This is a genomic window from Streptococcus sp. Marseille-Q4154 (assembly GCF_916700545.1).
GTDB classification, from domain to species: Bacteria; Bacillota; Bacilli; order Lactobacillales; family Streptococcaceae; genus Streptococcus; species Streptococcus infantis_I.
Map to the genome: position 1 here is coordinate 57672 of NZ_CAKAKN010000002.1, position 57671 is coordinate 115342.

Genomic DNA, 57671 nt, shown 5'->3' on the forward strand with positions numbered 1-57671 from the left:
CCTCCCCCAGAGGTTTTTACTTCCAAAACGTATCAAACACTGTGATTGGTAGGTGGCGTTTGTGTTGGCCTTTGTGCCACCATTTTTCAATGGTTGCTTGGGCTTCTTGGCTGATTTGTTTACCTTCCAGGTAGTCATCAATCTCTGCGTAAGTTACACCGAGTGCAACTTCATCTGCCAATCCTGGTTTCTCTTCTTCTAGATCAGCAATCGGTACTTTTTCATAGAGAGCAGGATCAGCTCCCAGCTCCTTCAATAGTTGTTTTCCTTGACGTTTATTGAGGCGATAGAGAGGAAGAATATCTGCACCGCCGTCACCAAACTTGGTAAAGAAACCTGTGACATTTTCTGCAGCATGGTCAGTACCAATAACTGCTCCACTATGAGCTCCTGCGAGTGCATATTGGGCAATCATCCGGCTTCTAGCCTTGATATTCCCTTTATTAAAGTCTGACATTGGACTACCAGTAGCCTCTACTGCCGCTGCCATAGCATCTACAGAATCCTTGATATTGACCACCAAACTCACATCTGGCTGGATAAAGGCTAGGGCTTTTTGGGCATCATCCTCATCTGCTTGAATTCCATAAGGCAGGCGAACTGCTATAAATCTATACGAATCATCACCGGTTTCAGCTCGCATTTCTTCCATGGCTAGTTGGGCAAGGCGACCAGCTAAAGTCGAGTCTTGACCACCAGAAATTCCTAATACAAAACTTTTAAGGAAAGGATGTTTTTTAAGGTATTTTTTCAAAAAGTCAATGGAACGACGGATTTCTTCTCGGGCATCAATGACAGGTTTAACCCCTAATTGTTGGATAATGGTCTCTTGCAAACTCATTCTTCTTCTCCTTCGCCCAGAGCTTCCTTACGCATCTTATCAATCAAGTCCATCTTATCTTGCCAAATATCATGCGCTAAGTCTACTGGATAATGTTGTGGGTTAAGAACACGTTTGTATTCATCCCAAAGCTTATCAAATTCCTTGCGAGCATAGGCCTGAATTTCAGGAAGACTTGGTAAATCATAGACTAGCTTACCTTCCTTAAAAATGTCTACCAAAAGAGGAACGGCATCAAAATTGCGGACAGTTTTCTTGATGTAAGTATAGGTTGGGTGGAACATCTTGAGTTCAGTCATACTTGACACATCAACGCCGTCATAGGTAATATAATCACCTTCAGATTTTCCTTTTTCACGACTGGTAATGCGCCAAACTTGTTTCTTACCTGGAGTTGAAACTTTTTCAGCATTGCTAGAGAGTTTGATAGTATTGCGCATCTGACCATTTTCATCTTCAATGGCAACAACCTTATAAACTGCTCCTAGAGCTGGTTGGTCATAGGCTGTAATGAGCTTAGTCCCGACACCCCAAACATCAATCTTAGCTTTTTGCATTTTGAGGTTAAGGATGGTATTTTCATCAAGGTCATTGGATGCATAAATCTTAGCATCAGTAAATCCTGCCTCGTCCAGTTGTTGACGAACCTTTTTAGAAATATAGGCGATATCACCAGAGTCAATACGAACACCAAGGAAATTAATCTTGTCACCGAGTTCACGCGCAACCTGAATGGCTGCTGGAACACCGATGCGAAGGGTGTCATAGGTATCCACTAGGAAGACACAGTTTTTGTGAGTTGAGGCATAAGCCTTGAAAGCCTGATAGTCATTCCCATAGACTTGAACCAAGGCATGGGCGTGAGTCCCTAAAACCGGAATTCCAAAGAGCTTACCTGCACGTACATTACTAGTTCCATTGGCACCACCAATGACAGCGGCACGAGTTCCCCAGATAGCTGCATCCATCTCTTGCGCACGACGTGTACCGAACTCCATCAAAGGCTCATCTTCAATGACCGAGCGAATACGAGCAGCCTTGGTCGCAATCAAGGTTTGAAAATTAACAATATTCAAAAGAGCTGTTTCAACCAATTGACACTGCGCTAAAGGTCCTTCCACTTGAACAATCGGTTCATTAGCAAATACTAAGTCCCCTTCTTGAGCAGAACGCACCGTCAACTCTAACTTGAGATTACGGAGATATTCCAGGAAGGCACCATGATAACCAAGTGACTCCAAATAAGCTATATCGCTATCAGAAAAGCGCAGGTTTTCTAGGTAGTTCACAATGCGTTCCAAACCTGCAAAAACAGCATAACCATTTTTAAACGGTTGTTGGCGGAAATAAACTTCAAAAACTGCTTTCTTGTTATGAATTCCTTGGTCGAAGTAAACCTGCATCATGTTAATCTGATACAAATCTGTGTGCAATGTTAAACTGTCATCTGGGTACATATACTGTCCTTCTTCCTTATTTGTAAAAAGAAGAAAATATTTCTTCTTTTCTCATAAATTAGTACTATTATAACACATTTTACCAAGATGGAGAAAAAGCTAACAAGCTATTCCATGCTCTCGAGCTCATCCATATCTTTTTCATACTTCTTCTGAGCCCATTCACCATAACTTTTCAAACCTAAGTTACCAATAAAGACCCAAGGAAGATAAAAGATATAGGTAAATACCCAAGCAAAAATGTATTTAAGATGTAGAGGGTTATGCTGATATATTTCGATATTGAACTGGTAGTTCTGTAGCATCAAGGTAGCTGTAATCACTAGAGTTAATAACAGACATCCTAAAATTGTAAAATGAAAACGACTATAGTAAGTCACACCTAGACTTCTAGCACGATTGATAAAGTAAAAAGTCCCTATGATAATAATAACGAGAAGCATACTTGGATTAAAAAGGCTTGGTGCTAACACTGCTATGAAATAAGTTAGAAACAATAATCCGATAGAAATATAAAAACTCTCTGCACTAGCTTTATTCATCAGTTGTTCTTCTCTTTCGTCTAGTAATTGATAATAAAAAAATCTATTTTTCATCTTCTTCCTCCCAAAATAATTGATCCAACGTTTTCCCTAAGCATCTACAAATGGATTGGCAAAGTGAAAGCGAAGGATTGTACTTTCCAGCTTCTATCAAACCGATAGTCTGCCTAGTGACACCCACAGCTTCTGCCAAATCACCTTGTGTCATATCAAGCTCCACTCGAGCTAACTTTAATTTTAAATTCTTAGCCACTTGTTACCTCCTCCTTAATTTTAAAAGTCGCGCTTCTTTTTTCAACTTTATTATATCATATATTTTACATTGTGCAATATATATCTGTCATTTTGTGAGATTTTTTTTTCAAAAAACTCTCTACCACTTACATGATAGAGAGTTCTCTGTTTACAAATCTTTTTGATAATAGTGCCTTTGTCCAGTGTAGGGATAGTCTTTTAAGGTAAAGACTTCCTTGTAGCCCTGCTTTTGATAAAAGGCTGGCGCTTGAAACTGATAGGTATTCACAAAAGCAAAGCGACAGTTTCTCTTTTTAGCTTCACTTTCTGCTTGGTGCAATAGTTGGGATCCGATTCCTTGTCCTCGCAAGTCCTCCTTCACAAACAAATACTCAATTTCTAACCAATTCCCGAAAGTCTCTGCTACTAAGCCAGCCATGATTTCACCATATTCATCTTCGACATAAAGGTTTAGTGGCTCACTTTCAGCAACTTCTCTTTTGGAACGATTATAGGAGCGAATCAAGTCTCCTATAATTTGCGATTTCTGAGACTCTGTATTTTCCAATCTTACCTGCATCCAAACCTCCTCGAAGATACTTATAGCTTGATTATAGTCTTATTACCAAGAGCTGTCAAACTAGAAAGCTCATCAACCAGAGTTGATGAGCTTATAACTTATTTTCTAAATTTCCATTGGCTATAAATACCAAAAGCAACAATCCAGATAGCTGAACCTCTGGCTCCCATTACAGTTGATTCTTGTAAAAAGAGAGTTCCGAATACAAAGATGAAGAAGAGCATAGTCAGAGGATTTAGCAAGCGATATTGGGGCATGAGATAGCCATCTGCCATAAAGTCCTTTGACTTGCGATACTTAAGATGGGCCACCATGATCAAGATGTAGATGGCGATATAAACACCTGATGAAGAAGCTGTAATCAAAGCAAAGGCATCTGATACGCCAGGAAGTACATTGATAAAGGCTGCAAAACCAATCAATACCGCAGAAGCAATGATAGCATTCTGAGGAACATTGTGGCGTGAAAGTGTATCTGCCTTAATAGCTTTCAAGAAACGATTTGGTGAATCATGGGCAATTTGGTACAAGTGACGACCTGTTGAGTAAAGGGTTGAATTCAAGGCTGACGCAGCAGAAGTCAAGACAACAAAGTTAATCAAGGCCGCCGCCCACTTAAGACCAACAAGTTCAAATACCGTTACAAATGGTGAATCCGTCGCAGAAAGCTCACGCCAAGGAATAATAGACATGATTGCAAGCAAAGCCCCACCATAGAAGAAGATAATTCGCAATGGAATTTCCTTAACCGCCTTAGGCAAGACTTTCCGAGGATCCTTAGTTTCAGATGTGGTTACACCGATAAATTCAATCATCAAGTAAGCAAAGAAAACCATTTGAAAGGCCATGACAAAGTTCATTCCTCCATTTGGGAAAAGGGAGAATTGCTCACTGATATTGACAAGGCTTGCTGATCCATAAGGAGTTTCAAAGCCGGTCAAGACCATAAAAATACCCGTCGCAATCATGGCAAGAATAGCTATAATTTTAATCATAGCAAACCAAAATTCCACTTCACCAAATATTTTAACTGCAATCAGATTGACCAATCCTAAAATTGTTAAAAAGACAACCTGAATCAACCAAGATGGCCAAGACGGAAACCAAAACTGAACATAGTGAGCGATTGCTGTAATCTCAGCCATACCAATAAAGACTACCGATAACCAATAAGACCAAACCGAGAAATATCCCCAGCCCTTTCCAAGATAGCGTGTAATAAAATTGATAAAGGTGTGTTGCTCTGGGTCCTGGTACAACATTTCTCCAATAGCACGCATCATGAGATACATAAAGCCACCCGTAATCATATATACCAAGACAATCGAAGGTCCAGTTAAACTGATAGACCGACCAGCTCCCAAAAATAGTCCAGTCCCGATTGTTCCCGCAATGGCCATAACCTGAACGTGGCGGTTTGTTAATCCACGCTCCATCTTAGTTTTCTTTTTATGTTTATTTTCTGAATTCATCTAGTCTCCTCAAGTTTTTAAAATGAAGAAAAGGAGTGATGGAAGCATTTTCCCTATATCTACTCCTTCTTCTCTATCCTATTAAACTGTTTTTTCAACTTTTAAAATCTTAACATCATAGCTTCCAGCAGGTGTTTCGATTGTAGCAATATCACCTGTTTTCTTACCAATCAAGGCTTGACCAATTGGGCTTTCATTTGATACTTTACCTGCAAAAGCGTCTGCACCAGCTGAACCAACGATAATGTATACTTCCTCTTCGTCTTCTCCAACTTCTTGGATGGTTACAGTTTTTCCAATGGCAACTTCATCTTGAGCGACTGCATCGCTATTAACGATTTCTGCATAACGGATTTTTGTTTCCAAGCTTGATATTTGTCCTTCAACAAAGGCTTGTTCATCCTTAGCTGCTTCATACTCACTATTTTCTGACAAATCACCGTATGAACGAGCAATCTTGATACGTTCTACGACTTCTGGACGACGTACTAATTTTAATTCTTCTAATTCTTTTTCGAGTTTTTCCTTTTCTTCCAATGTCATTGGATAAGTTTTTTCTACCATTTTTCTCAACTTTCTTTTGATTGTTTCAATATAATTTACTTTCTTAAAGCAAAATTATGTGGAAAACCACATAATTTTAGTTTGTGCTATTTGATTGGTTTAGTTTACTATTAATATGTTCTTGAACATTTCGATCATGTTCTTCCAGTGTTGTTGAATAGTAAACCTTACCATCTTGAACATTGGCCACAAAGTAGAGATAGTCACTCTTTGTTTGATTGATACTTGATTCGATAGCATCCAAGCTAGGGCTGTCAACTGGTCCAGGCATTAAGCCAAGGTTTGTATAAACATTATATGGGGAATTGATTGTTGTATCAATACCTGCATCATCAGCAAGACTGATATTTTGACCAAGTTTACCTTCTGCGTAAAGGATGGCAATATTACTTTGAAGTGGCATACCCTGGTTCAAACGATTATAGAATACACCAGCAATCAACTTACGGTCCTCTGTTTTTGCTCCTTCTTTCTCAACAAGAGAGGCAATTGTTAAGAGTTCATTCACTGTTAAGTTCTTTTCTTTGATTGTAGCATAGTGACTAGATAGGTTTTTATCCATTGCAGCTAGCATTTCATCAATTAAACTTTCAACAGTTGTACTTTCTTTGATTGTAAAAGTCGCAGGGAAAAGATAACCTTCTAAACGGTAACGAACACCACTATCTTTGGCTGGCAAGCTTGCAAGCAGGTTTGGATATTTGGAAACCTCTTGAGCAATAAAGGTCTCATCTTGAACTTTAGCCAAGAATGCTTCCGCTGTCAAAGGTTCCTTAAAGTTACCTTGAAGTTGCCCAATAGTTTGAGCAATTTGCTCTAAAGTATATCCCTCTGGAATAGTCAAGCTTGCAAGTGTAACCTCTTGAGGTTCAGGTGTACCGCCTTTTTGCAACTCTTTAATGATATCTTCAACGCTCATACTCTTTTGAAGATTATAATAACCAGATTTTAATTCATTATAGTTTTTATACTTGACATAAAGTGTAAAGATCAAACCGTTTTTAATGACACCAGATTTTTCCAACGTTGAACCAATTTCTTGAGCATTAGATCCATCTGGAATCTGAACAGTCATATATTGTTTAGAACTTGGATCCACTGGTTGCAAGGCTGATTCAGCATAGCGAAGTCCAAAGAAACCACCAGCACCAAGTAGGATCAGCAATACCAATACTGTGACTAAAAATCCTTTCAAGTGGGATTTTTTCTTTTTCTTAGCTGGTTTCGCAGACTCTCTCCGACTTCTTCTAGGAAGGTCTGCTTCTTCAGTAGCTTCTTGACTTGTCAATTCTTCCTTGTGTGACGCAAGGTTTACTGTTTCTTTTTCTGGAACAGTATCGAATGCACGATAAGAAACTGAAACTCTAGTTGGAATTGAATTATTTTCTTCTTTTTCCGGAATTGATTGAGATGACTCAACTACTTCCTCTTGTACTGCTTCTGGAATTTCTTCTTGTACTTCCTCTGCAGCTTCTTCTGGAACTTCTTCTACAAGAACAGGACGCTCAGGAACAGTTGGGGCATTATCAATCAATTGATCAACAGCTGCAACTGATTTTGCAATCAACTCCTCTTCCGAAATACTTGGTTCCTTTTTTTCTGAAGTTGCTTCAGAAGATTTTGCTAAAGTTGAAAAAAAATCATCCGTTTGTTCAACTTCATTTGCCTCTTTTTTTAGTCGTTCTAAATCTCGCAAAATTTGCTCTTTAAAACTCAACTTTTCTTCATTTGAATTTTCGCTCAAAGGTATTTACCTCCTTGTTGATAATCCTTAATATTATATCTTAAAAACTAAAGAAAAGCAACCTTAGAAGCCTTTCTACTCACTAATTCTTGTTTTCCCAGACCATATCATACCATTCTTCTCCTGCAAATTGGGACTTAGACTTTCCTTCATTGACAAAACCATGCTTCTCATAGTATTCAATAAGGTAGTCATGACAGGTCAGATTGATCCCCTCTCGTTCGTGCTTAAGAGCCACTTCTTTCAATGCGGTCAGGAGTTTTTTCCCTAGTCCTAGAGATTGAGCTTTTTTTGCTATCGAAAGACAAGTCACAGATATATAACCACCTTCCTTATGACTGTGGTCTTTTATTTCTTCAGTGAAAGACTGATCTTGTAAATAACGATGAGGGATTACCGGACCTTCGATATAACCAAGTATCTCCCCCTCTTTTTCAGCCACTAGAAAGCTCGTTTTTATTTCCTTTAAATGTGCTTCAAAGACAGATCGAGGTATGGCTTCTTCAATAGAAAAATTCTCTAATTCAATCTCTAAAATACGGTCTAAATCACTCAGTCTAGCTTGTCGAATAATCATAGTTCCTCCTGATAAAAGGGATTCTTCCAGCACATGAGAAAATTAACTTCATTTCCGACTCCCAGATCTACTATTCCTTGCTCTATATATTCATTCATCTCAAAATAAGACAGCAATTCATCTTTACAGACCAGATAAATAGCTGGACTATTTTTCTGAAGAGCAACTTGTTTCATGGCTGCGAGCAACAAGGTTCCAAATCCTTGCCCTTGATAATTCGGATGAACAGATAAAGCATCAATAACAAGATTTCCATTACTAATAGCTTCTCCATCTGCCATCTCTGCTATCCATCTACTTACTGAGGACGTAGCAAAATCTGTCGCTAAAATATAAGCAATCACCTGATCATCTAAACTAGCTAAGAGAAACGTATCCGCAAAATTACGGATACGTTCTTCTATTATTTCTCTATTAAATGTTTCTTGGAAGTTTTGAGTACTCTCCTGTATCAAGCAAATCTGCTCGATATCAGATTGCTGAACTTCCCTTATTTTTATTGGAAATTCCATGGTGTTCCTTACTGAACATTACTTGTCAAATTAGACAAGAGACGTTCGAATGAGTATTCATATGATTGAATGTCACCTGCTCCCATAAAGACGTATACAGCATTGTCATGGTCTAAGAGTGGAGACACATTTTCAACAGTGATAACTTGATGTTTTTTATCAATCTTAGCTGCTAAATCCTCAACCTTAACATCACCATGGTCAACTTCGCGAGCAGATCCATAGATTTGTGCTAAGTAAACTGCATCAGCCTGGTTCAAAGCTTGTGCAAAATCATCCAACAAAGCAATTGTACGAGTAAAAGTATGCGGTTGGAAAATAGCAACGATTTCCTTGCTTGGGTATTTTTGACGTGCAGCATCTAGAGTTGCAATGATTTCAGTTGGGTGATGCGCAAAATCATCGATAATGACTGTATCGTTAACAATCTTTTCGGTAAAGCGACGTTTAACACCTCCAAAAGTATTCAAGTGTTCACGTACCAAATCCAAGTCAAAGCCAGCAGTATAAAGCAAACCAATTACTGCTGTTGCATTCATGATGTTGTGGCGACCAAAAGTTGGAATGTGGAATTGACCCAATTCTTGACCACGGAAGTGAACTGTGAAAGTTGAACCTGTAGTAGAACGAAGCAAATCACTGGCTACAAAGTCATTGTTGTCCGCTTCAAAACCGTAATAATAGATTGGGGCATTTGCCGTAATCTTACGCAACTCAGCATCTTCACCGTAGACAAACAAACCTTTGGTGATTTGTTTAGCATAATCATTGAAGGCGTTGAAGACATCCTCTAAGCTTGTGAAATAATCTGGATGGTCAAAGTCAATATTGGTGATGATAGAGTATTCTGGATGGTATGGCATGAAATGACGCTCGTACTCGTCTGATTCGAAGACAAAATACTTGGCATTTTCAGAACCACGACCTGTACCATCTCCAATTAGATAGCTAGTATCAGTGATGTGGGACAAAACGTGAGAAAGCATACCTGTTGTTGAAGTCTTACCGTGTGCTCCGGCAACACCCATGCTGATAAAGTCACGCATAAAGCTACCAAGAAATTCATGATAACGTTTATAGCTTAGTCCATTCTTGTCTGCATAAGCAATTTCAACATTGTTGTCTGGACGAAAGGCATTACCAGCGATGATTTCTAAATCCCCTTGAAGATTCTTCTCATCAAAAGGCAAAATTTTGATACCTGCTTGCTCTAAGCCTCTTTGTGTAAAGTAGTATTTCTCTACATCAGATCCTTGGACCTTATGCCCCATTTGGTGCAACATCAAGGCCAAGGCACTCATTCCTGATCCTTTAATTCCGATAAAATGATAGGTTTTTGCCATCTTTTTCCCCTTTACTCTGTCATATTTGTCAAGTTCAACTCTTGAGCAATTTTACGTTCTTTTTCTGATTGATTTTCTTTTTTGTTATAAATTTGGCTTTTCTTTAAAAAATCATAATTATTTTTCTTTGGTCCAAGATGCTCTTCTTTAGTTGTCTGTTGCATCTGAGGAACCATTTCAGCCAAAATATAATGGTTCTGAGTTAGTTTGTCACTAAATTTTGCTAGTTCCCCAGGATTTTCCTTTTGGAAAGGAGCTGTTGGCTGATTTGCCTGTTTTACTACATTATTTGAAGATTTATAACGTTTCGTAAAACTAACATCTTGTGTCAAATACTTTGCTGAACGTTTTCGTTTCAAATCAGCTCTAGCTTCCTCACGAGCAAGTTCAGCGTAGGATTTTTCCTTATTTTCAGTCAGTTTCTCTGGCGCCTTAGTCGATGACTTTTTTTCAGTAGTAATTGGCGACCATTCCAAGTAGTTTTTATCTTGGTAGTCTCCCTTAATATTACTAATGAGATCCGACTCATCATATAAATTCATAAATGGCATCTCTGTCAGCATAATTTCATCATCTGACACTATTGGAAATCGTTCTAGCTTCATTTTTATTTCCTTTCAATACTCCATTATAGCGTAAAGTCTTGATTTTTCAAGTCTTGGCTTCAGAAATTCCTAATATTTCTTGAATTTCAGTAAGTGTGAGACTTCCACGAGACTCTGTTCCATCCAATACTTCTGATACCAGATTTCTTTTCTGTTCCTGCAACTCTTGAATCTTCTCCTCGATTGTGCCTCTGGTTACCAGACGATAAACCTCAACAGCTTGGTCTTGTCCCATACGGTGGGCCCGGCCAATAGCCTGCGATTCAACTGCCGGATTCCACCATAAATCTACCAGAATAACTGTATCCGCACCAGTAAGATTGAGACCAACTCCACCAGCTTTTAGAGAAATCAAAAACACATCGCGCTCACCTTGGTTAAAAGCCTTGGTCATTTCTTGACGCTCCTGTGATGGTGTAGAGCCAGTAATCTTAAAGGAAGTTAAGCCAAGCTGAGGCAACTCCTTTTCGATCCGATCAAGCATTCCCCTAAATTGAGAGAAGATGAGTACACGATGATTTCCCTCAGCAATTTGACTTAGCAGATCTCGTAAACTATCAAGCTTCCCGCTATCTCCCTTATAATCCTCCATAAATAGAGCTGGAGTATCACAAATCTGGCGAAGACGCATGAGTCCTGTTAAAATTTCAACTCGATTTCGTTGAAATTCTGCATCGGTCACTTGTCCCAAACGCTCTTGCATCTGTTGAAGTTGAGCTAGATAGATAGCTTTTTGCTGGTCCTCCAGTTCATTTTTATAAACGACTTCTATCAGATCAGGTAACTCTGTAAGAACATCCTCTTTTTTTCGACGCATGACAAATGGTTTGATAAACTGTGCCACTCTCTCAGCAGGCAATTTCATAAAGTCTTTTTTTGCTGGCAAAAGTCCTGGCAATACAATCTGAAAGATAGACCATAATTCCCCTAAACTATTTTCAATTGGTGTTCCGGAAAGAGCAAAAACCGATGGAACCACAAACTTTCTCAAAATCTTAGCAATTTTGGTTTGGGCATTTTTCATCACTTGGGCTTCATCTAGAAATAGAAAATCAAAAGATAAATTTCGATAGATTTCACTATCCTGACGGAAAGTGGCATAACTGGTCACATAGACCTGATGTTTTTCTGCTAAAATAGTCTCGCGATAAGGTTTCAATCCATGTACGACAGCCACATCCAAATTCGGTGCAAATTTTTTAAATTCATCAGCCCAATTATAAATGAGGCCAGATGGAGCAAGAATCAAGACACGGCTATTCTCCTGAAGTTGGCTACTTAAAAAGGCGATGGCTTGTAAGGTTTTTCCAAGTCCCATATCATCAGCTAAAATTCCACCAAATCCATAATGGTCTAACATCTGAAGCCATTGAATCCCCTTTTTCTGATAATCCCTGAGTTGGGCTCGAATATCTAGGGACTTCATCGGAAAATCCTCAGGATGCGTTAAATGATGCGCCAAATGACGAAATTCATCAGTAAAAGTAACTTGATCCTTGTCCTTAAACAGATGAGATAAGGTATAAGCCAAAGACTTGCGAGCCTGGAAAGCAGTACTCTCTATCTCATCAATTCCTAATTCCTCTAAATCTTGTCGAATACGTTTTGTCTGTTCATCAAAATAATAGACCTGATCAGACGAGCTAATATAATAGTCCTGCTTGGCAACGAGAGCTTTCATTGCTCGATTGATTTCTTCTTGATCAATATCCTGAAAATCAAATTGAATTTCTAAAAGACTTCCCTTGGATGAGATATGAATTTGAGGTTTCTGAACCTGATAAAGATCTTGCAAACTCTCAGAAATCTTTAATTCTCCAAGTGCTGCAAAGGCTGGTAATACTTCCTGAAAGAATGTATGGACTGCTTCAACTTTCAAACTTTGACGCCATGAACGAAAATCCGCTTCAAACCCCGCAGATAAGGCCAACTGAAAAATCTGTTTTTCCAGTTGAATATCACTAGCAAAAGGGAGGTTCTCTAGTTCATTACGATTGGTTACTAGGCAAGTTTCATATTGAAATTGCATATCTAATCGAATAGAACCATCCTCTTCACGATCCATGTAAAAAGACGGACGGAAGGATTGGATTTGTAGTGAATCAGGAGCTTCTACTTTTCCTAGGCATTTAAACTGCGACAAGTTCGAAGCTAAAAGGTCTCGATCACGAGTATCAAACTGTAAGATCTTTCTGCCACCATTGTCTAAAGGAACTTTTCTAAGTGCATCTAATAAACTAGCCTGTTTTTTCGTCATCAGGAAAAAATTCCCCTTGTAGAATAATACTTGTCCCCTGTAAAAGAAATTAAGCCCTGCCTGTTCGAAGACTTCCATTTCAAAATAGTTGGATTTTTCTTCAATTCTAAATGAAAACAAACCTGCTTGGCCATCAAAGTCTTGGAAGAGAAGATGATGATATGTCGAAAGCTGATGGTCAAATTGAAAGGCAACTAATCCCATCAGTAGACTAGCCCCCTGCTCAAAAAAGGTTTTAGGAAAATAGAGATGTCGTCCTTGATTTGGGAAAAAAATATTGTAGTCAATCTTCTCTTCAACCAAACCTAATAAGAAATTTAAGACTTCTTGACTAGCTTTATCAAATTGTTCAAGTCTTAATGAAGGCTCATAATGCTTTCCTATCATGTAAGGTTTGGAAAACTCTATGACTTTTAAGAAAAGAGGGATATCCCTAATCACATAAAACTTATCTTGCTGAGAAAGACCAATTCTTAAAGTCCAGATAATGCGATTGGTTCCTGCTTCCACCTGCCCTTGAGCAGAAAGCTGATAGAGGTCAGACTGACTAGATGCTTGGATAGACTCCAAGAATTTCCCTCCGAAAGTCACTTGTGTCTCAACAGTTTCCTTTTCTTCCTGATTAGCCTCTAGATTGAGTAAGATTTCTTGCCCTAGTTGGTCATTTTTCAGATAATATTCCAATGCCGCCAAATGAACACAGTAACCTCTTTTTTTGAAAAAATCACATGCACAAAAAATCAAATCATCATCCAAACTATAGCGAATCTCTTCATCTGCTACACGCGCATAGATGCGATGGTCTTGTTCTTTAATGATTTCAATCTGACCAGTTTCATAGAGTTCCACTCCCTCCATTCGAAGCTTTCCTGGAATCAATTTAGCCATAGTGTCCCCTTTACTTTATCTCTTAATTATACCACATTTCTGTCTATGAAAATAGCCTTCTAGGAGTACTTTCTCCTAAAAGGCTAGTTTTTTAATAATTTGAAAAAGTGGCAATGATTCGTTGGCAAACTTCTTCCAAGACAGATGTCGGCATAGCTACATTTAAGCGAGCATGGAGAGCTCCTTCTTCACCAAAGTCCAAGCCTCTATTCAGGATAACTTTGGCTTCGTTTCGTAAAAGCTTTCTTAGCTCTTCATCGCTAATATCATAGGCTGAAAAATCAAGCCAAATGAGATAGGTACCTTGAGGTTTCATGACCTTGATTTTAGTTTCTTTGCCAAATACATCCTCTACATAATTGATGTGTTTCTCAATCAGTTCTTTGAGTTCTGTCAACCAATCTTCACCATATCGATAGGCAGTTTCTGTTGCCAAATATCCCAAACCTGAGATTTCATGTTGATTATTAGCCAGCTGGCGCTTTTGGAAAGCAAGTCTCAACTTTGGATTTTCGATAATAGCGTAAGAATTTTTCGTTCCGGCAATGTTAAAGGTCTTGGTAGCACTGCTTAAAATTAGTGAAAATTCTTTAAAATCTTCATTTACCGTGTTGAATGACTGGTGCTTATTTCCAAATAGAGCTAAATCTTGGTGAATCTCGTCAGATACTAGCAAGACCCCATGTTTTTGACACAGTTGTCCAATCTTCTCTAAGACTTCCTTTTCCCAAATGCGTCCACCAGGATTATGAGGATTGCAGAGAACGTAGAGTTTCACTTCTTCTTCGACAAAGTCTTTCTCCAATTGATCAAAGTCAATCTCAAAAAGTCCGTCTTTTTCTACTAGAGAGTTGGTGATTAGTCTACGATTATTGAGCTTAATACTGCGAGCAAAAGGAGGATAAACTGGCGTGTTAATCAGAACCGCTTCACCTTCTTTGGTAAAGGCTTGAATGGTTGTTGAAATAGCTGGCACTACCCCTTCGATAAAGACTAGAGCATCCTTTTCAAAGCGATAACTATGGTGTTTTTCCTCCCAGTTTTGAACGGCTTCAATCAATCCATCACTAGCATAGGTATAGCCATAAACTAATTGCTCAGCGTAGTCATGGACAGTCTGACGAATCTCAGGTAAGACTTCAAAGTCCATATCAGCAATCCAGGCTGGCAATACTTGACGGTCAGTCTCTGCTTCTTTCCATTTGTAGGTATGATGTCCAAAACGATTGGGCAAAGTCGTAAAATCATATTTTCCCATAGTCTTATCCTTCCAAAGCTTGATGCAAATCTTCAATCAAGTCCCTTGCATCCTCAATACCAATAGACAAGCGTAAAAGGTCATCTGTTAATCCATAAGAATGACGAACCTCTGCAGGAATGTCTGCATGGGTTTGAGTGGTTGGGTAGGTAATCAGACTTTCAACACCACCCAGACTTTCAGCAAAAGAGAATACTTTCAAAGTGTTTAAGATATGAGGGATACGCTTCTCATCTGCTACTTTAAAGGAAATCATTCCCCCGCGACCTGTATACAAGACTTCTTTGACTGCAGGTGATTGTTCTAAAAAGGCTACGATTTCTTGAGCATTAGCTGTTGAGCGCTCCATACGAAGTGACAAAGTTTTAAGTCCGCGAATCAATTGATAACTATCAAATGGTGATAAAACAGCCCCAGTCGTGTTGAGATTGTAAAAGAGTTTTTCGTACAATTCAGCATTATCTGTCACAACTACACCAGCTAGAACATCATTATGGCCTGCAAGGTATTTTGTCGCTGAATGAAGGACAATATCTGCTCCGTCTTCAATTGGACGTTGGTAAATCGGACTGTAGAAGGTATTATCCACCACAACTTTAGCACCCTTAGCATGAGCTAATTTTGACAATTTTTCAATATCAAATTCCAACATCAAAGGGTTGGTTGGTGTTTCGATATAAAGTACATCCACATCCTTTTCTAGCTCGGCAATTAGCTCTTCTTCTGTGTTGGCATAGGTAAAGTGGAAACGTCCTTCCTGCTCCACTTGATTGAACCAGCGGAAAGAGCCACCGTAAAGGTCACGGACAGCCAAAACCTTGCTTCCTACTGGAAAAACGCTAAAGGCTAACACAATCGCAGACATACCTGAACTAGTCGCCAAAGCATACTTGGCGGATTCAATAGCTGCCAAAACTTCCTCTGCCTTGCTACGAGTTGGGTTTTTGGTGCGGGTATAGTCAAATCCAGTTGATTGACCAAATTCTGGATGTTGATAGGTCGTTGAAAAGTGAATAGGTGTAACCAAAGCGCCTGTTGCCTTATCAGACTTAATACCTGCTTGGGCTAAAATTGTGTTAATGTGAAATGATTTGCTCATACTTTACCTCCAAATCTATAGTAACTATTGTACCACTTATTTTGAATCCTTCGTTTTCTTGTTTTCAAGAGCTAGTTATAGTTTCAAACTATATAAAAAACGATAACCTCATCAAAGGTTACCGTTTTTAAATTTAGAGTCATTACTTAACGTGTTTAGCAAAATCTTCTTGGGCTTTTTTATTAGATTCTTCTTTTTCTTTCAACCATTTTTCTTTGGCTTTTTCATATTCGTCTTTTGTAACTGTCTTATCTTGTAATTTGAGGTATTTATATGATTCAACCCCTTTATTACCAGCCAATGAATATGGTGTTGAGAAAGGAATAATTTTTCTCAATGTTGGTGTTCCGCCCTTAGAAACATTTGGAATTGCTAAAGCGCTATCTACCAACCACGCTTGGATCTCAGCATACTTTTCATAGCGTTTTACAAGATCTTGTTCCTTATTAGCTTCCTCCAACATTTGAGTGTAGACATCCAATCCAACAGCCTTGGCCTTGTCATTAGCTTCACCTGGCTCTAAACCTAGATTTTGCAACAAACCACCAGAATTAATGTTTAAGACATCAAGGTAGGTTGAAGGATCTTGGTAATCAGGACCCCAACCACCGTTGTAAAGATCATAATCCTTCTGAGCTGCGGTCTGAGCCAAATAGCTTGTATTGTCATAATCTTCAGTAGTGAGTTGTTGAATATCAATTACAACGTTCTCTGCACCTAAGGCTGCTTCAATAGATTGCTTCATAGAATTTGCCTCTTGGACACCCTTTTTAGCAGCTTGGTCAACTGTCATATCCAAGTGGATAGGGAATTGGACTCCTTTGGCTTGGAGTTCTTTCTTAGCTTCTGCAAATTTAGCCTTAGCTTTTTCTGGATTGTAGTATGGATCCTGGGCATCTGCAAAGTTGATTCCTTGCCATTCTTTACCATAATTCACCATCTTAGAAGCCACTACTTCACCAAAGTCTTTTCCGTTGATACTTACGAAGTTTGGAGGAACAACCAAGTTACGCAAAATCTTAGTTGCCCCCTCTTCTCCCTGAGATTGAGCCCCGTAAGCTGTACGATCATAGGCAAAGTTAATGGCTTGACGGAAGTTTTTATTAAGAACCGCTTCCTGAGTCGATTTCTTTTCAGCATCACTTGTTTTTGAAGTGAATTTATATGATTTTCTATCTAAGTTGAAGTTTAAGAAGTAAGAAGTAGCATCTTGCAAGCTATAGATGATATTATCCTTATTCTTCTCTTTAATCCCTTCAAAACTTGAACTATTTGGATAAAGACGAGCGTAGCTATAGGCACCCTCTACATAGTTACGAGCCAGTGCATCTTGATCACTACCATCATAATAGGCCAATTTGACATCATCTACAAAGACATTTTTAGCATCCCAGTAGTTAGGATTTTTCTTGAATTCGATGACAGATTTTGAAACAAAGGATTTCATCAAGAAAGGTCCATTATACAAAATGCTAGATGGGTCTACCCGCCCAAAATCATCCCCTTTTGATTTCAAGAAATCTGCATTGACTGGGAAGAGAATGGTTGACGTTGTTTTTGAGTTCCAGTAAGATTCTGGTCGTGTCAAAGTGTACTGAACTGTTTGGTCATCAAGAGCCTTGACTCCGACAGTTGAGAAGTCTGTTGTTTTACCAGTGATATAGTCATCTAAACCAGCAACGGATTCTTGCACTAAGTACAAGGCTTCTGATTTTTTATCAGCCGCATATTTCAAACCTGTCACAAAATCTTGGGCAGTTACAGGAGCATATTCTTCTCCATCTGCAGTATACCACTTAGCATCTTTACGAAGTTTATAAGTGTATGTCAAACCGTCTTGAGAAACAGTCCAATCCTCAGCCAAAGATGGAATATAGTTTCCATACTGGTCATTTTCCATGAGTCCATCTACCAAATTGGTAACGATATCATTGGTTGTTGCACGGTTTTCTGCAAGATAGTTCAAACTAGACGGATCGCTACTATATACATAGTTGTATGTTTTAGTTGAACTAGCTGAGTTGCTACAAGCCGCCAATAGCAGACCTGCACTTAGGGCAACGCCTGCTAGCGTCAGATATTTTGCCTTAGACTTTTTCATAAACAGAACCTCCAAATTTAAATATTTGTATCATTATACAGCTATTGTTTTTTTTAGTCAAGCGATTTTATCTAAATTTTACCAAATTATAGATTTTTTTCTACTAATTTTATATTTTATCCTATCTTTTAAATAAAAAAATGAATAATTTGAACTTTTCCGGATAGAAAAGTTCAAATTATTCATTTTATTTATAAATTTTTATGATAATTTTAATCGTGCTCGTAACTGATTTGCTTTTTCCTGTCCAATAACCTTATCCAATAGACGAGTATAGAGACACATAACTCCGTAAAGCCCGCCACCAATTGTACCAATTAAGGCGACGTAGAGGAAACTCCAGAAACGTCCAGTTGGTTGGAAGACAAATCCAATAATCCATTGCAAGAGTCCTACTAGAATAAACATAACCAGAGTCAAAATAGTAACTAAGATTGTTCTCTTCAGAATAATCTTTCGACGCGCACCTGTAACCTGACAGATATCACGATACATCAAGACATTCGGGATGATAAGACCGATAGTCGTTGAAATGAGAGGACCATAACTATGGAAAATAGCTATCGATGGTAATTGTAGAACAATCTTCGCAATTGAGCCATAAACAAAATACAAGACTGCCTTGCGGTTACGGAACATAGCCTGAAGCATTGGTGACAAGACCATGTACAAGCCTAGAATTGTTGATTGCAAGACTGCAAAGATAAATAAGCCCATAGCCAAGCCATCTGGCTTACCGTAAAAGACTGTATAGAGTGGTTCACCTACCATGACTACTCCAACCGTTGCAGGTAAGAGGAATAGGAAGAGCATGGTGATACTATCTTGAACTAGACGAGAAGCTGCTGGTAAATCCCCCTTGACATAGTTCTCCGTCAAAAGAGGCAGACCAACACTACCAATCGAAACTCCAACCGAAATCAAAATCATAGTGATTTTATTCGGATTGGCAGAGAAATAAGAAAACATGACAATTAAGTCTTCATTACTATAGTTGGTAAACCACTTCATACTATTGATAAAGGTATTTTGGTCCAAGATTTGGAAAAGCTGAATAGCCGAACCAGTCAAGATAAAAGGTATTGCCTCCTTAATCGTATCAACCAAAAGACTCTTACTATCAATCTTATCTCGTGTTTCAAAAACTTTTTGGAGCAATCCTTCCTTATAAAGGAAATATAGAAGTACTGCAAAACTAGCTACCATTCCCACAAAAGCAGCAAAAGTAGATTGAGTAACTGCTGATAGATAATCTTTTGAACCGAGCTTCATGATGATAAAGGTTGCTAAGAGCATCCAAATAACACGGATAACCTGCTCAGCAATTTGACTCATGGCATAAGGTTTAAGATTATTCATCCCTTGGAAAAATCCACGGATGACACTCATGGACGGGAAAATCAAGACCGCCCAAGATAGGCTCTGCATAATTGGGATTAACTCACTTCCAACACCTGAAAGGTCTGCTAACCACGGAGCCATGAAATATAAGATTAGGGCAAAGAAAACACCTAATCCTGTCATGAAGCCTAAGAAACTACGAATTAGGGCAAAACTATGCTCTTCCTCATGCATGGTATTATACTTAGCGACTTGCTTTGCGACTGCAACAGGAATACCCGCAGTCGAGATCAATAAGAACCATGCATAAATATTATAACCCATGGTGAAGAGTCCATTTGCCTTAGCGGCATATGTCCCCATCCAAATATACCATGGAATAATGTAAATAGCCCCGAGCAGGCGGCTGATAAAATTACTAGCCGTTAGCCAAGCAGTTCCTCGCAACATCTGGGCTTGCTGATGATTATTTTCGTTAGACATAGCTTCCTCATTCATTTTTAATCACTAGGAAAAGTTCCTTATATTCCATTATAAACTTTTCCTTGTTACTTGTAAAATTCAGACTTTCAGTTTACAATAGAAAGTATGATAAAGATTGAAACCGTATTAGATATTTTAAAGAAAGACAATCTCTTCCGTGAGATTATCGACCAAGGACATTACCACTATCATTTTAATGATGTAACTTTTGATAGCATCTGCTACGATAGCCGAAAAGCAAAAGATAATAGCCTCTTTTTTGTAAAAGGAGCTGCTTTTAAGAAGGAATTTCTTCTTTCGGCAATCTCACAAGGACTCGGTTGGTATGTAGCGGAGCAGGATTATGAAGTAGGCATTCCTGTCATCGTTGTTAGCGATATTAAAAAAGCTATGAGTTTGATTGCCATGGAGTTTTATGGCAACCCTCAGGAGAAATTGAAATTACTTGCTTTCACTGGTACTAAAGGAAAAACTACGGCAGCTTACTTCGCTTACAATATCTTAAATCAGCAACATCGTCCAGCTATGTTATCGACCATGAATACGACTTTGGACGGAAAAACTTTCTTCAAGTCTGCTCTGACAACACCTGAAAGCATCGATCTCTTTGATATGATGGCGCAGGCAGTTGATAATGGAAGAACCCACCTTATTATGGAAGTTTCCAGTCAAGCCTACTTGGTGAAGCGAGTCTACGGCCTCACTTTTGATGTAGGTGTGTTCCTAAATATCAGCCCTGACCATATTGGTCCTATTGAGCATCCAACCTTTGAAGACTACTTCTACCACAAGCGTCTCTTGATGAAAAATAGCCGAGCAGTTGTCATTAATAGCGATATGGACCACTTCTCTGTTCTAAAAGAACAAGTTGAGAACCAAGAGCATGACTTCTACGGAAGCCAATCTGATAACCAAATCGAAAACTCCAAAGCCTTTAGCTTCTCAGCTACTGGTAAATTAGCTGGAGATTATGATATCCAGTTGATTGGACATTTCAACCAAGAAAATGCTGTCGCTGCTGGACTTGCCTGCCTTCGTTTAGGTGCTAGTCTTGAAGACATTAAAAAAGGGATTGCTACTACTCGTGTCCCTGGCCGTATGGAAGTTCTCACTCAGAAAAATGGAGCAAAAGTTTTCATTGATTACGCCCATAATGGTGATAGCTTGAAGAAATTGATCTCAGTCGTTGAAACACATCAGACTGGAAAGATTGCTTTAGTTCTTGGTTCTACTGGAAACAAGGGAGAAAGCCGTCGCAAGGACTTTGGACTTCTCCTCGATAAACATCCTGAAATTCAAGTATTCCTTACGGCTGACGATCCAAACTATGAAGATCCGATGGCCATTGCAGATGAAATTAGTAGCTACATCCATCGTCCTGTTGAAAAGATTGCTGACCGTGAACAAGCCATTAAGGCTGCGATGTCTGTCACAAGTCACGAACTGGATGCTGTCATTATCGCTGGTAAAGGAGCTGACTGCTACCAAATCATCCAAGGTAAGAAAGAAGACTATCCAGGTGATGTTGCTGTTGCAGAACGTTATCTATAGTATATTTAAATAAGGCTAGGAAATTTCCTAGCCTTATTTTTTTATAAAGATGAATTGTTCTTTATCAAATTCTACAGTCAACTCATATTTCCCATCTTCATTTTGAACGATGTAACCTAATAAAATTAGACTATCAACAAAGATATCCCGTCGTTTCTGCATGAGTTGATCTTTCTTAAGAAACTTGAGCAAAAAAGTAGTCATGTACTTGAGAGCATACTCAGGATTGACATCCCCTAAAATTTCATACAGTCTCTGCTGTTCTTCCGTCAGTGGATACTGGAACTTGACCTTGTAGAAGTAATTAGACAAGGTCATCTTTTCCCTTGCAAAATCGGTGTGTTCTTCTAGGATAGCTGCATTTGTTTGATTGCGCAATTCTGTCTTAAAATCTTTCTCCAGGATTTCTTGATAGATAGGACTATCATCCCTCACAAAGACTTCTTGGTCTAGTGCAAGAGATTCTGTAGATTCTAGAAATGGGAGATTGAGATAATAGCGTTTATTCTCTCTCAAAATCAATCCCGCTTTAATATATTCCTCTAAATACTTATCAACTGGCTGAGTTGGAAATTGGGCCTTGATTTGCCGCAAAATAACATCATCATGCTGATCAAGGTAGTCAACCAAATCTATAAAAAATGGCTGGCGCGTTATGCGAGAGGGATTAAAAATCTGAATCATGAAGATTCCTTTCTTTACAAACTAAAAGAGGAGATGCTGCCAACTGACTGGGATTGGTCCCCGGCTGGTTCAGAGGCACAGGAAGCCCCAACTCTCGATAATATTCTCTCCAGAAATCACTGATTTCCTGTGTATCATCACCAAACTTCATGGGAATGGTCTCATAAATAGGGAGGATTTCTGCTACAAACTGGGAACAGTAGAAACCATCTCCATCTGGATAAAAGGACGCATTGTAGGCAGCCCCTAAAAAACTCTCTGCTCGCTTTTTGACCTCTGTACCATCAATCTGCTCATAGTGATAAAGGTCATAGACTTTCCCGTGTTCAAAGAATTCCTCAGGAGACTGAGCAAGAACACCACCTTCTACCGTGGCATGATAGACCCGTCCGTCCAAAAAGATGGCCACATGGCTATAGTGACCAGTAGATTCCTGGATGGCCTGTCCTATATCCGAATCATCTTTCACAAAAATCAAATCGCCATTTTCTAACATACTTCTCTCCTAGCAAAAAAGGAGCCGAAACTCCTTTTTAACAATGGGCTTTCCCATCTATGATTATGCATTAAAGCTTTCAGTCAATTGTGGTACCACTTGTTTCTTACGTGAAACAGCACCTGGAAGGAAAGCGTGGTTGTTTTCAAGTTTGAAGTTGAAGGCTGCTTCCACCTTGTCCATGTTGGCACCAAGAGCCAAAATTTCTGAGTTTGAGTTGACGATGTCTGTAATCATCAAGACAAAGTCAGAGTAGCCATTAGCTGCATTTGCGGCTTGGATAGCTGCTTCGATTTCAGCTTGGCGTTCCAAGACTTCAGCAATATCAACTGTGTTCACTTGAGCCACACGAACATTGTTTCCATTAAGTTCAAATGTCTTAGCATCGATATCAATCAATTCTTCAGCAGATTTGCTTGCCAAGTTTGTACCAGCCTTGAGCATGGCAAGACCGTATTCTTCCAAGTTTACACCAGCCAATTCAGCCAATTCAGGAGCAATGACTTTATCTGATGGGTGAGTGGTTGGAGATTTCAAAAGAAGAGTATCTGAAATCAAACCTGATAGCATCAAACCTGCGATTTCTTTTGGTACAGCTACACCATGTTCTTTGAACATGCGGTAAACGATAGATGATGCGGATCCAACTGGTTCCAAACGCATGTAAAGTGGGCTTGCAGTTTCAAAGTTAGCCACACGGTGGTGGTCCACCACACCGTAAACTTCTACTTCAGCGATATCTGAAACAGATTGTTGGAATTCATTGTGGTCTGTTAAGATGACTTGTTCTGCACCTTCTGCTTTAGCAGATGTGATCACGCGCGGTGCGTCTACACCAAAATAGTTCAAGACGAAAGCTGTTTCTTCATTTGAAGTTCCAAGAGCAACCGCTTCTGTATCCAAACCGTAAGCTTCTTTTGCAAGATAAGCAAAAGCTACAGATGAACCAATAGCATCTGAGTCTGGATTTTGGTGACCAAATACTAGAATCTTAGACATGATAATACCTCGTTTCTTTATTCTCTTTATTGTAGCATTTTTTTCAATTTTTGACAAAAATAAGAGGAGCCAAAGGACTCCTCATTACATATCAAAAGCATCGACTAAATTCTTATTTTGACACTCTTTGAGATAATGTTCTTTTTGCATGCGTGTCTTGCGCTTGAAAAGAGCTTCAGCAGACATGGCCTCTTCCTTGCTGTCAAAACCTTCTGCAAAGATGAGTTTTACCGGCAATCGAGCTCGTGTATACTTGGCTCCTTTACCGCTATTATGCACGGCGATTCGTTTCTTCACATCTGTTGTATAGCCTGTATAGTAGGAACCATCACGGCACTCTACCACATACATATAAGCCTTATGATCCATAGTAAATCTCTTGAATTTCTGGTGTATAAGTACCATCACTATTATGAACAATGAGTGGTGGCAAAACCTTAAAGCCACTAGTGGAGCCGTCCTTGATAGCTTCAATCAAAAGCATATTGGCTTCCTTCTCCCGTTTAGGATAAACAAATTGCAGACGTTTTGGAGCCAGATTATGCTGTTGGAGCGTATCCAAGATATCTAATAATCGATCAGGACGATGAACTATTGCCAAACGTCCATTTGATTTGAGAATACTCTGGGCACTACGACAGATTTCCTTAAGATTGGTTGTAATTTCATGCCGAGCTAAAAGGTAATGCTCACTTTCGTTCAGATTAGAATTTGGATCCACTTTAAAATAAGGCGGATTGCATAAAATCAAATCAACCTTGCTCCCCTGAATGTGACTAGGCATATTCTTCAAATCATCACAGATGACCTGCATCTGTCCGTCCAGCCCATTTAAACGCACTGAGCGTTCAGCCATATCAGCAAGACGTTCCTGAATTTCTACAGATAGAATTTTAGCCTTGGTCCGACTACTGGCAAACAGTCCAACAGCTCCATTGCCCGCACAGAAATCTACTATCAAACCATTTTTCGGAAAACGAGGAAAGCGTGACAAAAGTACACTATCCACTGAATAGCTGAAAACCTCACTATTTTGAATAATTTTGATGTCAGTAGAGAAGAGTTGGTTAATGCGCTCTCCTGTTTTTAATAATTGTTCTTCGTTCATACTTCTATTATAGCAAAATATAATAACATCACAATGATTTTAGGGGATATCAATTACTGTTTTTCTTTAAATGTTCCAAGGCTTCTCGTGTCCAAACAGGCATCATGCGACCAAGCGGCGCGAATCCATGTTTGATGCGATCATTCGAAAAACGTCTCCGTCTAGGAAGTTGATGTTTTTCTTCTTCCAAGGTACGAATGGAAAGACTAGCCTTCCCTGTGTATTCGTCAAAATCTACTACTTGTACCTGGACTTCATCACCGATTTTTAAAACCTCGTAAATATTCTCGATAAATCCTGTCCGAATCTCCGAAATATGAATCAGTCCTGTCACTCCTGTTTCTAACTCAACAAAAGCTCCATAGGGCTGAATCCCAGTAATACGGCCATTTAGCTTATCACCGATTTTCATTTTAGTCCTCAATTTCAATAGTTTCAATTACGACATCTTCAACTGGCTTGTCCATTGCACCTGTTTCGACACCTGCAATTGCATCCAGAACTTCATAAGAAGCTTCATCCGCAAGTTGACCGAATACAGTATGACGACGGTCTAGGTGAGGAGTTCCACCTTGTTCTGCATAAATCTCCGCAATTGGCTCTGGCCAACCACCACGAGCAATTTCTTTCTTAGAATATGGCAAGTGTTGATTCTGCACGATAAAGAACTGGCTGCCATTTGTATTTGGCCCAGCATTAGCCATAGAAAGGGCTCCGCGGACATTGTAAAGTTCTTCTGAAAACTCATCCTCAAATGACTCACCATAGATAGATTCACCACCCATACCAGTTCCAGTTGGGTCTCCACCTTGAATCATAAAATCTTTAATAATACGGTGGAAAATCACACCGTCATAGTAACCATCTTTTGACAGAGCAATAAAGTTGGCTACTGTTTTTGGTGCGTGATCAGGGAAAAGTTTGACACGCATATCCCCATGATTTGTCTTAATAGTCGCAATTGGACCTTCTACTGTTTCAATGTCTACTTGTGGAAAATGTAATTCTTTTTCTACCATACCAAATCCTTCTAAGGCATCAAAGATGCCATCTTCTTCTAATGTTTTTGTAATATAATCTGCTTTTTCTTTGATTTTTTCATGAGAAACACCCATAGCGACACTAATGCCTGCATAATCAAAGAGCTCTAAATCGTTAAGTCCGTCCCCAAAAACCATCACATTTTCAGGTTTAAGACCTAATTGGTCTACCACTTTGGCAACTCCAGCTGCCTTAGAACCAGAAATAGGCACCACATCTGACGAATGTTCATTCCAACGTACCATACGTAAAGTCGATGCCAAAGTATCAGGCAAGACAAGGTCATCACCCTGCTCCTCAAAGGTCCACATCTGATAAATATCTTCTTTTTGGTAAAAATCAGGGTCCACCTCTAAATCAGGATAAATCGGGTCTATCGCCTGGCTAATCATCTCTGTTCGCCTTGATAGTTTAGCAGCTTGGCTTCCCACCAAACCATAATCAATCCCAACTTCTTTGGTCCAAGTAATATACTCTTCAACCTTATCTTTAGCAATTTTGTTACTATAAATGACATTGCCCTTTTTGTCCTCAATATAAGCACCATTCAAGGTTACAAAGAAATCAGGTTTGAGGGCTTTAATCTCTGGGACGACACCAAAAATGCCTCGACCAGTCGCAATTCCTGTCAAAATTCCTTTATCACGTAATTGTTTAAAGGCTGTTGGAATAGTGCTTGGAATAAAGCCAGTCTTTGAATTTCGTAAAGTATCATCTATATCAAAAAAGATAATCTTAATCTTCTTAGCCTTGTATCTTAACTTGACATCCATTATAATACCTCCTTCAATTCACTCCTTCCATTATACCATAAAGTAGAGAAATCCCACATCCCCAATAAAATCCTTGTCTCTTATCCGAATTCCTTTACTAGATACAAAACCAAATCATCATTATTTTGGCTAGTTGCATTCATTTCCAATCGTACAATTCATCTTTGACTTACCCACCTTTACTCTTTCTATTACCATTATAGCACGCCAAGGTCAAAAAAAACTATCTCATGAAAAATAGGGCCACCGGACCTCAACTCGCTCTCACATTTCAATGCTCGTGAAAAAAAGACCCGTAAGGATCTTAATTCGCTTTCTAGTTTTTAAGCTCATGAAAAAGAGGTCCACCGGACCCCAACTCGCTCTCATATTTCAATGCTCGTGAAAAAAAGACCCGTAAGGGTCTTACTCGCTCTCTTGTTTTCAAGCTCATGAAAAAGAGGTCCACTGGACCTCTTTTTTAATCTTCGTTTACGAAAGGCATCAAAGCCATTACGCGAGCGCGTTTGATAGCTGTTGTTACTTTACGTTGGTTTTTAGCTGAAGTTCCAGTTACACGACGTGGAAGGATTTTCCCACGTTCTGAAACGAAACGGCTAAGAAGCTCAGTATCTTTGTAATCAACATATTCAATTTTGTTTGCTGCGATGTAATCAACTTTTTTACGGCGTTTGAATCCGCCACGACGTTGTTGAGCCATGTTTTTTCTCCTTTATAGTATTAATTGTCCATTAGAATGGTAAATCATCATCTGAAATATCCAAAGGATTGGTTGATCCAAATGGATTTTCATCACGTGAAAAGTCAGGTACTGAATTTGTAGGTGCTGCATGACTAGCAGTTGGTGCAGAATAAGCTCCACCACTTTGTCCTTCACGAGCACTACGGCTTTCCAACATTTGGAAATTCTCAGCTACGACTTCTGTCACGTAGACACGTTGTCCTTGCTGGTTATCGTAACTACGAGTCTGAATACGACCTGTAATCCCGACAAGAGAGCCTTTTTTAGCCCAGTTAGCAAGATTTTCAGCCTGTTGGCGCCACATAACGACATTGATAAAATCAGCCTCACGTTCGCCATTTTGACTCTTGAATGTACGGTTTACTGCAAGAGTAAAAGTCGCAACTGCTACATTTGATGGGGTATAACGCAACTCGGCGTCACGTGTCATACGCCCTACAAGTACAACATTGTTAATCATAATCTACCTTCTTACGCGTCAAGTTTGACGATCATGTGACGAAGAATGTCAGCGTTGATTTTTGAAAGACGGTCAAACTCTTTAAGAGCTGCGTCATCGTTTGCTTCAACGTTAACGATGTGGTAAAGTCCTTCACGGAAATCTTGGATTTCGTATGCAAGACGACGTTTTTCCCAATCTTTTGATTCAACAACAGTTGCACCGTTGTCAGTCAAGATAGAGTCAAAACGTGCTACCAAAGCGTTTTTCGCTTCTTCTTCAATGTTTGGACGAATGATATAAAGAATTTCGTATTTAGCCATTGATATGTTCCTCCTTTTGGTCTAATGACCCCAAGCCTTTGCAAGGGGTAAGTGAGGTTTGCTCACAATAAACTATTATACTAGAAAAAAGTTTTTTTCGCAAGCTTAAAGTAAGTTATATTTTTCTTTTTAGAGTTTTTTTGCAGAAGTTTTTGTAATTTCATCTACGAGAATATTTTCATCCTCGAATTTCTTTTTCAATGAAGAAAGATCAATGCTTCCCTCAATTTGTACTTCAATAACAATTTTACCATCCTTACGTGGAATATTAACGGTATGAGAGATATTAAGATTTTCCTCAACGATTAAAGAAACAATCTTACCTAAAACTCCAACTTCATTTTCTGTGATAAAACGAACACGGATTCCCTCTTCACCATAACCAGCGATTTCAAGAAAGGCACTGAATACATCACGATCTGTAATGACTCCATACAATTGTCCGTTGTCAACAACTGGCAAAATACCAATCTTATTTTTAAGCATGAGATAAGTTGCATCTTCTAAACTTGCATAGCCTGAGACAGTTACAACATCTCGAATCATGACGTCTTTTACTTTTGTCTTATTAAGCAAATAATTCATCTCGAAGATTGAAAGACTAGTCGCTTTTGAAGGACTAGCTTCAGCGATTGTCCCTTCTGTTACCAAGCCTACTAATTTATCATTCTCAATAACAGGGAGACGGTGCAAGCCTTGTTCGCGCATCAAATCTGCTGCGTGTGCAACAGTTGTATCAGGACTGATATAAACGACCTTGCGTGTCATAAAATCTTTAACTGCCATAGGAAATCTCCTTTATGTTTATAGTTTTATTATACACTTTTTACGGAAAGCTATCAAACGCTTTCATTTCTTTTTCAAGATTCAGAAAAATCTGAAGGACTTTACGAAAAAGAGCTCAACTTAGAGCCCTTAATCTTATACTTATGTAGATTGTATGATTGCTTTGCAATCTTTATCCGCCGACTAAAAAGGTCCCCCGGACCTTTTTAGCCACCTAGATATGCTTTTCTGACTTCGTCTGATGCTGCGAGTTCTTTTCCTGTTCCTGATAGGACAATCTTTCCTGTCTCAAGAACATATCCTCGGTCAGCGATAGCTAGTGCTTTATTAGCATTTTGCTCAATCAAGAGAACTGTTGTTCCTTGTTTTTGAATATCTTGGATGATATCAAAAATTTCTTGGATAAAGATTGGCGCAAGCCCCATTGATGGTTCATCTAATAAAAGTAGTTTAGGCGTTGACATGAGTGCACGTCCCATGGCAAGCATCTGCTGTTCACCACCAGATAGAGTAGCCGCATCTTGATTTTTACGTTCTTCCAAACGAGGGAAACGAGAGAAGACTTTCTTCAAATTTGCTTGATTCTCTTCACGATTTTTCTTAAGAAAGGCTCCCATCTCCAAGTTTTCCATAACAGTCAAACCAGAGAAAACATGACGTCCTTCTGGAACTTGTGAAAGACCTGATGCCACAATCTTCTGTGCAGGCATTTTTTGGATTTCTTGCCCAAGAAATTCAATTCGACCCGCACTTGGGCGTACAAGGCCTGATAATGTCCGAAGAATAGTAGTTTTACCAGCACCGTTGGCACCGATAAGTGAAACAACTTCTCCTTCATTAACTTCAAAGCTCACATCACGTACAGCTTGAATCATACCGTAGTGAACTGAGAGGTTTTCAACTTTTAACATAGACATTAGGCTTCACCTCCAAGATAAGCTTCGATAACACGTTTATTGTTCTTGATTTCATCTGGTGTCCCATGAGCAATCAAACGACCGTACTCAAGTACGTAGATACGTTCAGTGACTTCCATGACCAAGTTCATATCATGTTCAATCAGCATGATGGTGATCTTGAATTCATCTTTGATGCGACGGATCAACTCAGTCAATTCTGCAGTTTCTTGGGGGTTCATACCTGCTGCAGGCTCATCTAAGAAGAGGATTTTAGGTTCTGTAGCAAGGGCACGAACAATTTCCAAACGACGTTGTTGGCCATAGGCTAAGTTTTTAGCTAAGGTTTCAGCATCACCTTCTAAATCAAAGATTTTTAGTAATTCTAATGCTTTGGCTTTTAATTCTTTTTCATTCTTATAAAAAGCTGGTAAGCGCAAGAAACTTGCAAAAACATGTTGTTTATGATGGTTACTAAATGCAATAAGAACGTTATCCAAAACTGTCAAGTCTTTAAAGAGGCGGATGTTTTGGAAGGTACGCCCTAAACCAAGAGCAGCAATTTTATAGGGTTGCTTGCCATTTAACAAGTGACCATCTAAGGTTACTGTTCCTTCACTTGGTTCATAAACTCCTGTCAGCAAGTTGAAGAGAGTTGTTTTCCCAGCTCCGTTCGGTCCAATCAAGCCAACAAGTTCACCTTCGTTCAATTCTAGAGTTACATCTCCAACAGCAGTCAGACCACCAAAATGCTTGGTTAACTGTTTTACTTCAAGTAATGCCATTAGTTTTGTCCCTCCTTCTTACCTTTTTTAAAGAGTCTTGATAGGCTCAATTCCCATGTTCCAAGAAGACCACCTGGTCTGAAAATCATAACAAGTACCAAGGCCAAAGCATAGATAATCATACGAACGCTAGCCACATCTTGAAGGAACATATTCAAAATACCAAGAACAATAGCAGCGACAATTGCTCCTGTAATTGATCCCAAACCACCAAATACAACGATAATTAAAACGTTGATAGAGTTGATAAAGCTATAATCCTTAGGCACAACAGAACCGATAAATCCTGCTTGAAGGGAACCTGCAATACTTGCAGTCATAGCTCCAAATACAAATGCGATAATTTTGATTTTTGTTGTATTGACCCCGACAGACTCTGCTGCAATTTCATCTTCACGAACAGACAAGGTTAAACGACCGATTGGACTACGAAGGAAATTCAGCGTTGCAATTGTCGTAATCACGGCAAAAATGTATACCATTTGCCAATTAGTAAAGTTTGGAATACCAAGGATACCAGCAGCTCCGTTTGTTAAATCACCACCATTGACGATTAGGATACGGATAATTTCAGCAACCCCAAGTGTCGCAACTGCAAGGTAATCCCCCTTCAAACGAAGGGTAGGAATTCCAACGACCAAAGCAACCAAACCAGCAATGATAGCACCAAGCAACATAGCTCCGAAGAAGGCACCATAAGTTGGAGATTTAGAACCAATAATGGCTGCTGCATAGGCACCGATAGCCATGAACCCAGCATGTCCAAGAGAAAATTGACCAGAAAAACCAACGATAAGGTTAAGTCCTACTGCAAGAATAATATTGATACCGATTTGTTCTAGAATCTGAATATGGAAAAGGTTTAAAATACCAAACGAAACTAATAAGCTAATCACACCATATCCAAGCAACAAAAGGAGCAACCAGAGAATATTAACTTTTAAATTTTCTTTCATTGTTTACACCTTCTCTTTCACATTCTTGCCAAGGATACCTGCTGGACGAACAATCAAGATCAATAGCAAGATTCCGTACACGATAGCATCACGGAAATCTGACATTCCGAAGGCTGTTGCAAAAGTTTCCAGTAGTCCAATTACAAAACCCCCAAGAGCTGCACCAGGAATAATACCGATACCACCTAAAACGGCAGCCACGAATGATTTAATACCCGGAGTCATTCCCATCAATGGTTCAAGAGAGTTGTAGTAAAGGGCAATCAAGACACCTGCTGCACCAGCCAGAGCTGAACCTAAGGCAAAGGTGAAACTGATTGTACGGTTTACGTTGATCCCCATCAATTGAGCTGCATCACTATCTACAGATACGGCACGCATAGCTTTCCCCATTTTTGTTTTTTGCACGATGAGTTGCAAAAGAATCATCAAGACAATCGAAACTGTCAAAATCAACAATTGAATATTTGTTAGACTGATTGGACCTAAGTCATAACGAACTGTTTGGATTGCTTGAGGGAAGGCGCGTGTATTGGCACCTACTAGATAGACCATTCCATACTCAAGTAAGAAGGATACCCCAATAGCAGTAATCAATACAGAGATACGAGTGGAATGACGGAGTGGACGGTAAGCTAGAAACTCGATGATTACGCCGAGAATAGCTGAACCAATCATGGACAAAATTAAGGCTAAAAAGAAATTTAAATGGAGGGCATTGATCAAGAAATAACCCATGAAAGCACCCATCATATAGATATCACCATGGGCAAAGTTAATAAGCTTGATAATTCCATAAACCATAGTATAACCCAGGGCTAGCAAGGCATAGACACTACCCAAGATTAAACCATTGACAAGTTGTTGGAGCATGTAGTTCACTCTTTCTAATAATAATTTTTTGGATATAAATTGCTTCTAAAATACCGAAACAGGGAGTGAGTAAAAAGCTCATTCCCCATTTACGATATCTATAAAATTAAGGTTTTACGACTTCTGCCGCATCTACTTTACCATTATTCATGGTCATCATGAAGGCTGTTTTCACAGTGTTATGATCTGCATCAAAGCTTGTTTGACCTGTAACACCTTCGAAGTTTTGTGTTTTAGCAAGATTGTTCTTGATATCAACTGAAGTTTTTGCACCTTTTGCTGCATTAGCTACAAGGTAAACTGAGTCATAAGCAAGAGCTGCAAATGTTGAAGGATCTTCGTTATATTTTGTACGGTAAGCTTCAAGGAAGGCTTTTGCTTTATCTGAAACATCAACAGTAGTTGAGAATCCTGAGATGAAGTAGATATTTGATGCGCGTTCAGCAGTTGCTTGTTGAACAAATTCTGCACCGTTAAATCCGTCACCACCGATGATTGGCTTATCAATTCCCATACCACGAGCTTGGTTTACAATCTTACCAGCTTCTGTGTAGTAACCTGGCAATACGATTGCATCAAAGTCTTTATCTTTGATTTTTGTCAAAGCTGCTTGGAAGTCTGTATCACCTGATACAAATGTTTCGTCTGCTACGATTTCACCTGTGAATGAATCACGGAAAGATTTTGCAATACCTTTAGCGTAGTCACTTGAGTTATCTGTATACAAGACCACTTTTTTAGCGTTCAATTTGTTTGAAACGTAGTTTGAGATGATTTTTCCTTGGAAACTATCTTGGAATGTTCCGATGAAGAGAAAATCTTGACCTTTTGTCAAACCATCTTGAGTAGCACTTGGAGAAATCAATGGAACTCCAGCTTGTGTAGCATTTGCTACTGCCGCTGCAGTTGCACCTGAAGTCGCAGGTCCTACGATAGCTGCTACCTTAGATTGAGTCACAAGGTTTGTTGAAACAGAAGCAGCTTCAGCAGTTTCAGATTTGTTATCTTTGTCGACTACTTCGATTTGTTTTCCATCGATACCACCTGCTGCGTTGATTTCATCAACTGCAAGTTGAGCACCCTTTTGCTCAGAAGTACCGTAAGATGCTACAGCACCAGTTTCTTCGAAGTTGAAACCAATTTTTACGACTTTTTCATCGATTGGGTTACCAGCTGTGTTTGAAGCTCCTGACTTCACTTCCCCACAAGCTGCTAAAAGAGCTGTACTTGCAAGAGCTACAAGTGACAATGCAAATTTTTTCTTCATATTTGTCTCCTTATTAATGTTCAATTTAAATTACATGTTAAGAATATACCGAATTATCAGAAAATTGTCAACAAGTTTCTCTCACTTTTTTAAATGATAACGTTTTCGCTTGTTTTATATAGGTTTCCAACGAAAGGAGTTTCCAATTCTTGAATATGACAAACTCTCACTTTCTTGATAAATTTCTCTTTTCCTAAACGATTTACCAGCGCTTCTACTTCCTCTGTTGGAACATAAAGTTGTAGGTAACGATGTTTTTTTGAGTGGTAACAAATATCACCATAATTTGCGAGTTTTTTAGCATCGCGATTATAGTATAAATAGATAATCAGACCAGACCGATTCTCTTTTTGAAACATAATTCAACTTCCTTCTAACAATCTTCCTTCTATTATATCAAAAAAAACAAGCTCAGTCGAGCTTGCTTTAGTAGTTTAATTCAAAGAATTATTAGCCATAATTTCGTCAATAAAACCGTAGTCAAGAGTTTCTTGAGCGCTCATCCAGTAATCACGTTCAGCATCTTTATGAATTTGCTCAACAGATTTGCCAGAATTATCTGCTAGGATTTGCTCCAAAGTCTTACGAGTTTTAAGTAAGTGTTCAGCGGCGATGGCCATATCAGTCTGCTGAGTACCACCACCTGTACCACCCATTGGTTGGTGAATCATGTATTCTGCATTTGGAAGCATGAAACGTTTACCCTTTGCTCCACTTGAAGCGATAATTGTTCCCATTGAGGCTGCCATTCCCATAACGATAGTTTGGACATCTGCCTTGATAAAGTTCATAGTATCAACGATTGCCAAACCAGCTGATACAGAACCTCCAGGAGTGTTTACATAAAGGTAAATATCTTTTGTACTATCTTGAGCATCCAAGAAAAGCAATTGGGCGATAACTGAGTTTGCCATATTGTCTTCGACTGGTCCAGTCAACATGATAATGCGGTCCTTAAGAAGACGTGAGTAAATGTCATACGAGCGTTCTCCACGACTTGTTTGTTCAATAACTACAGGAATCATTCATTTCTCCTTTTGATTTCTAATTTCTTTGTTAATAGGATTATTATATATCCTTGGTCAAAAAAGGTCAAATTTTTGCTCTATCCTAATAACAGATACAAAAATTTAACCTCCTTTCAAAGCTAAGACTAGGCTATAGTCTCAATATCACTTTAGAATCTTATTTTGTTCCGAACAAGCGGTCTCCAGCGTCTCCAAGACCTGGAACGATGTAACCATGTTCGTTCAAACGTTCATCCAAAGCTGCTGTAAAGATTTCTACATCAGGGTGTGCTGCTTGAAGTGCCTTCACACCTTCTGGAGCTGATACAAGGCAGACAAACTTGATGTTTGAAGCTCCACGTTTTTTGAGGGAGTCAACAGCCAAAATCGCTGATCCACCTGTTGCAAGCATAGGATCAACTACAAAAATTTGACGTTGGTCAATATCTTCAGGCAATTTTACCAAGTATTCTACTGGTTGAAGGGTTTCTTCGTCACGGTACATACCAATGTGACCAACTTTTGCTGCTGGAACCAAACTCAATAGTCCATCAACCATACCAATACCTGCACGCAAGATTGGGACAATCGCCAATTTTTTACCAGCCAACTGTTTTTGAACTGTTTTTGTAATCGGTGTTTCGATTTCTACATCTTCAAGTGGAAGATCACGAAGCACTTCATATCCCATCAACATTGCAATCTCGTCTACTAGTTCACGAAAAGCTTTTGTAGAAGTGTCAGTGCGACGCAAGATTGATAATTTGTGTTGAATCAGTGGATGATTAATAACTTCAAGTTTTCCCATTTTCAGAATTCCTTCTTTCAATTTATTCTTCTTATTATATCAAAAAATGGTTTAAAAAGCTTTCTAAACCATTTATTTTTTTATAATTTCTAGATTAGGTGAGCCTCTTGGAGAGCTGCCTGCACTGTTTCAAGTGGTAGGTGAGTTAATTCTGTTCCCTTTTCTTGATAAAGGTGTTGGGCATAGTCATCCATACGGTATTGGTTGATATAAACAACACGCTCACAACCTACCTGAAGCAGTTGTTTTGTACAGTTGAGGCATGGAAAATGAGTGACATAGGCTGTGAAACCTTTTGGAACGCCACGCTCTGACCCTTGTAAGATAGCATTTACTTCTGCATGAAGAGTGCGGACACAGTGGCCTTCAATCACCAGACAGTCATGATCGATACAATGCTCTGTTCCTGATACAGAACCATTATAGCCTGTTGAAATAACCTTGTTATCCTTGACTAAAACAGCTCCTACCTTGGCACGTTTACAGGTTGAGCGATTGGCAATCAATAGGGCTTGAGCAGCAAAATACTCATCCCAAGCTAGTCTTTTTTCTGTCATAGCTTCTCTCCTCTTGATTTATTTTTTGAAAAATGGCAGGCGTAGATCTGCGATTTTTTCAGCAGGAACCTTCATCCCATCCTTGATCCATTTAAGCAAGACCGATACGATGGCCGAACTCCAAAAAGAATGCAGGTAAGAACTGACTCCTTTTGATTTTCCATAGTATTTTTCTAAAAATTCTTGCATGGCTTGCACAAAGATTTTTTCTAAGTGATAGTCTAGTGCAAGCTGAATAACTTTGGCTTCTTTCTTGGCTTCTCTAAAGAGGTGAACCCATACAAGATAAAGGTCTGTTTTAACATCGTAATGACTCAATTGCTCCATGATGTTATGGACGCTACGTTTAAAGACACTTTCTAAAATCTCTTCTTTGGATTCATAATTTCGATAAAAAGCTGCACGAGAAACGCCAGCACGCTTGACCAACTCAGAAATGCTAATCTTAGCCAACTCCTTTTTCTCCAAGAGTTGCAAAAGAGCTGTTTCAATCGCTTCTCTGGTTAGCAAATTAGATTCTTGATTTGATTTTCTAAGGTTTTCAAGCGATTTTTCAGATATTTTACGTTCAGACATAACAATTTCTTTCTACTTGTGACAACAGAGAGGTACTACTTTTGTTTCAAGGGCTTTCATGATATAATTGTAAAAAAAGACAGAACCTTTGTCAATGTATAAGTGATAAAGATGGAGAATTTCTATGACTTGGAAGATTGTAGCTGACTCTGGTTGTGATTATCGCCAGCTGGAAAACCTTGCTTTTGATACTGAATTTGTTAGTGTTCCCTTAAAGATTCAGGTAGCAGATCAAGTCTTTGTCGATGATGCCAATCTGGATATCGATAAGATGATGGAAACTATGTATGCGACTTCTGAAGCTTCAAAATCAGCCTGCCCTAGTCCTGATGATTACTTACGAGCATTCGAAGGTGCCAAACATATTTTTGTAGTGACTATCACTGGAACTCTCTCTGGTAGCCACAATAGTGCTCAATTAGCTAAGAATATCTATCTCGAAGAACACCCTGATACTCAGATTCATGTCATCGATAGCTTATCAGCTGGTGGGGAAGTTGACCTAATCGTCGAAAAGATCAATGATTTGATCAACCAAGGACTTTCTTTTGAAGAAGTCGTTGAAGTGATTACTACTTACCAAGAAAAAACGAAGTTGTTGTTCGTTCTTGCTAAAGTGGATAACTTGGTTAAAAACGGTCGATTGAGTAAGCTTATTGGTACAGTTGTCGGGCTCCTCAATATTCGTATGGTTGGGGAAGCAAGCGAAACCGGAACCTTAGAACTCCTCCAAAAAGCTCGTGGTGCTAAAAAGTCTCTTCAAGCCGCCTATGAAGAGTTAATCAAAGCTGGCTATGCTGGTGGGCGTATCGTCATGGCTCACCGCAGCAATGAAAAATTCTGCCAACAGCTCTCAGAGCTCTTACGAGAAAAATACCCACAAGCTGACATTAGAATCATCCCAACTTCTGGACTCTGCAGTTTCTATGCGGAAGAAGGCGGGCTCCTCATGGGATACGAAATCAACTAATAAATCTGACAAGAGATGTCTAATCATCTCTTGTTTTTTTATGGTACAATACTCTTATGAAACATTTTGATACTATTGTCATCGGAGGGGGCCCTGCTGGTATGATGGCTACGATTTCCAGTAGCTTTTACGGGCAGAAAACCCTTCTCATTGAAAAAAATCGGAAACTTGGAAAAAAATTAGCTGGAACTGGCGGTGGTCGTTGCAATGTGACTAACAACGGCACTTTAGACGACCTACTAGCTGGCATCCCTGGAAATGGGCGATTTCTTTACAGTGTCTTCTCCCAGTTTGATAACCATGATATCATCAACTTTTTCACGGAAAATGGTGTTAAACTCAAGGTTGAAGACCACGGACGTGTCTTCCCAGCTAGCGATAAATCGCGAACCATTATCGAAGCCTTGGAAAAGAAAATCATTGAACTTGGTGGGCAAATTGCCACTCAAACAGAGATTGTTTCTGTTAAAAAGATAGACGACCAGTTTGTCCTTAAGTCAGCAGACCAGACCTTCACTTGTGATAAACTCATCGTCACAACAGGTGGTAAGTCTTATCCTTCGACTGGTTCGACTGGTTTTGGCCACGAGATTGCTCGCCATTTTAAGCACACCATTACAGAGCTTGAAGCTGCTGAAAGTCCCTTATTGACAGATTTTCCTCATAAGGCCTTGCAGGGAATTTCCCTAGATGATGTAACCCTCAGTTATAGCAAGCACGTCATTACTCATGATTTGCTCTTTACCCACTTTGGTTTGTCAGGCCCTGCTGCCCTGCGTATGTCAAGCTTTGTCAAGGGTGGTGAGATACTTTCCTTAGACACTTTGCCTCAGCTTTCTGAGAGCGACTTGGTGGCATTTCTAGAAGAAAATCGTGAAAAATCCTTAAAAAATGCCTTGAAATCTTTGTTGCCAGAACGCTTAGCAGAATTCTTTGTGCAAGGATACCCTGAAAAAGTTAAACAGCTAACTGAAAAAGAACGGGACCAACTTGTCCAGTCTATCAAAGTTCTTAAAATTCCCGTAACTGGCAAAATGTCCCTTGCTAAATCCTTTGTTACCAAAGGAGGTATTAGTCTCAAGGAAATCAATCCTAAAACGCTGGAAAGCAAACTGGTTCCTGGACTCCACTTTGCTGGCGAAGTACTAGATATCAATGCCCACACGGGTGGCTTTAACATCACTTCTGCCCTCTGTACTGGCTGGGTGGCAGGCTCAAACTTAATCTATAAATGATTTAGTATCTAAGGATGTTAGATAAGAAAGGAACTACTTTGGAACATATTATCTTACTAAGGGGAGTTACTCCTAATGGAAAAAATGCTATCCCTAAAATGTCTTATCTAGTAGATATCTTGATAGAGGCTGATTTTCAACACGTTCGAACCTATATTCAAAGTGGGAATATCATTCTTGAAAGTGACTTATCTCTGGAAGAAATACGAGAACAGGTTCACACTCTAATAAAGGAAAAAATTGGTGCTGATTTAAAAATGGTAATCAAGAACAAAAATGATTTTGCAAAAATTGTCCAAGAAAACCCATTTGGAAAACACTATCTTTTTGACCGAATACATGTGATCCTTTTTCAAAATGATATCCAAAGTCTACCATTAGAAAAATTGGATAGTGAATATGGTGAAGAAGAAATTTGTATCGGCAACCATTGTCTTTACCTCTATCTCCCTAGAACTGCAAAACGAAAAAAACTTAATACCAACTATCTTGAAAAGCTGTTCGGCGTTGATCTGACCATGCGAAAGTTAAACGTGGTAGAAAAATTACTAACAAAATAGGAAAAATAATATGATCAGAAGAGAATCAGTCGAATTTGTCAACATGTGCTTGATTAAAAATGGGGACAAGGTCCTAGTTCAAGACCGACTTAGTCCTAACTGGCCTGGCATTACTTTTCCTGGTGGTCATGTTGAACGTGGCGAATCCTTTGTCGATGCTGTCATTCGCGAAGTGAAGGAAGAAACTGGTCTGACCATTTCTAAACCCCAACTCTGTGGTATCAAAGACTGGTATGATGACGAGGACTTTCGTTATGTTGTCCTCTTTTACAAAACAGAACACTTTACTGGTGAGCTCCAATCTTCAGACGAAGGAAAAGTCTGGTGGGAGGATTTTGAAAATCTATCTCATCTCAAACTAGCTACTGAGGATATGTCTGATATGCTTCGTGTTTTTCTCGAAGAGGACCTCAGTGAATTCTTTTACTATAAGGATGGGGAAGACTGGTTTTACCAACTCAAATAACAGTAAATCGGCAGAGATCACTCCGCCGACTTTTATTTTGTCTGAGCTCGAACATAGTGAGCAATGACATCTGATGTGTACTGAGCTGTTCCAGGTCCAAATTTGTCAATGTTTTCCTTGAACTCTGGGTTGTAGACGTAGCCTTTACCGATATGACCGAATACCTCATTAGAGCAGTCAAATCCATAAGTTCGAATGGCTTGCAAGAGTTTGGCTGCTTGCTCTTGGTTTTCGACCGCTGTTGCAGCTAAACCAGATTGAAGATTTTGAGCCAAGGCTTGAAAGACTTGGTTAAAGGCGGCCGTAGACTCGTCTTCGCGACCTTTTTGGCGCTCAAGAGCTTGGTCCATGACTTCTTGTCCATACTCTTCTACCGCCTTTTGATGGTATTTTTGATGATCTTGATAGCTAAATCCCATGAATTTTTCCTCAATGGTCATTTTTCTTTCTCCTTTTTGTTCTTGAATGGTTTTTTGTAAGGTTGAAATTAAGGTATCCAGATGTTGCCTCTCCTGGGTTAAATAATCCAACTGTCTAGTTAAATGTGACAATATATCTGTCGTATCTTCCTTCAATAACTCTGCTATTTTTTCTAAAGAAAAGCCTAGATACTTGTAATAGAGGATAACCTGAAGTCGTTCTAAATCCTCTTGACTGTAAGTTCGATAGCCATTTTCTGACTTTAACGGAACTAAGAGTCCAATCTTATCATAATGGTAGAGGGTCTTGACGGAGACACCTGAAAGTTGCGCAGCTTCTTTGATATGGTACATGATTTCCTCCTCACATGAATAGTATATCCCCTTACCTTAGGGTAGAGTCAAGTATTTTATCATATTTTTTATGAAAACTTGAAAATCGCTTTCTTGACAGGCTTCAGAAAACATGATAGGATAATCAAGTCTATCAATCAAATAAAAGGCTCTTAAAGAGCAATTGAGAGAGGGCTATTTGACAATTCAAGTAGCCTTTTCTTATTTTAAAAATAGATTGGAGTTTTAACGATGTCTGAAAAATCGCAATGGGGCTCAAAACTGGGCTTCATCCTTGCATCTGCTGGTTCTGCTATTGGTCTTGGAGCTGTTTGGAAGTTCCCTTACATGACTGCTGCTAATGGTGGTGGTGGATTTTTACTGGTCTTTCTTATCTCGACAATTTTAATTGGTTTCCCTCTTCTACTGGCTGAGTTTGCCCTTGGTCGAAGCGCTAGCGTGTCAGCAATCAAAACCTTTGGCAAACTTGGAAACAATCAAAAGTACAACTTTATTGGTTGGATTGGTGCCTTTGCTCTTTTCATCCTTCTCTCATTTTATAGTGTCATTGGAGGTTGGATTCTGGTATACCTTGGTATCGAGATTGGAAGATTATTCCACCTAATCGGAAATGGAGATTATGCCCAGCAATTCTCTTCCATCATTTCTAATCCAGTTATTGCTTTAGGAGCCCAAGCAGCCTTTATCTTCCTCAATATTTTCATCGTATCACACGGCGTTCAAAAAGGTATTGAAAGAGCATCTAAGGTTATGATGCCCCTACTTTTTATCATCTTTGTCATTATTATCGGGCGTTCTCTTAGCTTGCCAAATTCCATGGAAGGCGTCGTTTACTTCCTCAAACCTGACTTTTCAAAACTAACAAGTGCTGGACTTCTCTACGCTCTAGGGCAATCATTCTTTGCTTTATCTCTCGGTGTTACAGCTATGTTGACTTACGCTTCCTACCTAGACAAGAAGACCAAGCTGGTCCAATCAGGAATGTCCATCGTAGCCTTAAACATCTCAGTTTCTATCATGGCTGGACTTGCGATTTTCCCTGCGATGTCAGCCTTTAATATCCAATCTGAAGGTGGACCGAGTCTCCTCTTTATCGTGTTGCCGCAACTCTTTGACAATATGCCTTTTGGTACTATTTTCTATATCCTCTTTCTCTTGCTTTTCCTCTTTGCGACGATAACTTCTTCAGTCGTTATGCTTGAAATCAATGTTGGTAACATCACCAACCAAGACAATCGTAAGCGTGCTAAGTGGAGTATGATTTTAGGGGTATTAACTTTTGTCTTTGGTATCCCTTCGGCCCTATCCTATGGTCTTATGGCTGATGTCCATATCTTTGGAAAGACCTTCTTTGACGCCATGGATTTCTTGGTTTCCAACCTCCTTATGCCTTTCGGTGCTCTCTGCTTGTCCCTTTTTACAGGCTATATTTTCAAGAAAACACTGGCAATGGAGGAACTTCATCTTGATGAAACACCTTGGAAACAAGGACTTTTCCAAGTCTGGCTTTTCCTTCTTCGTTTCATCATTCCAATTATCATCATCGTGGTCTTTATCGCCCAATTTATGTAAATACAAAAAAGGACTTGAGAATATCTCTCAAGTCTTTTCTTTTTATGGATGGCTAACAATCAATTCTAAATCTGATCCTTCCAAGGTCCAAGCTTCAACATCACTCGGCAAGATAAAGTGGCTACCTTTTTGAATTGGATAATCTTTTCCGTCTACAGTTAGTTTCCCTTGACCAGCCAAGACACTCAACAAGCTGTAATCAGCCGTCTTCTCAAATTCAACTTTTCCTGTGATTTCCCACTTGTAAACTGCAAAGAAATCATTAGAGACAAGTAAAGTTGAACACAAATCATCTGCTTTGACAGTCACAGGACGGCTGTTTGCAGGTTCGCCAATATTCAAAACATCGATTGATTTTTCAAGATGAAGTTCACGCAAGTTGCCATTATCATCCTTACGGTCAAAGTCATAGACACGATAAGTTGTATCACTAGACTGTTGCGTTTCAAGGATTAAGATACCTGCACCGATAGCATGCATGGTTCCACTTGGTACATAGAAGAAATCTCCAGCCTTGACAGGGACTTTTGTTAATAGACCATCCCAGTCTTTATCTTCGATTTGCTGGCGAAGTTCTTCCTTAGACTTAGCATTGTGACCGTAAATAATCTCTGAGCCTTCATCTGCAGCGATGATATACCAGCACTCTGTCTTTCCAAGTTCGCCTTCATGCTCTAACCCGTAGGCATCGTCTGGATGAACTTGAACACTGAGCCAATCATTGGCATCTAAGATTTTAGTCAAGAGTGGAAATACAGGCTCAGGACGGTTGCCAAACAATTCACGGTGTTCTGCATACAAAGTAGCGAGGTCTGTTCCTTCATAGCGACCATTGGCTACCTTAGACACACCATTTGGGTGAGCTGAGATTGCCCAATACTCACCAATCTTTTCATTTGGGATGTCGTAGCCAAACTCATCACGTAGTTTAGTCCCACCCCAGATTTTTTCTTGCATTACAGAATTTAAAAATAACGGTTCTGACATCTTAATCTCCTGTCTGATTTTTCTCCCTTCATTATAGCAAAAAAAGAGTTCTGATTGAACTCTTTTTTCAATCTTATAAAGTAGGGAGAAGATTTTATAAAAATAGTAACGATATGGATTTCATACTTTTAAAAAATCTACCAGAAACTATTAGTTCACAAGATTTGGAAGAATGAACACTATAAAGAAAGCTAGAGCAACCATCAGAAAAACAAGGAAATAAACTAAACATTTAGTCAGCCATGCATAACGACCTGGTTTTAAAGGTCTTTCTACGTAGGAATATTTTGGTTTTTTAGGGTCATAATAAACAGCAACCTTACTACCCACTGGGAAATACTCTTCTAAAGGTGATTTGGTTAAAGATATGAAACTGTTCCTATAAATTTTATATCTTAAAACCTGAGGAATTTCCCCATCTTCAAAATTGTCCATTTTGACATCAGATACGATCGAACCCAAGGGAGTACTGATTGTATTTGAAATCGCATATAGAAATTTCGGTCCTAAAACCTTGTATTGGTTCCCGTCGACAGTGTACTCAACCACTGGGAGACTAATTCCGTTATAAAGAGCATAGGAATATCGGATAATAACTCCTTCTGTTCTTTCGGTGCATCTCTTGGCATTTCTATAATTACTAAAGATAAAAATGTCGAACATAAAATAGGTGAAGGCAGCAAAGCCTAACATCATTAAACCAAATAATAGAAAGAAACTTGTTGGCATCTTTTTTCTCCTTAAAATATCATGATGCATCTATTTTAACAGAAAATACATAAAAAGAAAAAGACCGGATTGCTCCGATCTTTCAATAGTTCATATTCTCATATTCTGTTTTAAGAATCATTAGGGTTAACTTCAAATGACTAGGCATCCTATTTCATACGATAAAAATCAATGACTAGACCAGCAGGGCCTTTAACTAATAAGGACTCTGTTCCCCAATCCGTTTCACAAGGACCGTGTAAAATATCGACACCTATCTCTTTTAACCGCTTTTGGTTCTGGTCGACATCCTCAACCTCAATGTGTAGAATGATTCCTGACTGAAAATTTTCCAAAGGAATCAAATGATTTTGGGATAACATGAGACAGTGACTGCCAATCGTGAACTGAGCAAAACTGTTATCAACATAGTCCGCCTTTTTATCCAAGATACTCTCTAATTCAGCACAGACTTGGGGAACATCTGACACGATAATATCTAATTGATTTAAATTCATTTACTGTCCTCCACAAAAAGACCGGATTGCTCCGATCTTTTTAAGTTCCACGAGAGGAATTATTTAATTGAGCGTGATTGCAATCCTTCTTCTTCCAAGAAGAGGCGGAATGGTACAAGCTCTTCAGCTTCGTATTTTTTCTTGAAGGCTTTGATTGCTTCTTCTGAGTGTTGTTTTGGATCCAACTCAAGTACTTCTACTGGAAGTGGACGATGTGGAGTGATGTGAGCATCGATAACAACAGTTTTACCTTCTTTGTTCAATTTAACAGCTTCTGCAACAACTGCATCGATGTCTTCGATACGGTTTACAGTGAACCCTACAGCACCTTGCGCTTCAGCGATTTTCGCATAGTCAGCATTAGGGAAGTCACAACCAAACAAGTGTTTGTTTGTGTCTTCGTATTTGTCCTTGATGAAGGCATATTTACCATTTGAGAAGACAACGTTGATAACTGGAAGGTCGTATTGAACGTTTGTAATCACGTCTGGGTAGCACATGTTGAATGCACCGTCACCCATGATGTTCCATACTTGGCGATCTGGATTGTCTTTCTTAGCAGCGATACCACCAGGAAGGGCAATACCCATTGTCGCAAAGAGTGGAGATGTACGCCACATGTTCTTAGGTGTCATGTGAAGGTGACGAGTAGATGTTTGAGTAGTGTCACCTACGTCGATTGAGTAGATAGCGTCTTGATCAGCATGTTTGTTGATTGCATTGTAAACTTGATACAATTGCAATTCACCCTCAGTTTTACCTTCGAGTTTGTTCATGTAATCACGCCAGTTTTGGTTGTTCTTCACGTTTGCACGCCACCATGGAGTAGATTCAACTGGGTTCACTTTGTCGAGGATAGCTTTAGCTGCTTGACCTGCATCACCAAGGATTGAAGCGTCAAGGGCGTGACGTTTACCAAGTTTGTAAGGGTCAATATCCACTTGGATGAATTTTTCAGTGTTCTTGAATGCTTCGTAAACTTCAGCAAATGGGAAGTTTGAACCAAGGAAAAGAACTGTGTCTGCTTCAAAGACCACTTCGTTGGCTGGTTTCCAACCAACACGGTAAGCAGAACCTGTCAAACCTTCGTAGTTCCATTCGAAAGCTTCGAAGTTTTTACCAGTTGTGATGATTGGTGCTTTGATTTTACGTGACAATTCAGTGATTACTTCACCAGCTTTAACACCACCGTAACCAGCGTAGATAACTGGACGTTCAGCGTTGTTCAAAATTTCAACAGCTTTGTCGATTTCAACTTCGTTCAAAGCAGGAGCGATGAATGAACGTTCGTATGAACCAGAACCGTAGTATGAGTTTTCGTCGATTTCTTGGAAACCAAAGTTTACTGGAATTTCAACAACGGCTGGACCTTTTTTAGAAACAGCAGCACGGCAAGCTTCGTCAATCACTTTTGGCAATTGCTCTGCGTAAGCTACACGTTTGTTGTAAACAGCGATACCGTTGTACATTGGGTTTTGGTTCAATTCTTGGAAGGCATCCATGTTCAATTCGTTAACTGGACGTGATCCAAGGATAGCAAGGAATGGAGTGTTATCCATAGCTGCATCGTAAACACCGTTGATCAAGTGAGTTGCACCAGGTCCACCTGAACCAACTGCAACACCGATAGATCCGCCAAATTTAGCTTGCATAACCGCTGCAAGAGCACCTGTTTCTTCGTGGCGAACTTGCAAGAAACGGATATCTTTGTCTTCAGCCAAAGCGTCCATCAATGAGCTGAGTGTTCCTGATGGGATACCGTAGATAGTGTCTACGCCCCATGTTTTCAATACGTTGAGCATTGCTGCAGACGCAGTAATTTTCCCTTGAGTCATAATGATAACTCTCCTTCAAAATAATTTCATATATTTACAAAAAACGCTTTTATATGTTATTTGAAAACGATTCAGTAAATTTACAATCCTAATTTATCACATTTGATTTTAGATTTCTAAGTATATGCTCAGAATAATCCATTCTCTATTACAGTACAGTTTGGAAGCGTTTTTGAAAATCTGTTTTAGAATAGCAAAAAAAGCGGTTAAGACCGCCTTTTTATACTCAATGAAAATCAAAGAGCAAACTAGGAAGCTAGCCGCAGGTTGCTCAAAGCACTGCTTTGAGGTTGCAGATAAAGCTGACGTGGTTTGAATTTGATTTTCGAAGAGTATTAATCGACTTTAGTAAAATTAAGCATAAGAGAGCTGATTAAAACAGATACTGAACTAAAGGCCATGGCCAATCCTGCAAGTTCTGGATTGAGTACCAAACCAAGACCAGAAAAGACTCCTGCTGCAATCGGAATACCAATGAGGTTATAGATAGAAGCCCAGAAAAGATTGAGTAGAATACGATTAAAGGTCTTCTTACTCATATCAAAAGCACGTGCCAATCCTAGTAAATTGTTGGTTGTAAGGACAAGATCTGCTGATTCGATAGCAATATCTGTACCAGAGCCCATGGCAATTCCGACATCCGCTACACTGAGGGCCGGCGCATCATTGATACCATCTCCAACAAAGGCCAATTTGCCATTCTTTTGAAGCTTGTGAATTTCATGTGCCTTTTCCTCTGGCAAGACATTTGCGATCACTTCTTCGATTCCAATTTGCTCTGCAATCGCATGCGCTACTCCAGCATTATCTCCGGTAAGCATAACAGTTCTAAGGCCACGTTTTTTCAATTTAGCAATAGCTTCTCGAGCATTTTCCTTAGGGACATCCTGCAAGGCAATTAAGCCTTTTAGTTCACCATCTACGGATAGGAAGACAACTGTTTTTGCTTCTTTCTCAAGCAAATCAAATCGTTCTTGATAATCATGTGGAATAGCAAGGTCAGCTAAGAGCTTAGCATTCCCCAGCAAGACTTGTTTACCATTAATAATCCCAGTCACACCTTTTCCATGCAAGGCTTGGAAGTTTTCCACTGGGTAAAGACTGATTCCTAGTTCAGATGCACGATTAACAATAGCTTGAGCTAGCGGGTGTTGAGATACATCTTCCAATGAAGCAGCCAAACTTAGCACATCTCTTTCATCACCAATAACATCTGTCACTACTGGCTTCCCTTCGGTCAAGGTTCCTGTCTTATCAAAAACAATTGTTTGGACTTTTTGGATTTCCTGTAGAACTGTACCATTTTTGAGAAGAATCCCCATCTTGGCACTTCGTCCTGTTCCAACCATGAGTGCTGTCGGTGTCGCGAGTCCTAGTGCACAAGGACAGGCAATTATCAAAACAGCAACTCCGTAGAGAAGTGACGTCACAAAGCTATCTCCAAGTAAAACAAACCAGACCCAAAAAGTAAGAAGTCCTAAAATGACAACTGCTGGTACAAAAATCCCAGAAATCTTGTCTGTCAAATCTTGAATAGGAGCACGACTCGTTTGCGCTTTTTTCACAAAGTCCACAATCTGAGCTAGCATAGTCTCAGAACCAACTTTTTCAGCTCTAAAGATGATCGTACCACTATTATTGATGGTTGAACCAATGACAGCATCTCCAACTGATTTATCGACTGGAATACTTTCCCCAGTCACCATTGATTCATCAATACTCGTTTCACCTTCTAACACAGTCCCATCAACGGCAATTTTTTCACCTGGTCGAACGCGAATGAGATCCCCAACTTTGACTTGTTCTAGAGGTATTTGAACATAAACATCATCACGCAAAACCTCTGCTGTTTTTGCTTGTAGGTCTAATAATTTTTCGACTGCCTGCGAAGTATTTTTTCGCATTTTTTCCTCAAAAACTGCTCCCAAAAGAATGAAGAAGAGGATAAATGCAGCACTTTCAAAGTAAACGGGCAGACCAGTGAAGAGGGCAACTAAGCTATAGAAATAGGCCACTAGGGTTCCCAGAGCAACCAAGGTATCCATGTTGGAATTGTGCTTTTTAAAACTAGCCCAGGCGCTTCTGATATATGGAACTCCAGCTACCAGCATAATGGGTGTTGTGGCTAAAAAGGTGCCCCAACGCATGACTTGGTGACTAATTCCTCCTGTAGACATCCCAATCATGAGAATCACAAGAGGCACAGTAAAGATACTAGTAATCCAAAAACGCTGAAAAAGACTGAGAGACTTTTTAGTTTTTTCAACAACGGTGTAGGTCCCCTTTTGCATCTTCATGCCGCATGAAAATTCATGCTCGCCCAAGTCTTGAGGCGTAAAGCGAATGACTTTTTCCTCGTCTTGAGCGATTGGTTCTAGAATCCCTTCTTCTTCGAAGAGAATCTCTTTATAACAGTTTGAAGGTGTCACACGATGAAAGGTAATCTCAGCAGGAATCCCTTTTTGCAGTTGAATGTGGGCTGGATGGTAGCCTTTGTCTGCCGTGATACGGATTTTTTGAACACCATTTTCAAGACTTGCTTTTACAATATCAGTCATATCATTCTCCTATTCTACAATCATCTTACCGTGCATCATATTCATGCCACAAGAGAAACCATACTCACCTGCTTCTTCAGGAGTGATTTCAACTACATATTGGTCTCCCATAGGCAGATCTGCATGCACTCCAAAGTCTGGAAAAACGATTTGATCCAAGCAAGGTGAAGGATCTTTTCGATCAAAAATAATGCGAGCTGGTTGCGATTTTTTGAGGATAATAGTTCCTGGAGTGTATCCCCCCATGACTTCCACTCGAATTTCTTGATAGCCATTTTTTTGCTGGGCTCTCTTAGCATCTTCTTGCGGTTTTTTGAAAAACCAAAAGAGGATAAAAGCAATCATTCCTAAAACAACAATAGATACAAATAGATTTAACATAGCGTCTCCTTTACATACAATTACATTTTACTTCTGTTACAGCACTTGCTTTTTTCTTTGAAATCACTTCTTCCAAGCCTTCCAAGTCAGCTAGGGTAAAGTCACATTCTTCAATCAAATCAGCTAGCAAGAGCTTTATTCTGCGAGAACAAAGCTTGTCTTTGATATCCTGAACCATTAAACCTCTACTGTCGTCTAGAGTTAAAAGGGCCGAATAGACAAAGGACTTGCCCTGCTTTTCTCGAGTCAAACATTCTTTCTCCACCAAACGTGCCAAGAGTGTCTGGATCGTGGATTTGGACCAACTGAACCTTTTCTCTAATACCTTTATGAGATCAGTACTAGTCTGTTTCCCTTGCATCCAGATAATTTTCATGACCTGCCATTCTGCATCCGAAATCTGCATCAGCACACCTCCAAAATCTACATTTGTCAATTATAAATACAAGTATACTCTTAAAATCTACATTTGTCAACTAAATTTCCTAAAAATTTTAAAATTTCTCTTTCCAATAGATTTTGTCTATCATTGTGATAAAAAATACATATTATTCAAAGGAGATTTTTAAAGCTACAATTTTTTTCATTTCTAGATGAATAAATTTTAATATTTTTTGATACTATTTAACTTCCTACTACTAAGATAGTATAATCATTATTTGTATTCAATTATCATTAAAATAATACTCTTTTTAAAATAAAAATAGCATAAAAATCTAGTTATCCGCATAAAAACTGGACTTATCACACTTTATCAAGGTCAAAACCACTCAATTTACTACTAATTTACTACTTATGAATGAGCTTTGATACGACGATTTATCCTTGAAAAGTGAAGATATAAAGATACTTCCAATAAAATTTGAATATTTAATAGGTAGACACTTCAAAAAATGAGGTGTCTATTTTTTTACCCGATTTTGAAAGGAAGTGAACTTATGAAAACAAAAAATCAAGAATCAAAAGGTCGTTCCCCACTCTTTAAGACCATCAAACATTCATTCAGCCAATAAAAAAGAAAGGATAGGTAAAAATATGGAACTTAAATTTGTGATTCCCAACATGGAAAAAACATTCGGCAATTTAGAATTTGCTGGCGAGGATAAAGTCGTTCAGCGAAGAATCAACGGACGGCTAACTGTCTTATCAAGAAGCTATAATCTCTATTCTGATGTTCAAAGAGCAGATGATATTGTGGTGGTGCTTCCTGCTGAAGCTGGCGAAAAACATTTCGGCTTTGAGGAACGTGTGAAGTTAGTCAATCCACGTATTACCGCAGAGGGCTACAAAATCGGCACTCGTGGTTTTACAAATTACCTTTTACATGCTGACGACATGATAAAAGAATAAAGAAAGAGAGGAAAAATGATGAGATTAGCAAATGGCATTGTATTAGATAAAGACACGACTTTTGGAGAATTGAAATTCTCTGCTCTACGTCGTGAAGTGAGAATCCAAAATGAAGACGGGTCGGTTTCAGATGAAATCAAGGAACGTACCTATGACTTAAAATCCAAAGGACAAGGACGCATGATTCAAGTAAGTATTCCTGCCAGCGTGCCTTTGAAAGAGTTTGATTATAACGCACGGGTGGAACTTATCAATCCCATTGCGGACACCGTTGCTACTGCCACCTATCAAGGAGCAGATGTTGACTGGTATATCAAGGCAGACGATATTGTGCTGACAAAGGATTCTAGTTCATTCAAAGCTCAACCACAAGCAAAGAAAGAACCGACACAAGACAAATAGTCGCTAGGTAGAAAGGAGACTTTTTCGCATGAAACAGCGTGGTAAAAGGATTCGCCCATCTGGTAAAGATTTAGTCTTTCATTTTACGATAGCGTCACTCCTGCCTGTTTTCCTGCTGGTTGTCGGACTGTTTCATGTGAAGACAATCCAGCAGATCAACTGGCAGGATTTTAACCTATCACAAGCAGATAAGATTGACATTCCCTATTTAATTATCAGTTTCAGTGTCGCAATTCTTATCTGCTTGCTGGTAGCGTTTGTATTCAAACGGGTTCGCTATGATACGGTTAAACAACTTTACCACCGTCAAAAACTGGCAAAGATGATACTTGAAAACAAGTGGTATGAATCTGAACAGGTCAAAACAGAGGGTTTCTTTAAAGATAGTGCTGGTCGTACAAAGGAAAAGATAACCTACTTCCCTAAAATGTATTATCGACTTAAAAATGGCTTGATACAGATACGGGTGGAAATCACGCTGGGAAAATATCAAGACCAACTCTTACACTTGGAAAAGAAATTAGAGAGTGGCTTGTACTGTGAGCTGACGGATAAAGAGTTAAAGGATTCCTATGTGGAATATACTTTGCTCTATGACACCATAGCCAGTCGTATTTCTATTGATGAAGTAGAAGCTAAAGATGGTAAACTTCGCTTAATGAAAAACGTATGGTGGGAATATGATAAGCTCCCTCATATGTTGATTGCTGGTGGTACAGGTGGCGGTAAAACTTACTTTATACTGACACTGATTGAAGCCTTGCTTCATACAGATTCAAAACTGTATATTCTTGACCCGAAAAATGCTGACCTTGCGGACTTAGGTTCTGTGATGGCAAATGTCTACTATAGAAAAGAAGACTTGCTTTCTTGCATTGAAACATTCTATGAAGAAATGATGAAACGTAGTGAGGAAATGAAGCAGATGAAGAACTATAAGACTGGCAAAAATTATGCTTACTTAGGTCTCCCGGCACACTTCTTAATCTTTGATGAATACGTCGCTTTCATGGAAATGCTGGGAACAAAAGAAAACACCGCAGTTATGAATAAGCTGAAACAGATTGTCATGTTAGGTCGTCAAGCTGGCTTCTTTCTAATACTGGCTTGTCAACGTCCAGACGCAAAATATTTAGGCGACGGAATCCGTGATCAGTTTAATTTCAGAGTGGCTTTAGGTCGTATGTCTGAAATGGGCTATGGCATGATGTTTGGCAGTGACGTACAAAAGGATTTCTTCTTAAAGCGAATCAAAGGTCGTGGCTATGTTGATGTAGGAACAAGTGTCATATCAGAGTTTTATACTCCCCTTGTACCAAAAGGATATGATTTCTTGGAGGAAATTAAAAAGTTATCCAACAGCAGACAGTCCACGCAGGCGACGTGCGAAGCGGAAGTCGCAGGTGTGGACTGATCTTGCTGGCTGGTGTGGCAATAGCCACGCCAGCACTTAACCCCCCGTATCTAACAGGGGGGTACAAATCGACAGGAAACAGTCAAAAAAACATTAGAAAATCCTTTGGTTACAAGGGATTTACAAAATTTCAGCGTATGTCAAATGGGCTTTAAAAGTTGACATACGCCTTTTTGATTGGAGGGATTTTTACTGAATGAACAAACTTGGTTACAGCATTTAAAAGAAAAACGCTTGGCTTATGGACTATCTCAAAACCGTTTAGCTGTTGCGACTGGTATTACAAGGCAGTATCTAAGCGATATTGAAACAGGAAAAGTCAAGCCATCAGAGGATTTACAGCAGTCCCTTTGGGAAGCTCTGGAACGCTTCAATCCCGACGCTCCCCTTGAAATGCTGTTTGATTATGTAAGAATTCGCTTTCCGACAACAGACGTACAGCAGGTGGTCGAAAACATCTTACAACTGAAACTGTCCTATTTTCTTCATGAGGACTATGGTTTCTATTCTTATTCAGAGCATTATGCTTTAGGCGACATATTCGTCCTTTGCTCCCATGAACTGGACAAAGGAGTTCTGGTGGAATTGAAAGGTCGTGGGTGCAGACAATTTGAAAGCTATCTTCTGGCACAACAAAGAAGCTGGTATGAGTTCTTTATGGACTTTTTGGTGGCTGGCGGTGTGATGAAACGCCTTGACCTTGCCATTAACGATAAGACAGGGATTTTAAATATCCCTGTACTCACTGAAAAGTGCCAACAGGAAGAATGTATCTCCGTCTTCCGCAGTTTTAAAAGCTATCGCAGTGGCGAACTGGTACGCAAAGAGGAAAAGGAATGTATGGGAAACACCCTCTATATCGGTTCATTACAAAGTGAAGTTTATTTCTGTATCTATGAAAAGGACTACGAGCAGTACAAGAAAAATGATATTCCCATTGAAGACGCAGAAGTAAAAAACCGTTTTGAGATTCGATTGAAAAATGAGCGTGCCTATTATGCAGTCCGTGATTTACTCGTCTATGACAATCCAGAGCATACCGCCTTTAAAATTATCAATCGGTATATCCGTTTTGTAGATAAAGACGATTCCAAACCTCGTTCTGATTGGAAACTGAATGAAGAATGGGCTTGGTTTATTGGGAACAATCGTGAACGATTAAAACTAACCACAAAACCAGAGCCTTACTCCTTCCAAAGGACTCTGAACTGGCTATCTCATCAAGTTGCCCCGACCTTAAAGGTTGCGATTAAACTTGATGAAATCAACCAGACGCAGGTTGTAAAAGACATTCTCGACCATGCGAAACTGACAGACCGACACAAGCAGATTTTGAAGCAACAGTCAGTAAAAGAACAGGACGTGATAACAACAAAAAAATAACTCAAATACAAATTCATTGAATATAGAGAGGAGAACATTTTTATGAATTTTGGACAAAACCTTTATAACTGGTTTCTATCAAACGCTCAATCACTGGTGCTTTTAGCAATCGTTGTGATTGGCTTGTATCTTGGCTTCAAGCGTGAGTTTAGCAAACTGATTGGCTTTTTAATTATTGCGATTATTGCGGTTGGCTTAGTCTTCAACGCTGCTGGAGTAAAAGACATTTTACTAGAGCTATTCAATCGCATTATTGGTGCTTAAATAAAACCGTTCTTTTGTGGAATATAAGTGGTTTTCTTATGTTCCGCAAAGGAATGGTACACCAAACGAAGTGCGGTAGGGATTTTTGAATCTCTACAAAGAAAGGACGTGAATATATGGACGATATGCAAGTCTATATTGCGAATTTAGGCAAATACAATGAGGGCGAATTGGTCGGTGCGTGGTTTACCTTTCCCATTGACTTTGAGGAAGTCAAAGAGAAAATCGGCTTGAATGATGAATATGAGGAATACGCCATTCATGACTACGAGTTACCCTTTACGGTTGACGAATACACTTCCATTGGCGAACTCAATCGACTATGGGAAATGGTATCGGAATTACCCGAAGAATTACAATCGGAGCTATCTGCTCTGCTCACTCATTTTTCAAGCATTGAAGAACTAAGCGAACATCAAGAGGATATTATCATTCATTCCGATTGTGATGATATGTATGACGTGGCACGCTACTACATTGAAGAAACGGGTGCTTTAGGCGAAGTACCAGCTAGTCTTCAAAACTATATTGATTATCAAGCCTATGGTCGGGATTTAGACCTTTCAGGAACGTTTATCTCAACCAATCATGGGATTTTTGAAATCGTCTATTAAATCTGTCGGTACATTACTACTGGCAGATTTTCTATTTTACGGGGTGGCTCAATCAGCTACCCCTATTTTTTATGAAAGGATTGATTACATGAAGAAAATACGAAGCTATACCAGTATCTGGTCTGTGGAAAAGGTACTGTATTCTATCAATGATTTTAGACTTCCGTTTCCCATAACCTTTACGCAAATGACATGGTTTGTCGTGTCACTCTTTGCAGTGATGATACTTGGCAACTTGCCCCCTCTTTCCATGATAGAGGGAGCATTTCTCAAATACTTTGGGATTCCTGTGGCTTTCACATGGTTTATGTCTACAAAAACTTTTGATGGTAAAAAGCCTTATGGATTTTTGAAGTCTATCATTGCTTATGCACTGCGACCAAAGCTGACCTATGCAGGAAAAAAAGTAACGCTTGGCAGAAACCAGCCACAAGAAGCCATTACAGCAGTTAGGAGTGAATTTTATGGCATATCCAATTAAATACATTGAAAACAATCTCGTCTGGAATAAAGACGGGGAATGTTATGCTTACTATGAGCTTGTTCCTTACAATTACTCATTTCTAAGTCCAGAACAGAAAATACAAGTGCATGATTCTTTCAGACAGCTTATCGCACAAAATCGTGATGGCAAAATTCATGCTTTACAAATCAGTACAGAATCCAGCATACGTTCTGCACAAGAGCGTTCCAAAAATGAAGTCACTGGCAAGCTCAAAGCGGTTGCCTATGACAAAATCGACCAACAGACAGACGCTTTAATATCCATGATTGGCGAAAATCAAGTGAACTACCGTTTCTTTATCGGCTTTAAGTTGCTTCTCAACGATCAGGAGTTTTCTATGAAAAGTCTTACCGTTGAAGCAAAAAATGCTTTGTCTGATTTTGTCTATGATGTGAACCATAAGCTGATGGGCGATTTTGTTAGTATGAGTAATGATGAAATCCTGCGTTTTCAGAAGATGGAAAAGCTCTTAGAAAATAAAATCTCTCGTCGTTTCAAAATCCGCAGGTTAGATAAGGACGACTTCGGCTATCTGATTGAACACCTTTACGGACAGACAGGCACTGCCTATGAAGAGTATGAGTACCATCTATCAAAGAAAAAGCTGGATAATGAAACGCTGATTAAATACTATGACTTGATTAAGCCTACTCGCTGTTTGGTGGAAGAAAAACAGCGATATTTGAAAATCCAGCAGGAAGATGAAACCGTCTATGTAGCTTACTTTACCATTAACAGCATTGTCGGAGAACTGGACTTCCCGTCCTCTGAAATCTTCTACTACCAGCAACAGCAATTTACATTCCCGATTGATACGTCAATGAATGTGGAAATTGTAGCGAATCGTAAAGCCCTATCTACTGTCCGCAATAAAAAGAAAGAACTGAAAGACTTGGATAACCACGCTTGGCAAAGTGATAATGAAACCAGCTCCAATGTGGCGGAAGCTCTGGAAAGTGTGAATGAGCTGGAAACCAATTTAGACCAAAGCAAGGAATCTATGTACAAGCTGTCTTATGTGGTAAGGGTATCAGCAAATGATCTTGACGAACTCAAACGTCGTTGTAATGAAGTGAAAGATTTTTATGACGATTTAAGCGTAAAACTGGTACGACCATTTGGGGATATGCTCGGCTTACATGAAGAATTTTTACCTGCCAGCAAGCGTTATATGAATGATTATATTCAATACGTGACCTCTGATTTCCTCGCTGGTTTAGGTTTTGGTGCTACTCAAATGCTGGGGGAAAATGAGGGGATTTATGTTGGCTACAGCTTAGATACTGGACGCAATGTCTATCTGAAACCTGCTCTTGCCAGTCAAGGGGTTAAGGGTTCAGTAACCAATGCGTTAGCGTCGGCTTTTGTTGGTTCGCTGGGTGGTGGTAAATCCTTTGCGAATAACCTTATCGTCTATTATGCGGTGCTTTATGGGGCACAAGCAGTGATTGTAGACCCAAAAGCAGAACGTGGCAGATGGAAAGAAACCTTGCCAGAGATTTCCCATGAAATCAATATCGTCACTCTGACTTCTGATGAGAAAAACAAAGGCTTACTTGACCCTTATGTGATTATGAAAAATCCCAAAGATTCTGAATCACTGGCTATTGATATTCTGACATTCCTTACGGGGATTTCCTCTCGTGATGGGGAACGCTTCCCAATCCTTAGAAAAGCCATTCGTGCAGTAACCAATAGTGAAGTACGAGGGTTGATGAAAGTGATTGAGGAATTACGGGTTGAGAATACGCCACTAAGTACCAGTATAGCCGACCATATCGAAAGTTTTACAGACTATGACTTTGCACATTTATTATTCAGTAATGGTTATGTGGAGCAGTCTATCAGCTTAGAAAAACAACTGAACATTATACAGGTTGCGGACTTGGTACTTCCCGACAAGGAAACTTCCTTTGAGGAATATACCACTATGGAGCTTTTATCCGTTGCTATGCTGATTGTCATTAGTACCTTTGCTTTAGACTTTATCCATACAGACCGAAGCATTTTCAAGATTGTAGATTTAGACGAAGCATGGAGCTTTTTACAGGTAGCACAAGGAAAAACACTATCTATGAAGCTGGTTCGGGCTGGTCGTGCTATGAACGCTGGGGTATATTTCGTGACCCAAAATACAGACGACCTCTTAGATGAAAAACTGAAAAATAACCTCGGCTTAAAATTTGCATTTCGTTCCACTGACCTTAACGAGATTAAAAAGACCTTAGCCTTTTTTGGTGTAGACCCAGAGGACGAAAACAATCAGAAGCGATTGCGTGATTTGGAAAACGGGCAATGCCTTATCAGTGATTTATATGGTCGTGTCGGTGTGATACAGTTCCACCCTGTATTTGAAGAACTGCTCCATGCCTTTGATACCAGACCACCTGTGCGAAAAGAGGTGTAAATGTGAAACCATCAATAGTAAACAGAATAAAATCAAACTGGACGCTGAAACGTCTAGGTAAAGTGGCAATGACAGTGGCTTTCACACTTGTGATTGCCATTTTTCTTTTAGTCATGCTGGGAACGGTGGTTCAAGCTGCGGGCTTGGTAGATGATACGGTCAATGTGGCAAATGAATACAGCCGATACCCACTTGAAAACTATC

62 protein-coding genes and 1 pseudogene (1 of these 63 only partly in view) are annotated in these 57671 nt (G+C 39.3%); 16 read left to right on the forward strand and 47 right to left on the reverse strand.

The features are described 5' to 3' along the window. Window positions 1-16: 16 nt before the first annotated feature. The 17 genes from nadE to LG369_RS05535 form a co-directional block, all read right to left on the reverse strand. Window positions 17-841: an ammonia-dependent NAD(+) synthetase gene (gene nadE, locus LG369_RS05455; protein WP_225750534.1), complete on the reverse strand. Its 825-nt coding sequence runs from the start codon at window positions 839-841 to the stop codon at window positions 17-19. Beyond that, window positions 838-2298, reverse strand: coding sequence for a nicotinate phosphoribosyltransferase (locus LG369_RS05460; protein WP_225750535.1), 1461 nt, complete (start codon window positions 2296-2298; stop codon window positions 838-840). The genes nadE and LG369_RS05460 overlap by 4 nt, the downstream gene beginning before the upstream one ends. A gap of 107 nt (window positions 2299-2405) precedes the next feature. Next, window positions 2406-2894: a DUF6773 family protein gene (locus LG369_RS05465; protein WP_225750536.1), complete on the reverse strand. Its 489-nt coding sequence runs from the start codon at window positions 2892-2894 to the stop codon at window positions 2406-2408. Then, window positions 2884-3093, reverse strand: coding sequence for a helix-turn-helix transcriptional regulator (locus LG369_RS05470; RefSeq protein WP_001107501.1), 210 nt, complete (start codon window positions 3091-3093; stop codon window positions 2884-2886). Before LG369_RS05470 ends, LG369_RS05465 begins: the two co-directional genes overlap by 11 nt. A 150-nt stretch (window positions 3094-3243) precedes the next feature. Continuing rightward, window positions 3244-3654, reverse strand: a complete 411-nt coding sequence (locus LG369_RS05475; RefSeq protein WP_225750537.1) for a GNAT family N-acetyltransferase — start codon at window positions 3652-3654, stop codon at window positions 3244-3246. A gap of 98 nt (window positions 3655-3752) precedes the next feature. After that, complete coding sequence (locus tag LG369_RS05480) at window positions 3753-5126, reverse strand: amino acid permease (RefSeq protein WP_225750538.1); 1374 nt, start codon at window positions 5124-5126, stop codon at window positions 3753-3755. An 81-nt stretch (window positions 5127-5207) separates the two neighbouring features. Then, window positions 5208-5690 carry a transcription elongation factor GreA gene (gene greA, locus LG369_RS05485; RefSeq protein WP_004252406.1) on the reverse strand — a complete coding sequence of 161 codons (483 nt, stop codon included), beginning with the start codon at window positions 5688-5690 and terminating at the stop codon, window positions 5208-5210. A 76-nt stretch (window positions 5691-5766) separates the two neighbouring features. Then, complete coding sequence (gene mltG, locus LG369_RS05490; RefSeq protein WP_413252027.1) at window positions 5767-7440, reverse strand: endolytic transglycosylase MltG; 1674 nt, start codon at window positions 7438-7440, stop codon at window positions 5767-5769. A 76-nt stretch (window positions 7441-7516) separates the two neighbouring features. After that, on the reverse strand, window positions 7517-8011 hold the full coding sequence (locus tag LG369_RS05495; RefSeq protein ID WP_024053528.1) for a GNAT family N-acetyltransferase: 495 nt from the start codon (window positions 8009-8011) through the stop codon (window positions 7517-7519). Then, window positions 8008-8523 (reverse strand): GNAT family N-acetyltransferase, encoded by a 516-nt coding sequence (locus tag LG369_RS05500; protein ID WP_225750540.1) that lies wholly within the window; start codon window positions 8521-8523, stop codon window positions 8008-8010. Before LG369_RS05500 ends, LG369_RS05495 begins: the two co-directional genes overlap by 4 nt. An 8-nt stretch (window positions 8524-8531) precedes the next feature. After that, a complete protein-coding gene (gene murC / locus LG369_RS05505; RefSeq protein ID WP_006151975.1) occupies window positions 8532-9866 on the reverse strand; it encodes a UDP-N-acetylmuramate--L-alanine ligase in 1335 nt (444 codons plus the stop codon). Window positions 9867-9877: 11 nt separating this feature from the next. Next, window positions 9878-10471 carry a cystathionine gamma-synthase gene (locus LG369_RS05510; RefSeq protein ID WP_225750541.1) on the reverse strand — a complete coding sequence of 198 codons (594 nt, stop codon included), beginning with the start codon at window positions 10469-10471 and terminating at the stop codon, window positions 9878-9880. 46 nt (window positions 10472-10517) lie between these two features. Continuing rightward, window positions 10518-13616, reverse strand: coding sequence for a DEAD/DEAH box helicase (locus LG369_RS05515; protein ID WP_070677951.1), 3099 nt, complete (start codon window positions 13614-13616; stop codon window positions 10518-10520). 91 nt (window positions 13617-13707) lie between these two features. After that, the gene (locus tag LG369_RS05520; protein ID WP_225750542.1) at window positions 13708-14874 is read right to left on the reverse strand and encodes a MalY/PatB family protein; all 1167 of its coding nucleotides are present in this window, start codon (window positions 14872-14874) and stop codon (window positions 13708-13710) included. A 4-nt stretch (window positions 14875-14878) separates the two neighbouring features. Continuing rightward, on the reverse strand, window positions 14879-15973 hold the full coding sequence (locus LG369_RS05525) for a cystathionine gamma-synthase (protein ID WP_225750543.1): 1095 nt from the start codon (window positions 15971-15973) through the stop codon (window positions 14879-14881). Window positions 15974-16115: 142 nt separating this feature from the next. Next, window positions 16116-18074: a peptide ABC transporter substrate-binding protein gene (locus LG369_RS05530; protein WP_223333291.1), complete on the reverse strand. Its 1959-nt coding sequence runs from the start codon at window positions 18072-18074 to the stop codon at window positions 16116-16118. 201 nt (window positions 18075-18275) lie between these two features. Continuing rightward, the gene (locus LG369_RS05535; RefSeq protein ID WP_225750544.1) at window positions 18276-19898 is read right to left on the reverse strand and encodes a polysaccharide biosynthesis protein; all 1623 of its coding nucleotides are present in this window, start codon (window positions 19896-19898) and stop codon (window positions 18276-18278) included. A gap of 105 nt (window positions 19899-20003) precedes the next feature. Between LG369_RS05535 and LG369_RS05540 the strand changes: the two genes are divergently transcribed. Beyond that, window positions 20004-21449 carry a UDP-N-acetylmuramoyl-L-alanyl-D-glutamate--L-lysine ligase gene (locus LG369_RS05540; RefSeq protein WP_225750545.1) on the forward strand — a complete coding sequence of 482 codons (1446 nt, stop codon included), beginning with the start codon at window positions 20004-20006 and terminating at the stop codon, window positions 21447-21449. A gap of 33 nt (window positions 21450-21482) precedes the next feature. Here LG369_RS05540 and LG369_RS05545 read toward each other — a convergent pair whose 3' ends face one another. The 22 genes and pseudogenes from LG369_RS05545 to LG369_RS05650 form a co-directional block, all read right to left on the reverse strand. After that, a complete protein-coding gene (locus tag LG369_RS05545) occupies window positions 21483-22133 on the reverse strand; it encodes a DUF1803 domain-containing protein (protein WP_225750546.1) in 651 nt (216 codons plus the stop codon). Then, window positions 22117-22629 carry a YiiX/YebB-like N1pC/P60 family cysteine hydrolase gene (locus tag LG369_RS05550; RefSeq protein ID WP_225750547.1) on the reverse strand — a complete coding sequence of 171 codons (513 nt, stop codon included), beginning with the start codon at window positions 22627-22629 and terminating at the stop codon, window positions 22117-22119. Before LG369_RS05550 ends, LG369_RS05545 begins: the two co-directional genes overlap by 17 nt. 63 nt (window positions 22630-22692) lie before the next feature. Next, window positions 22693-23628: a manganese-dependent inorganic pyrophosphatase gene (locus LG369_RS05555; RefSeq protein ID WP_225750548.1), complete on the reverse strand. Its 936-nt coding sequence runs from the start codon at window positions 23626-23628 to the stop codon at window positions 22693-22695. An 84-nt stretch (window positions 23629-23712) separates the two neighbouring features. Then, window positions 23713-23997: a GIY-YIG nuclease family protein gene (locus LG369_RS05560; RefSeq protein WP_004252384.1), complete on the reverse strand. Its 285-nt coding sequence runs from the start codon at window positions 23995-23997 to the stop codon at window positions 23713-23715. Further along, a complete protein-coding gene (locus tag LG369_RS05565; protein ID WP_225750549.1) occupies window positions 23987-24736 on the reverse strand; it encodes a tRNA1(Val) (adenine(37)-N6)-methyltransferase in 750 nt (249 codons plus the stop codon). Before LG369_RS05565 ends, LG369_RS05560 begins: the two co-directional genes overlap by 11 nt. Window positions 24737-24785: 49 nt before the next feature. Beyond that, window positions 24786-25148 (reverse strand): S1 RNA-binding domain-containing protein, encoded by a 363-nt coding sequence (locus LG369_RS05570; protein ID WP_004252382.1) that lies wholly within the window; start codon window positions 25146-25148, stop codon window positions 24786-24788. Window position 25149: 1 nt separating this feature from the next. Next, window positions 25150-26550: a bifunctional Cof-type HAD-IIB family hydrolase/peptidylprolyl isomerase gene (locus tag LG369_RS05575; RefSeq protein WP_225750550.1), complete on the reverse strand. Its 1401-nt coding sequence runs from the start codon at window positions 26548-26550 to the stop codon at window positions 25150-25152. A gap of 80 nt (window positions 26551-26630) precedes the next feature. After that, a pseudogene (locus LG369_RS05580) lies at window positions 26631-26699 on the reverse strand (GNAT family N-acetyltransferase); the annotation flags it as partial. Between the two features lie 311 nt (window positions 26700-27010). Next, a complete protein-coding gene (rpsR, locus tag LG369_RS05585) occupies window positions 27011-27250 on the reverse strand; it encodes a 30S ribosomal protein S18 (RefSeq protein ID WP_000068664.1) in 240 nt (79 codons plus the stop codon). A 31-nt stretch (window positions 27251-27281) separates the two neighbouring features. Then, window positions 27282-27752: a single-stranded DNA-binding protein gene (locus tag LG369_RS05590; protein ID WP_036755226.1), complete on the reverse strand. Its 471-nt coding sequence runs from the start codon at window positions 27750-27752 to the stop codon at window positions 27282-27284. A gap of 11 nt (window positions 27753-27763) precedes the next feature. Beyond that, window positions 27764-28054 (reverse strand): 30S ribosomal protein S6, encoded by a 291-nt coding sequence (rpsF, locus tag LG369_RS05595; RefSeq protein ID WP_002896497.1) that lies wholly within the window; start codon window positions 28052-28054, stop codon window positions 27764-27766. A 129-nt stretch (window positions 28055-28183) separates the two neighbouring features. Continuing rightward, window positions 28184-28840, reverse strand: coding sequence for a CBS domain-containing protein (locus LG369_RS05600; protein ID WP_006148127.1), 657 nt, complete (start codon window positions 28838-28840; stop codon window positions 28184-28186). A 206-nt stretch (window positions 28841-29046) separates the two neighbouring features. Continuing rightward, window positions 29047-29757 carry an ABC transporter ATP-binding protein gene (locus LG369_RS05605; RefSeq protein WP_225750551.1) on the reverse strand — a complete coding sequence of 237 codons (711 nt, stop codon included), beginning with the start codon at window positions 29755-29757 and terminating at the stop codon, window positions 29047-29049. After that, window positions 29757-30521, reverse strand: coding sequence for an ABC transporter ATP-binding protein (locus tag LG369_RS05610; protein ID WP_225750552.1), 765 nt, complete (start codon window positions 30519-30521; stop codon window positions 29757-29759). The genes LG369_RS05605 and LG369_RS05610 overlap by 1 nt, the downstream gene beginning before the upstream one ends. Further along, the gene (locus tag LG369_RS05615; RefSeq protein WP_004252374.1) at window positions 30521-31477 is read right to left on the reverse strand and encodes a branched-chain amino acid ABC transporter permease; all 957 of its coding nucleotides are present in this window, start codon (window positions 31475-31477) and stop codon (window positions 30521-30523) included. Before LG369_RS05615 ends, LG369_RS05610 begins: the two co-directional genes overlap by 1 nt. 3 nt (window positions 31478-31480) lie before the next feature. Next, a complete protein-coding gene (locus tag LG369_RS05620) occupies window positions 31481-32350 on the reverse strand; it encodes a branched-chain amino acid ABC transporter permease (RefSeq protein ID WP_004252371.1) in 870 nt (289 codons plus the stop codon). Between the two features lie 106 nt (window positions 32351-32456). Then, window positions 32457-33617, reverse strand: coding sequence for an ABC transporter substrate-binding protein (locus LG369_RS05625; protein WP_225750553.1), 1161 nt, complete (start codon window positions 33615-33617; stop codon window positions 32457-32459). Between the two features lie 89 nt (window positions 33618-33706). Beyond that, window positions 33707-33976 (reverse strand): YlbG family protein, encoded by a 270-nt coding sequence (locus LG369_RS05630; RefSeq protein ID WP_225750554.1) that lies wholly within the window; start codon window positions 33974-33976, stop codon window positions 33707-33709. A gap of 75 nt (window positions 33977-34051) precedes the next feature. After that, window positions 34052-34642: an ATP-dependent Clp protease proteolytic subunit ClpP gene (clpP, locus tag LG369_RS05635; RefSeq protein ID WP_006148124.1), complete on the reverse strand. Its 591-nt coding sequence runs from the start codon at window positions 34640-34642 to the stop codon at window positions 34052-34054. A gap of 160 nt (window positions 34643-34802) precedes the next feature. Beyond that, on the reverse strand, window positions 34803-35432 hold the full coding sequence (gene upp, locus LG369_RS05640) for a uracil phosphoribosyltransferase (protein ID WP_004252365.1): 630 nt from the start codon (window positions 35430-35432) through the stop codon (window positions 34803-34805). Window positions 35433-35521: 89 nt separating this feature from the next. Beyond that, the gene (locus LG369_RS05645) at window positions 35522-35989 is read right to left on the reverse strand and encodes a deoxycytidylate deaminase (RefSeq protein ID WP_006155564.1); all 468 of its coding nucleotides are present in this window, start codon (window positions 35987-35989) and stop codon (window positions 35522-35524) included. 18 nt (window positions 35990-36007) lie between these two features. Further along, window positions 36008-36565, reverse strand: coding sequence for a TetR/AcrR family transcriptional regulator (locus LG369_RS05650; protein ID WP_070677977.1), 558 nt, complete (start codon window positions 36563-36565; stop codon window positions 36008-36010). Between the two features lie 124 nt (window positions 36566-36689). Here LG369_RS05650 and LG369_RS05655 point away from each other — a divergent pair, with 124 nt between their 5' ends. Genes LG369_RS05655 through LG369_RS05670 form a run of 4 tightly spaced genes read left to right on the forward strand, consistent with a single transcriptional unit; the run spans window position 36690 to window position 39796 of the window. After that, complete coding sequence (locus LG369_RS05655) at window positions 36690-37535, forward strand: DegV family protein (protein WP_004252360.1); 846 nt, start codon at window positions 36690-36692, stop codon at window positions 37533-37535. A gap of 56 nt (window positions 37536-37591) precedes the next feature. After that, window positions 37592-38770 carry an NAD(P)/FAD-dependent oxidoreductase gene (locus LG369_RS05660; protein WP_225750555.1) on the forward strand — a complete coding sequence of 393 codons (1179 nt, stop codon included), beginning with the start codon at window positions 37592-37594 and terminating at the stop codon, window positions 38768-38770. A gap of 38 nt (window positions 38771-38808) precedes the next feature. Beyond that, window positions 38809-39330 carry a DUF1697 domain-containing protein gene (locus LG369_RS05665; RefSeq protein WP_225750752.1) on the forward strand — a complete coding sequence of 174 codons (522 nt, stop codon included), beginning with the start codon at window positions 38809-38811 and terminating at the stop codon, window positions 39328-39330. A 10-nt stretch (window positions 39331-39340) separates the two neighbouring features. Then, complete coding sequence (locus LG369_RS05670) at window positions 39341-39796, forward strand: 8-oxo-dGTP diphosphatase (protein ID WP_225750556.1); 456 nt, start codon at window positions 39341-39343, stop codon at window positions 39794-39796. Between the two features lie 32 nt (window positions 39797-39828). On the opposite strand, the gene LG369_RS05675 is transcribed toward LG369_RS05670, so the two are convergent. Next, window positions 39829-40569, reverse strand: coding sequence for a MerR family transcriptional regulator (locus LG369_RS05675; protein WP_225750557.1), 741 nt, complete (start codon window positions 40567-40569; stop codon window positions 39829-39831). A 231-nt stretch (window positions 40570-40800) separates the two neighbouring features. Here LG369_RS05675 and LG369_RS05680 point away from each other — a divergent pair, with 231 nt between their 5' ends. Next, entirely contained in the window at window positions 40801-42141 is a 1341-nt protein-coding gene (locus LG369_RS05680; RefSeq protein WP_225750558.1) for a sodium-dependent transporter, read from the forward strand. Between the two features lie 42 nt (window positions 42142-42183). On the opposite strand, the gene manA is transcribed toward LG369_RS05680, so the two are convergent. From manA to LG369_RS05715, 7 genes are all read right to left on the reverse strand, one after another. Further along, window positions 42184-43128, reverse strand: coding sequence for a mannose-6-phosphate isomerase, class I (gene manA, locus LG369_RS05685; protein ID WP_225750559.1), 945 nt, complete (start codon window positions 43126-43128; stop codon window positions 42184-42186). Window positions 43129-43278: 150 nt separating this feature from the next. Beyond that, entirely contained in the window at window positions 43279-43857 is a 579-nt protein-coding gene (locus LG369_RS05690; RefSeq protein WP_225750560.1) for a DUF3592 domain-containing protein, read from the reverse strand. A gap of 149 nt (window positions 43858-44006) precedes the next feature. Further along, the gene (locus tag LG369_RS05695; RefSeq protein ID WP_225750561.1) at window positions 44007-44354 is read right to left on the reverse strand and encodes a VOC family protein; all 348 of its coding nucleotides are present in this window, start codon (window positions 44352-44354) and stop codon (window positions 44007-44009) included. Between the two features lie 59 nt (window positions 44355-44413). Further along, window positions 44414-46189 carry a pyruvate oxidase gene (spxB, locus tag LG369_RS05700; protein ID WP_225750562.1) on the reverse strand — a complete coding sequence of 592 codons (1776 nt, stop codon included), beginning with the start codon at window positions 46187-46189 and terminating at the stop codon, window positions 44414-44416. Window positions 46190-46524: 335 nt separating this feature from the next. After that, complete coding sequence (locus tag LG369_RS05705; RefSeq protein WP_225750563.1) at window positions 46525-48747, reverse strand: heavy metal translocating P-type ATPase; 2223 nt, start codon at window positions 48745-48747, stop codon at window positions 46525-46527. 9 nt (window positions 48748-48756) lie between these two features. Further along, on the reverse strand, window positions 48757-49128 hold the full coding sequence (locus tag LG369_RS05710; RefSeq protein ID WP_004252344.1) for a cupredoxin domain-containing protein: 372 nt from the start codon (window positions 49126-49128) through the stop codon (window positions 48757-48759). Window positions 49129-49138: 10 nt separating this feature from the next. After that, a complete protein-coding gene (locus LG369_RS05715; protein WP_225750564.1) occupies window positions 49139-49534 on the reverse strand; it encodes a CopY/TcrY family copper transport repressor in 396 nt (131 codons plus the stop codon). 629 nt (window positions 49535-50163) lie between these two features. Here LG369_RS05715 and LG369_RS05720 point away from each other — a divergent pair. From LG369_RS05720 to LG369_RS05765, 10 genes are all read left to right on the forward strand, one after another. Continuing rightward, a complete protein-coding gene (locus LG369_RS05720; RefSeq protein ID WP_000420682.1) occupies window positions 50164-50478 on the forward strand; it encodes a YdcP family protein in 315 nt (104 codons plus the stop codon). Window positions 50479-50493: 15 nt separating this feature from the next. Beyond that, window positions 50494-50880 carry a YdcP family protein gene (locus LG369_RS05725; RefSeq protein WP_000985015.1) on the forward strand — a complete coding sequence of 129 codons (387 nt, stop codon included), beginning with the start codon at window positions 50494-50496 and terminating at the stop codon, window positions 50878-50880. Window positions 50881-50908: 28 nt separating this feature from the next. Then, on the forward strand, window positions 50909-52294 hold the full coding sequence (locus tag LG369_RS05730; protein WP_000813488.1) for an FtsK/SpoIIIE domain-containing protein: 1386 nt from the start codon (window positions 50909-50911) through the stop codon (window positions 52292-52294). 2 nt (window positions 52295-52296) lie between these two features. After that, entirely contained in the window at window positions 52297-52449 is a 153-nt protein-coding gene (locus LG369_RS05735) for a hypothetical protein (protein WP_000879507.1), read from the forward strand. Window positions 52450-52471: 22 nt separating this feature from the next. Further along, window positions 52472-53677 (forward strand): MobT family relaxase, encoded by a 1206-nt coding sequence (gene mobT, locus LG369_RS05740; RefSeq protein WP_225750565.1) that lies wholly within the window; start codon window positions 52472-52474, stop codon window positions 53675-53677. Window positions 53678-53719: 42 nt separating this feature from the next. After that, window positions 53720-53941, forward strand: coding sequence for a hypothetical protein (locus LG369_RS05745; RefSeq protein ID WP_001009056.1), 222 nt, complete (start codon window positions 53720-53722; stop codon window positions 53939-53941). Between the two features lie 116 nt (window positions 53942-54057). Then, window positions 54058-54555, forward strand: a complete 498-nt coding sequence (locus tag LG369_RS05750; protein ID WP_000342539.1) for an antirestriction protein ArdA — start codon at window positions 54058-54060, stop codon at window positions 54553-54555. An 88-nt stretch (window positions 54556-54643) separates the two neighbouring features. Then, window positions 54644-55036: a conjugal transfer protein gene (locus tag LG369_RS05755; protein WP_263973922.1), complete on the forward strand. Its 393-nt coding sequence runs from the start codon at window positions 54644-54646 to the stop codon at window positions 55034-55036. Then, window positions 55020-57467, forward strand: a complete 2448-nt coding sequence (locus LG369_RS05760; protein ID WP_000331160.1) for an ATP-binding protein — start codon at window positions 55020-55022, stop codon at window positions 57465-57467. The genes LG369_RS05755 and LG369_RS05760 overlap by 17 nt, the downstream gene beginning before the upstream one ends. Before the next feature lie 2 nt (window positions 57468-57469). Next, window positions 57470-57671: the 5' end (the start) of a CD3337/EF1877 family mobilome membrane protein gene (locus LG369_RS05765; RefSeq protein ID WP_225750567.1), read on the forward strand. The gene runs 1976 nt beyond the window's last position; only the first 202 of its 2178 coding nucleotides appear in the window; its start codon is at window positions 57470-57472; the stop codon falls past the right edge of the window.

Excerpts from the sequence above, each read along its gene's own strand:
- LG369_RS05620 (WP_004252371.1), bottom strand. The coding sequence starts at position 32,350 with ATGCTCCAACAACTTGTCAATGGTTTAATCTTGGGTAGTGTCTATGCC.
- LG369_RS05615 (WP_004252374.1), bottom strand. The coding sequence starts at position 31,477 with ATGAAAGAAAATTTAAAAGTTAATATTCTCTGGTTGCTCCTTTTGTTG.
- LG369_RS05675 (WP_225750557.1), bottom strand. The coding sequence starts at position 40,569 with ATGTACCATATCAAAGAAGCTGCGCAACTTTCAGGTGTCTCCGTCAAG.
- LG369_RS05670 (WP_225750556.1), top strand. The coding sequence starts at position 39,341 with ATGATCAGAAGAGAATCAGTCGAATTTGTCAACATGTGCTTGATTAAA.
- LG369_RS05695 (WP_225750561.1), bottom strand. The coding sequence starts at position 44,354 with ATGAATTTAAATCAATTAGATATTATCGTGTCAGATGTTCCCCAAGTC.
- LG369_RS05680 (WP_225750558.1), top strand. The coding sequence starts at position 40,801 with ATGTCTGAAAAATCGCAATGGGGCTCAAAACTGGGCTTCATCCTTGCA.
- greA (WP_004252406.1), bottom strand. The coding sequence starts at position 5,690 with ATGGTAGAAAAAACTTATCCAATGACATTGGAAGAAAAGGAAAAACTC.
- rpsR (WP_000068664.1), bottom strand. The coding sequence starts at position 27,250 with ATGGCTCAACAACGTCGTGGCGGATTCAAACGCCGTAAAAAAGTTGAT.
- LG369_RS05515 (WP_070677951.1), bottom strand. The coding sequence starts at position 13,616 with ATGGCTAAATTGATTCCAGGAAAGCTTCGAATGGAGGGAGTGGAACTC.
- LG369_RS05645 (WP_006155564.1), bottom strand. The coding sequence starts at position 35,989 with ATGACAGAAAAAAGACTAGCTTGGGATGAGTATTTTGCTGCTCAAGCC.
- LG369_RS05530 (WP_223333291.1), bottom strand. The coding sequence starts at position 18,074 with ATGAAAAAGTCTAAGGCAAAATATCTGACGCTAGCAGGCGTTGCCCTA.
- LG369_RS05705 (WP_225750563.1), bottom strand. The coding sequence starts at position 48,747 with ATGACTGATATTGTAAAAGCAAGTCTTGAAAATGGTGTTCAAAAAATC.
- LG369_RS05755 (WP_263973922.1), top strand. The coding sequence starts at position 54,644 with ATGAAGAAAATACGAAGCTATACCAGTATCTGGTCTGTGGAAAAGGTA.
- LG369_RS05605 (WP_225750551.1), bottom strand. The coding sequence starts at position 29,757 with ATGTCTATGTTAAAAGTTGAAAACCTCTCAGTTCACTACGGTATGATT.
- nadE (WP_225750534.1), bottom strand. The coding sequence starts at position 841 with ATGAGTTTGCAAGAGACCATTATCCAACAATTAGGGGTTAAACCTGTC.
- LG369_RS05600 (WP_006148127.1), bottom strand. The coding sequence starts at position 28,840 with ATGGCAGTTAAAGATTTTATGACACGCAAGGTCGTTTATATCAGTCCT.
- murC (WP_006151975.1), bottom strand. The coding sequence starts at position 9,866 with ATGGCAAAAACCTATCATTTTATCGGAATTAAAGGATCAGGAATGAGT.
- LG369_RS05535 (WP_225750544.1), bottom strand. The coding sequence starts at position 19,898 with ATGTCTAACGAAAATAATCATCAGCAAGCCCAGATGTTGCGAGGAACT.
- LG369_RS05590 (WP_036755226.1), bottom strand. The coding sequence starts at position 27,752 with ATGATTAACAATGTTGTACTTGTAGGGCGTATGACACGTGACGCCGAG.
- LG369_RS05460 (WP_225750535.1), bottom strand. The coding sequence starts at position 2,298 with ATGTACCCAGATGACAGTTTAACATTGCACACAGATTTGTATCAGATT.
- LG369_RS05750 (WP_000342539.1), top strand. The coding sequence starts at position 54,058 with ATGGACGATATGCAAGTCTATATTGCGAATTTAGGCAAATACAATGAG.
- LG369_RS05630 (WP_225750554.1), bottom strand. The coding sequence starts at position 33,976 with ATGTTTCAAAAAGAGAATCGGTCTGGTCTGATTATCTATTTATACTAT.
- LG369_RS05555 (WP_225750548.1), bottom strand. The coding sequence starts at position 23,628 with ATGTCTAAGATTCTAGTATTTGGTCACCAAAATCCAGACTCAGATGCT.
- LG369_RS05540 (WP_225750545.1), top strand. The coding sequence starts at position 20,004 with ATGATAAAGATTGAAACCGTATTAGATATTTTAAAGAAAGACAATCTC.
- LG369_RS05710 (WP_004252344.1), bottom strand. The coding sequence starts at position 49,128 with ATGTTAAATCTATTTGTATCTATTGTTGTTTTAGGAATGATTGCTTTT.
- upp (WP_004252365.1), bottom strand. The coding sequence starts at position 35,432 with ATGGGAAAACTTGAAGTTATTAATCATCCACTGATTCAACACAAATTA.
- LG369_RS05465 (WP_225750536.1), bottom strand. The coding sequence starts at position 2,894 with ATGAAAAATAGATTTTTTTATTATCAATTACTAGACGAAAGAGAAGAA.
- LG369_RS05570 (WP_004252382.1), bottom strand. The coding sequence starts at position 25,148 with ATGAAAATCGGTGATAAGCTAAATGGCCGTATTACTGGGATTCAGCCC.
- LG369_RS05745 (WP_001009056.1), top strand. The coding sequence starts at position 53,720 with ATGAATTTTGGACAAAACCTTTATAACTGGTTTCTATCAAACGCTCAA.
- LG369_RS05610 (WP_225750552.1), bottom strand. The coding sequence starts at position 30,521 with ATGGCATTACTTGAAGTAAAACAGTTAACCAAGCATTTTGGTGGTCTG.
- LG369_RS05730 (WP_000813488.1), top strand. The coding sequence starts at position 50,909 with ATGAAACAGCGTGGTAAAAGGATTCGCCCATCTGGTAAAGATTTAGTC.
- LG369_RS05650 (WP_070677977.1), bottom strand. The coding sequence starts at position 36,565 with ATGTCTGAACGTAAAATATCTGAAAAATCGCTTGAAAACCTTAGAAAA.
- LG369_RS05495 (WP_024053528.1), bottom strand. The coding sequence starts at position 8,011 with ATGATTATTCGACAAGCTAGACTGAGTGATTTAGACCGTATTTTAGAG.
- LG369_RS05475 (WP_225750537.1), bottom strand. The coding sequence starts at position 3,654 with ATGCAGGTAAGATTGGAAAATACAGAGTCTCAGAAATCGCAAATTATA.
- LG369_RS05690 (WP_225750560.1), bottom strand. The coding sequence starts at position 43,857 with ATGCCAACAAGTTTCTTTCTATTATTTGGTTTAATGATGTTAGGCTTT.
- LG369_RS05720 (WP_000420682.1), top strand. The coding sequence starts at position 50,164 with ATGGAACTTAAATTTGTGATTCCCAACATGGAAAAAACATTCGGCAAT.
- rpsF (WP_002896497.1), bottom strand. The coding sequence starts at position 28,054 with ATGGCTAAATACGAAATTCTTTATATCATTCGTCCAAACATTGAAGAA.
- LG369_RS05480 (WP_225750538.1), bottom strand. The coding sequence starts at position 5,126 with ATGAATTCAGAAAATAAACATAAAAAGAAAACTAAGATGGAGCGTGGA.
- LG369_RS05660 (WP_225750555.1), top strand. The coding sequence starts at position 37,592 with ATGAAACATTTTGATACTATTGTCATCGGAGGGGGCCCTGCTGGTATG.
- LG369_RS05655 (WP_004252360.1), top strand. The coding sequence starts at position 36,690 with ATGACTTGGAAGATTGTAGCTGACTCTGGTTGTGATTATCGCCAGCTG.
- LG369_RS05625 (WP_225750553.1), bottom strand. The coding sequence starts at position 33,617 with ATGAAGAAAAAATTTGCATTGTCACTTGTAGCTCTTGCAAGTACAGCT.
- LG369_RS05500 (WP_225750540.1), bottom strand. The coding sequence starts at position 8,523 with ATGGAATTTCCAATAAAAATAAGGGAAGTTCAGCAATCTGATATCGAG.
- LG369_RS05520 (WP_225750542.1), bottom strand. The coding sequence starts at position 14,874 with ATGGGAAAATATGATTTTACGACTTTGCCCAATCGTTTTGGACATCAT.
- LG369_RS05715 (WP_225750564.1), bottom strand. The coding sequence starts at position 49,534 with ATGCAGATTTCGGATGCAGAATGGCAGGTCATGAAAATTATCTGGATG.
- LG369_RS05545 (WP_225750546.1), bottom strand. The coding sequence starts at position 22,133 with ATGATTCAGATTTTTAATCCCTCTCGCATAACGCGCCAGCCATTTTTT.
- LG369_RS05550 (WP_225750547.1), bottom strand. The coding sequence starts at position 22,629 with ATGTTAGAAAATGGCGATTTGATTTTTGTGAAAGATGATTCGGATATA.
- LG369_RS05510 (WP_225750541.1), bottom strand. The coding sequence starts at position 10,471 with ATGAAGCTAGAACGATTTCCAATAGTGTCAGATGATGAAATTATGCTG.
- manA (WP_225750559.1), bottom strand. The coding sequence starts at position 43,128 with ATGTCAGAACCGTTATTTTTAAATTCTGTAATGCAAGAAAAAATCTGG.
- LG369_RS05560 (WP_004252384.1), bottom strand. The coding sequence starts at position 23,997 with ATGGATCATAAGGCTTATATGTATGTGGTAGAGTGCCGTGATGGTTCC.
- clpP (WP_006148124.1), bottom strand. The coding sequence starts at position 34,642 with ATGATTCCTGTAGTTATTGAACAAACAAGTCGTGGAGAACGCTCGTAT.
- LG369_RS05525 (WP_225750543.1), bottom strand. The coding sequence starts at position 15,973 with ATGAGCAAATCATTTCACATTAACACAATTTTAGCCCAAGCAGGTATT.
- LG369_RS05760 (WP_000331160.1), top strand. The coding sequence starts at position 55,020 with ATGGCATATCCAATTAAATACATTGAAAACAATCTCGTCTGGAATAAA.
- LG369_RS05575 (WP_225750550.1), bottom strand. The coding sequence starts at position 26,550 with ATGGATGTCAAGTTAAGATACAAGGCTAAGAAGATTAAGATTATCTTT.
- LG369_RS05565 (WP_225750549.1), bottom strand. The coding sequence starts at position 24,736 with ATGAACGAAGAACAATTATTAAAAACAGGAGAGCGCATTAACCAACTC.
- spxB (WP_225750562.1), bottom strand. The coding sequence starts at position 46,189 with ATGACTCAAGGGAAAATTACTGCGTCTGCAGCAATGCTCAACGTATTG.
- LG369_RS05725 (WP_000985015.1), top strand. The coding sequence starts at position 50,494 with ATGATGAGATTAGCAAATGGCATTGTATTAGATAAAGACACGACTTTT.